Source organism: Allofournierella massiliensis (assembly GCF_964241245.1).
Lineage (GTDB): Bacteria > Bacillota > Clostridia > Oscillospirales > Ruminococcaceae > Allofournierella > Allofournierella massiliensis.
In genome coordinates, this window is sequence record NZ_CAXSWZ010000022.1 from 1 (window position 1) to 56,205 (window position 56,205).

Annotated in this window: 53 protein-coding genes and 1 pseudogene; 26 read left to right on the forward strand and 28 right to left on the reverse strand. The window is 53.5% G+C overall.

The features are described from left to right. Window positions 1-140: 140 nt before the first annotated feature. Together fba and ACESYO_RS11540 are read right to left on the reverse strand one after the other, a co-directional pair. Window positions 141-1,004 (reverse strand): class II fructose-1,6-bisphosphate aldolase, encoded by an 864-nt coding sequence (gene fba, locus ACESYO_RS11535; protein WP_058963812.1) that lies wholly within the window; start codon window positions 1,002-1,004, stop codon window positions 141-143. Window positions 1,005-1,121: 117 nt separating this feature from the next. Further along, window positions 1,122-1,967 carry a DNA-3-methyladenine glycosylase family protein gene (locus ACESYO_RS11540; protein WP_373210086.1) on the reverse strand — a complete coding sequence of 282 codons (846 nt, stop codon included), beginning with the start codon at window positions 1,965-1,967 and terminating at the stop codon, window positions 1,122-1,124. Between the two features lie 518 nt (window positions 1,968-2,485). Here ACESYO_RS11540 and rlmB point away from each other — a divergent pair. The 5 genes from rlmB (at window position 2,486) to lysS (ending at window position 11,460) form a co-directional block, all read left to right on the forward strand. After that, window positions 2,486-3,349, forward strand: a complete 864-nt coding sequence (gene rlmB, locus ACESYO_RS11545) for a 23S rRNA (guanosine(2251)-2'-O)-methyltransferase RlmB (RefSeq protein ID WP_373210085.1) — start codon at window positions 2,486-2,488, stop codon at window positions 3,347-3,349. A gap of 44 nt (window positions 3,350-3,393) precedes the next feature. Further along, complete coding sequence (locus ACESYO_RS11550; RefSeq protein ID WP_373210084.1) at window positions 3,394-6,630, forward strand: hypothetical protein; 3,237 nt, start codon at window positions 3,394-3,396, stop codon at window positions 6,628-6,630. Window positions 6,631-6,890: 260 nt separating this feature from the next. Then, window positions 6,891-8,975, forward strand: coding sequence for an elongation factor G (fusA, locus tag ACESYO_RS11555; protein ID WP_058963810.1), 2,085 nt, complete (start codon window positions 6,891-6,893; stop codon window positions 8,973-8,975). Window positions 8,976-9,281: 306 nt separating this feature from the next. Further along, complete coding sequence (greA, locus tag ACESYO_RS11560) at window positions 9,282-9,770, forward strand: transcription elongation factor GreA (protein ID WP_058963809.1); 489 nt, start codon at window positions 9,282-9,284, stop codon at window positions 9,768-9,770. A 151-nt stretch (window positions 9,771-9,921) separates the two neighbouring features. Next, on the forward strand, window positions 9,922-11,460 hold the full coding sequence (gene lysS, locus ACESYO_RS11565; RefSeq protein ID WP_373210083.1) for a lysine--tRNA ligase: 1,539 nt from the start codon (window positions 9,922-9,924) through the stop codon (window positions 11,458-11,460). A 170-nt stretch (window positions 11,461-11,630) separates the two neighbouring features. Here lysS and ACESYO_RS11570 read toward each other — a convergent pair whose 3' ends face one another. Further along, window positions 11,631-12,860 (reverse strand): tyrosine-type recombinase/integrase, encoded by a 1,230-nt coding sequence (locus ACESYO_RS11570; RefSeq protein ID WP_373210082.1) that lies wholly within the window; start codon window positions 12,858-12,860, stop codon window positions 11,631-11,633. Between the two features lie 57 nt (window positions 12,861-12,917). Then, window positions 12,918-13,118: a hypothetical protein gene (locus ACESYO_RS11575; protein ID WP_006573960.1), complete on the reverse strand. Its 201-nt coding sequence runs from the start codon at window positions 13,116-13,118 to the stop codon at window positions 12,918-12,920. Between the two features lie 934 nt (window positions 13,119-14,052). On the opposite strand from ACESYO_RS11575, the gene ACESYO_RS11580 reads away from it, so the two are divergent. From ACESYO_RS11580 to ACESYO_RS11660, 17 genes are all read left to right on the forward strand, one after another. Further along, window positions 14,053-15,117 carry a YqaJ viral recombinase family nuclease gene (locus ACESYO_RS11580; RefSeq protein ID WP_373210081.1) on the forward strand — a complete coding sequence of 355 codons (1,065 nt, stop codon included), beginning with the start codon at window positions 14,053-14,055 and terminating at the stop codon, window positions 15,115-15,117. A 17-nt stretch (window positions 15,118-15,134) separates the two neighbouring features. After that, window positions 15,135-17,408: an SF1B family DNA helicase RecD2 gene (gene recD2 / locus ACESYO_RS11585; protein WP_373210080.1), complete on the forward strand. Its 2,274-nt coding sequence runs from the start codon at window positions 15,135-15,137 to the stop codon at window positions 17,406-17,408. 68 nt (window positions 17,409-17,476) lie between these two features. Then, on the forward strand, window positions 17,477-18,553 hold the full coding sequence (locus tag ACESYO_RS11590) for a hypothetical protein (protein WP_373210079.1): 1,077 nt from the start codon (window positions 17,477-17,479) through the stop codon (window positions 18,551-18,553). 38 nt (window positions 18,554-18,591) lie between these two features. Continuing rightward, window positions 18,592-20,370: a YodL domain-containing protein gene (locus ACESYO_RS11595; protein WP_373210078.1), complete on the forward strand. Its 1,779-nt coding sequence runs from the start codon at window positions 18,592-18,594 to the stop codon at window positions 20,368-20,370. A 10-nt stretch (window positions 20,371-20,380) separates the two neighbouring features. Then, complete coding sequence (locus ACESYO_RS11600; RefSeq protein ID WP_058963802.1) at window positions 20,381-20,632, forward strand: hypothetical protein; 252 nt, start codon at window positions 20,381-20,383, stop codon at window positions 20,630-20,632. A gap of 73 nt (window positions 20,633-20,705) precedes the next feature. After that, the gene (locus tag ACESYO_RS11605; RefSeq protein ID WP_373210077.1) at window positions 20,706-21,680 is read left to right on the forward strand and encodes a Cas9 inhibitor AcrIIA9 family protein; all 975 of its coding nucleotides are present in this window, start codon (window positions 20,706-20,708) and stop codon (window positions 21,678-21,680) included. 11 nt (window positions 21,681-21,691) lie between these two features. After that, window positions 21,692-22,237 (forward strand): DUF7666 domain-containing protein, encoded by a 546-nt coding sequence (locus ACESYO_RS11610; protein WP_373210076.1) that lies wholly within the window; start codon window positions 21,692-21,694, stop codon window positions 22,235-22,237. A 25-nt stretch (window positions 22,238-22,262) separates the two neighbouring features. Beyond that, entirely contained in the window at window positions 22,263-24,431 is a 2,169-nt protein-coding gene (locus ACESYO_RS11615; protein ID WP_373211278.1) for a PcfJ domain-containing protein, read from the forward strand. Between the two features lie 64 nt (window positions 24,432-24,495). Then, complete coding sequence (locus ACESYO_RS11620) at window positions 24,496-24,978, forward strand: hypothetical protein (protein WP_373211280.1); 483 nt, start codon at window positions 24,496-24,498, stop codon at window positions 24,976-24,978. Between the two features lie 11 nt (window positions 24,979-24,989). Continuing rightward, complete coding sequence (locus tag ACESYO_RS11625; protein WP_191540398.1) at window positions 24,990-25,214, forward strand: hypothetical protein; 225 nt, start codon at window positions 24,990-24,992, stop codon at window positions 25,212-25,214. Continuing rightward, entirely contained in the window at window positions 25,211-25,531 is a 321-nt protein-coding gene (locus tag ACESYO_RS11630; RefSeq protein WP_191540397.1) for a hypothetical protein, read from the forward strand. Before ACESYO_RS11625 ends, ACESYO_RS11630 begins: the two co-directional genes overlap by 4 nt. Next, window positions 25,531-26,901: an NAD-dependent DNA ligase gene (locus tag ACESYO_RS11635; protein WP_373210073.1), complete on the forward strand. Its 1,371-nt coding sequence runs from the start codon at window positions 25,531-25,533 to the stop codon at window positions 26,899-26,901. The genes ACESYO_RS11630 and ACESYO_RS11635 overlap by 1 nt, the downstream gene beginning before the upstream one ends. 71 nt (window positions 26,902-26,972) lie before the next feature. Beyond that, window positions 26,973-27,551, forward strand: coding sequence for a BRCT domain-containing protein (locus tag ACESYO_RS11640; protein ID WP_373210072.1), 579 nt, complete (start codon window positions 26,973-26,975; stop codon window positions 27,549-27,551). 82 nt (window positions 27,552-27,633) lie between these two features. Continuing rightward, window positions 27,634-27,858, forward strand: coding sequence for a hypothetical protein (locus ACESYO_RS11645; protein ID WP_138373205.1), 225 nt, complete (start codon window positions 27,634-27,636; stop codon window positions 27,856-27,858). A gap of 16 nt (window positions 27,859-27,874) precedes the next feature. Continuing rightward, window positions 27,875-29,992 carry a hypothetical protein gene (locus ACESYO_RS11650; RefSeq protein WP_373210071.1) on the forward strand — a complete coding sequence of 706 codons (2,118 nt, stop codon included), beginning with the start codon at window positions 27,875-27,877 and terminating at the stop codon, window positions 29,990-29,992. A gap of 35 nt (window positions 29,993-30,027) precedes the next feature. Beyond that, on the forward strand, window positions 30,028-32,463 hold the full coding sequence (locus ACESYO_RS11655) for a hypothetical protein (protein ID WP_373211282.1): 2,436 nt from the start codon (window positions 30,028-30,030) through the stop codon (window positions 32,461-32,463). Further along, on the forward strand, window positions 32,456-33,088 hold the full coding sequence (locus ACESYO_RS11660; protein ID WP_373210069.1) for a hypothetical protein: 633 nt from the start codon (window positions 32,456-32,458) through the stop codon (window positions 33,086-33,088). The genes ACESYO_RS11655 and ACESYO_RS11660 overlap by 8 nt, the downstream gene beginning before the upstream one ends. A 194-nt stretch (window positions 33,089-33,282) precedes the next feature. Here ACESYO_RS11660 and ACESYO_RS11665 read toward each other — a convergent pair whose 3' ends face one another. From ACESYO_RS11665 to ACESYO_RS11675, 3 genes are read right to left on the reverse strand one after another with little or no spacing between them, the layout of a single operon-like run. After that, entirely contained in the window at window positions 33,283-34,053 is a 771-nt protein-coding gene (locus ACESYO_RS11665) for a hypothetical protein (protein ID WP_373210068.1), read from the reverse strand. 2 nt (window positions 34,054-34,055) lie between these two features. Beyond that, on the reverse strand, window positions 34,056-34,937 hold the full coding sequence (locus tag ACESYO_RS11670; RefSeq protein ID WP_373210067.1) for an ABC transporter ATP-binding protein: 882 nt from the start codon (window positions 34,935-34,937) through the stop codon (window positions 34,056-34,058). Window positions 34,938-34,966: 29 nt separating this feature from the next. After that, window positions 34,967-35,332, reverse strand: a complete 366-nt coding sequence (locus tag ACESYO_RS11675; RefSeq protein WP_087272740.1) for a helix-turn-helix domain-containing protein — start codon at window positions 35,330-35,332, stop codon at window positions 34,967-34,969. A gap of 383 nt (window positions 35,333-35,715) precedes the next feature. On the opposite strand from ACESYO_RS11675, the gene ACESYO_RS11680 reads away from it, so the two are divergent. Further along, window positions 35,716-36,048, forward strand: a complete 333-nt coding sequence (locus ACESYO_RS11680; RefSeq protein ID WP_373210066.1) for a hypothetical protein — start codon at window positions 35,716-35,718, stop codon at window positions 36,046-36,048. Between the two features lie 58 nt (window positions 36,049-36,106). Here ACESYO_RS11680 and ACESYO_RS11685 read toward each other — a convergent pair whose 3' ends face one another. The 5 genes from ACESYO_RS11685 to ACESYO_RS11705 form a co-directional block, all read right to left on the reverse strand. Further along, a complete protein-coding gene (locus ACESYO_RS11685) occupies window positions 36,107-36,448 on the reverse strand; it encodes a winged helix-turn-helix domain-containing protein (protein ID WP_373211284.1) in 342 nt (113 codons plus the stop codon). Between the two features lie 107 nt (window positions 36,449-36,555). Next, window positions 36,556-38,610: an FtsX-like permease family protein gene (locus ACESYO_RS11690; RefSeq protein WP_373210064.1), complete on the reverse strand. Its 2,055-nt coding sequence runs from the start codon at window positions 38,608-38,610 to the stop codon at window positions 36,556-36,558. Window positions 38,611-38,614: 4 nt separating this feature from the next. Continuing rightward, on the reverse strand, window positions 38,615-39,367 hold the full coding sequence (locus ACESYO_RS11695; protein ID WP_373210063.1) for an ABC transporter ATP-binding protein: 753 nt from the start codon (window positions 39,365-39,367) through the stop codon (window positions 38,615-38,617). 100 nt (window positions 39,368-39,467) lie between these two features. Next, window positions 39,468-40,481 (reverse strand): sensor histidine kinase, encoded by a 1,014-nt coding sequence (locus ACESYO_RS11700; RefSeq protein ID WP_373210062.1) that lies wholly within the window; start codon window positions 40,479-40,481, stop codon window positions 39,468-39,470. Beyond that, window positions 40,478-41,146 carry a response regulator transcription factor gene (locus tag ACESYO_RS11705; RefSeq protein WP_373210061.1) on the reverse strand — a complete coding sequence of 223 codons (669 nt, stop codon included), beginning with the start codon at window positions 41,144-41,146 and terminating at the stop codon, window positions 40,478-40,480. Before ACESYO_RS11705 ends, ACESYO_RS11700 begins: the two co-directional genes overlap by 4 nt. A gap of 292 nt (window positions 41,147-41,438) precedes the next feature. Here ACESYO_RS11705 and ACESYO_RS11710 point away from each other — a divergent pair, with 292 nt between their 5' ends. Next, window positions 41,439-42,587, forward strand: coding sequence for a ParM/StbA family protein (locus ACESYO_RS11710; RefSeq protein ID WP_373210060.1), 1,149 nt, complete (start codon window positions 41,439-41,441; stop codon window positions 42,585-42,587). Here the strand turns inward: ACESYO_RS11710 and ACESYO_RS11715 are convergent. Then, window positions 42,484-43,239 (reverse strand): hypothetical protein, encoded by a 756-nt coding sequence (locus ACESYO_RS11715; protein ID WP_373210059.1) that lies wholly within the window; start codon window positions 43,237-43,239, stop codon window positions 42,484-42,486. The two genes, ACESYO_RS11710 and ACESYO_RS11715, sit on opposite strands and share 104 nt — an antisense overlap. A 154-nt stretch (window positions 43,240-43,393) precedes the next feature. Here ACESYO_RS11715 and ACESYO_RS11720 point away from each other — a divergent pair, with 154 nt between their 5' ends. Then, window positions 43,394-44,818 carry an ATP-binding protein gene (locus tag ACESYO_RS11720; RefSeq protein WP_373210058.1) on the forward strand — a complete coding sequence of 475 codons (1,425 nt, stop codon included), beginning with the start codon at window positions 43,394-43,396 and terminating at the stop codon, window positions 44,816-44,818. Window positions 44,819-44,852: 34 nt separating this feature from the next. Here ACESYO_RS11720 and cpaB read toward each other — a convergent pair whose 3' ends face one another. From cpaB to ACESYO_RS11790, 14 genes are all read right to left on the reverse strand, one after another. Continuing rightward, window positions 44,853-45,725: a Flp pilus assembly protein CpaB gene (gene cpaB / locus ACESYO_RS11725; RefSeq protein ID WP_373210057.1), complete on the reverse strand. Its 873-nt coding sequence runs from the start codon at window positions 45,723-45,725 to the stop codon at window positions 44,853-44,855. Window positions 45,726-45,739: 14 nt separating this feature from the next. Further along, a complete protein-coding gene (locus tag ACESYO_RS11730) occupies window positions 45,740-46,246 on the reverse strand; it encodes a prepilin peptidase (RefSeq protein WP_373210056.1) in 507 nt (168 codons plus the stop codon). Beyond that, window positions 46,221-47,921, reverse strand: a complete 1,701-nt coding sequence (locus ACESYO_RS11735; protein WP_373210055.1) for a hypothetical protein — start codon at window positions 47,919-47,921, stop codon at window positions 46,221-46,223. The genes ACESYO_RS11730 and ACESYO_RS11735 overlap by 26 nt, the downstream gene beginning before the upstream one ends. 80 nt (window positions 47,922-48,001) lie before the next feature. Continuing rightward, the gene (locus ACESYO_RS11740; RefSeq protein WP_373210054.1) at window positions 48,002-48,577 is read right to left on the reverse strand and encodes a DUF6550 family protein; all 576 of its coding nucleotides are present in this window, start codon (window positions 48,575-48,577) and stop codon (window positions 48,002-48,004) included. A 72-nt stretch (window positions 48,578-48,649) separates the two neighbouring features. Further along, window positions 48,650-49,150 (reverse strand): hypothetical protein, encoded by a 501-nt coding sequence (locus tag ACESYO_RS11745; RefSeq protein ID WP_373210053.1) that lies wholly within the window; start codon window positions 49,148-49,150, stop codon window positions 48,650-48,652. 8 nt (window positions 49,151-49,158) lie between these two features. Next, the gene (locus tag ACESYO_RS11750) at window positions 49,159-49,581 is read right to left on the reverse strand and encodes a DUF4320 family protein (RefSeq protein ID WP_227603392.1); all 423 of its coding nucleotides are present in this window, start codon (window positions 49,579-49,581) and stop codon (window positions 49,159-49,161) included. Window positions 49,582-49,807: 226 nt separating this feature from the next. After that, window positions 49,808-50,536, reverse strand: a complete 729-nt coding sequence (locus ACESYO_RS11755; RefSeq protein WP_373210052.1) for a hypothetical protein — start codon at window positions 50,534-50,536, stop codon at window positions 49,808-49,810. Continuing rightward, window positions 50,523-51,689, reverse strand: coding sequence for an amidase domain-containing protein (locus ACESYO_RS11760; protein WP_373210051.1), 1,167 nt, complete (start codon window positions 51,687-51,689; stop codon window positions 50,523-50,525). Before ACESYO_RS11760 ends, ACESYO_RS11755 begins: the two co-directional genes overlap by 14 nt. Window positions 51,690-51,727: 38 nt before the next feature. Continuing rightward, the gene (locus ACESYO_RS11765; RefSeq protein ID WP_373210050.1) at window positions 51,728-52,366 is read right to left on the reverse strand and encodes a VanZ family protein; all 639 of its coding nucleotides are present in this window, start codon (window positions 52,364-52,366) and stop codon (window positions 51,728-51,730) included. 69 nt (window positions 52,367-52,435) lie between these two features. Next, window positions 52,436-52,948 (reverse strand): hypothetical protein, encoded by a 513-nt coding sequence (locus tag ACESYO_RS11770; protein ID WP_373210049.1) that lies wholly within the window; start codon window positions 52,946-52,948, stop codon window positions 52,436-52,438. A 131-nt stretch (window positions 52,949-53,079) separates the two neighbouring features. Further along, the gene (locus tag ACESYO_RS11775) at window positions 53,080-53,433 is read right to left on the reverse strand and encodes a hypothetical protein (RefSeq protein WP_373210048.1); all 354 of its coding nucleotides are present in this window, start codon (window positions 53,431-53,433) and stop codon (window positions 53,080-53,082) included. 83 nt (window positions 53,434-53,516) lie between these two features. After that, window positions 53,517-54,191, reverse strand: coding sequence for a DUF4367 domain-containing protein (locus tag ACESYO_RS11780; RefSeq protein WP_373210047.1), 675 nt, complete (start codon window positions 54,189-54,191; stop codon window positions 53,517-53,519). 11 nt (window positions 54,192-54,202) lie between these two features. Beyond that, entirely contained in the window at window positions 54,203-54,706 is a 504-nt protein-coding gene (locus ACESYO_RS11785) for an RNA polymerase sigma factor (protein WP_373210046.1), read from the reverse strand. A gap of 243 nt (window positions 54,707-54,949) precedes the next feature. Then, the gene (locus ACESYO_RS11790; protein ID WP_058963699.1) at window positions 54,950-55,156 is read right to left on the reverse strand and encodes a helix-turn-helix domain-containing protein; all 207 of its coding nucleotides are present in this window, start codon (window positions 55,154-55,156) and stop codon (window positions 54,950-54,952) included. 127 nt (window positions 55,157-55,283) lie between these two features. On the opposite strand from ACESYO_RS11790, the gene ACESYO_RS11795 reads away from it, so the two are divergent. After that, window positions 55,284-55,751 carry an SLOG family protein gene (locus ACESYO_RS11795; protein ID WP_373210045.1) on the forward strand — a complete coding sequence of 156 codons (468 nt, stop codon included), beginning with the start codon at window positions 55,284-55,286 and terminating at the stop codon, window positions 55,749-55,751. A gap of 69 nt (window positions 55,752-55,820) precedes the next feature. Here ACESYO_RS11795 and ACESYO_RS11800 read toward each other — a convergent pair. After that, window positions 55,821-56,205: pseudogene (locus tag ACESYO_RS11800) on the reverse strand (hypothetical protein); the annotation flags it as partial.

Below are 56,205 nucleotides of genomic sequence, written 5' to 3' on the forward strand. Positions count from 1 at the left end.
CCACCTGTCTTCTTGTTTTCAAACAGAAAACCTGCTCTGGCCTGATTGCCAAAGCAGGTTTTTCTACAGGCTGAAACTCCCCGCACGGGTTACCGTGCGGGGAGTTTTTTTGCAAATGAAAAGCAGAAAAGAGGTCAGGCTCAGGCCTTGTTCACGCTGCCGAACAGCTCCATCTTTTCCTTAACGGTGGCCTTGATGGCCTCGAAGCCAGGAGCCAGCAGCTTGCGGGGGTCGAAGCCCTTGCCTTCCAGATCCTTGCCGGCCTCGATGTACTTACGGGTAGCATCGGCGAAGGACAGCTGGCACTCGGTGTTCACGTTGATCTTGGAAACACCCAGGCTGATGGCCTTCTTGATCATGTCGGCAGGGATGCCGGTGCCGCCATGCAGAACCAGAGGAATGCCGTTGGTGGCCTCGTGGATCTTCTCCAGAGCCTCGAAATCCAGGCCCTTCCAGTTGGCGGGGTACTTGCCGTGGATGTTGCCGATGCCGGCAGCCAGGAAGTCAACGCCCAGATCAGCGATCTTCTTGCACTCAGCGGGATCAGCGATCTCGCCGGCGCCGATCACGCCGTCCTCTTCGCCGCCGATGGAACCAACCTCAGCCTCGATGGACAGGCCCTTGGAGTGAGCCAGCTCAACCAGCTCGGTGGTCTTGGCAACGTTCTCGTCGATGGCGTAGTGGCTGCCGTCGAACATGATGCTGGAGAAGCCAGCCTCGATGCAGGCCTTGGCGCCCTCGTAGCTGCCGTGGTCCAGATGCAGAGCAACGGGAACGGTGATGTTCAGGGTCTCGATCATGGCCTTAACCATGGCGGCCACGGTCTTGTAACCGGTCATGTACTTGCCGGCGCCCTCAGATACACCCAGAATAACGGGGCTGTTCAGCTCCTGCGCAGTGAGCAGGATGGCCTTGGTCCACTCCAGGTTGTTGATGTTGAACTGGCCAACGGCATAGTGGCCGTCGCGGGCTTTGTTGAGCATTTCGGTTGCGCTTACCAGCATGATGATGATACCTCCATTTTCTCTCTTAAAAAACCGCGCTCAGAAGGGCGCGGGGGAATAAAAACATGGTGTTAAGTTTTTATCCTGCCAACAGTATAACCCAACTTGGCGGCAAAATCAATTCCCGCTTGCTTCTTTGACCTGCATTTTTCGTGCGGATTTTTGATTTTGACCACTGGGCAGATGGTGGCGTGCATAATCGAAGATGAACTGCTGGGCAATGCCCGCATGGCTGCGGCAGCACACCGGCACCCCCCGGGGGAACAGCTGGCACATGGCTTTTTTCATCCACACATCCATAGGAACCGCCTTCCAGAAGGAAAGGCTGTACAAAAGCACGCAGTCCGCCACCTTTGGCCCCACTCCCCTGATGGTCATCAAAACGGCCCGGGCGTTTTCCATGGGCATGGCGCGCAGGGCATTCTCGTCGATCTGGCCGCAGGCCACCCGGCGGGCGGCGTCGATCAGATATTCCGCCCGCCAGCCCGCCCGCAGAAAGGCCAGATCCTCCGGCTCCAGCGCCGCCAGCGTCTGCGCAGAGGGAAAGCCGAACCCGCCGCCCTCCAGCGGCTGGCCCAGCCCGGTGCACAGCCGCTCCACAATGGCCCTGATGCGGGGAATGTTGTTGTTCTGGCTGATGATGAAAGTGCACAGCGTTTCAAAAAAGGGTTGGCGCAGCACCCGGATGCCCGGCTTGTGGCGCACGCATTCCGCCAGCCGCTTGTTGCCGGAGGAGAATTTTGCCAGCAGGGCGGGGTAGTCCATGTCCAGCGCAAAATAGTGCACCCAGAAGTCCCGGTCGGTCTCCGACGCGCCCTCCAGAATCAGGGTGTCGCCTTCCATCCGGGCGGTGACGGACCGGTTTTCCACAATGCCCTGCCAGCCGCGCGGACCGGCCTGCCATCGGAAGGCCTGGCCGCAGTCCAGGGTGGCGGCCAGATCCATGCCGCCGCAGTTTTCCACAACGATCAAAGCGTTTCCTCCCCGTGGGTAAGAATTCTGCGGCTTTCGGCCGCATTCTGGTAAAAAAAGAGAAAAAATCCGCCTGCATCCACCGGGTTTTGTCGAAAAAGAGAAGGACAAATTTCATGTTCAACAGCCTGTTAAGAAGAAAACTTTCCACTGTGATGTTGAAAACCCGTTGGGAATTGTGAGAAAATGGCTCAAAACAGCCACTTGTCAACACTTTCAACAGGGTTTTCAACATGTGGAAATCTCTTTTCGGTTTACAACTGGTATAACCGGCTGCCGGCGGCAGGAGAAAAAATTCCTCTTGCATTTTACATCGTTTTGTGCGTTTGGAAAAGTCCCCGTCTGCCAAAACTCCAGCGGTGGGCAGCTGGTCCGGCGGCAAAAACTTGGCTTCAAACAGTGGCAAAACGCGGCGTATGGTGTTATACTTTAATTTACATGCGGGAAAAACCGCAGAATACAGCGAAAACAGCTCCCCCGAACGGGGGTTCGAAAAAAGGAGACGGCCCATGGCTCAGAAGTTTGATAAAAAGTTCAGCCCCAACGCCCAGCGCCCCGCCCGGCGGCCCGGTTCTGCCCGCCCCGAAAGCGAGCGGCGTGCTGCCCGCGGCCCGGAGACGGAGGAGCCCTCCAGCAGCCTGGTTTACGGCAAAAACCCGGTGACCGAGCTGCTGAAAAGCGGCGCGGGTGTGGATACAGTGCTGCTGGCTGACACGCTGCCCGAGGCGGTGGCCGCCTACTACACCGCCCTTGCAAAAGAGGCGGGAGCTGTGGCCAAGCGGGTGCATGCCAACAAGCTGCGCCTGACCTGCGGTACCGACAGCCACCAGGGTGTGGCCGCCTTTGCCAGCGCGGTGGAATATGCCAGCCTGGAGCAGCTGCTGGAGCTGGCGAAGGAAAAGAACGAGCCTCCCTTCCTGGTGCTGTGCGACGGTGTGGAGGATCCCCATAATCTGGGTGCGATCATCCGTTCGGCGCTGCTGTGCGGGGCCCACGGCGTGGTAATCCCCAAGCGGGGCGGCGCGGCCATTACCCCCACCGTGCTGAAGAGCAGCGCCGGTGCGGCGGCCCGATTGCCGGTGGCTCGGGTGGCCAACATCGGCGAGAGCATTCGCCGGCTGAAGGAGCAGGGGGTTTTCGTTTACTGCGCGGATATGGACGGCGCACCCCTGCACAAAAATGACCTGTCCGGCCCGGTGGCGCTGGTGATGGGCAGCGAGGGCCGGGGCGTGAGCCCGCTGGTGAAGAAGCTGTGCGACGGTGTGGTGAGCCTTTCCATGGCTGCCCGCGGCACCGGTGTGGACAGCTTCAACGTGAGCGTGGCGGCGGGAATCATCCTGTATGAGATTGCCCGCCAGCGCGGCCAGGGCTGAACAGTGAGCCCGGCCAGCAACTAGCATACGGAGGAACAAAGAGCATGGCGGATCAGAGAAATTCCAGCTCGGTGGATGATATTCTGGAGGCACTGAAGCAGGGGCAGAACACCCCCGCTGCACCCGGCTCCGTGGATGATATTCTGGCGGATCTGGGCCTGGAGCAGGAGAAGGCGCAGCCGGCACAGCAGCCGGCCGTGCATACTCCCAGAACCACCCAGAGCTTCTGGCAGGAGCCGGAGCCGGAACCGGAACCGGCGTCCCGGAAAAAGCGCGAGACAAAGCAGCGCACTCCGGCCGCAAACCGGCCGGCCAGACAGGCGGCCGCCAAAGCGGCGCCCCCGCCTCAGCAGGAGGAGCCGGTGGCTCCGCGCCTGTCCGATACGATTCAGATGGACAGTGATTTCCAGAAGTTCTTCAGCGAGAGCGTGGCGGTGATTCCGGATCTGGAGCAGGAACAGCATCCCGGCTTTTTTGCCCGTTTTGTGGGGCGCAAAAAGAACGCGCAGACCCAGGAGGACGAGGAGAGCCAGGAGGACTACGCCACCGCACTGGATGCGGAAGAGGACGAAGAGGAAGAAGAGCCGGAGCGGGAAGAAGCGAAGCCCCGCCGCCGGTTCGGTTTCTGGCATAAATGGAACTCCGACGAGGCGGACGAGGAAGAAGAGGTGCAGGAGGACGAGGAGCCGGAGCAGGAGCCGGACGAAGCGCCCGCACCTGCCCGTGGAGCGGCCCGGCTGTTCCACCGCCAGCGCCCCGTTCAGCCTCCGGAGGAAGAAGCTTCCGGCACCGTGGAGCTTCCGGCTCTGGATGCTGCTTCACACCGGAGCGCCCCCACGGTGGATCGGGCGCCTACCCGCCCGATGTCTCAGCCCGCGACACCCGCCCGGCAGCAGCCGGTGGGTACGGTGAAGCTGGAAGTGAACGAAACCCCCGCGGCGGAGAAAAAGCCCGCGGCACCCGTCCGGCAGCAGCCGGTGGGCACGGTAAAGTTGGAAGTGAACGAAGCCCCCGCGGCGGAGAAAAAGCCCGCGGCACCCGTCCGGCAGCAGCCGGAGGGAGCGGTGAAGCTGGAAGTGAACGAAGCCCCCGCGGTGGAGGAAGAGCCCGCGGCACCCACCCGGCAGCAGCCGGTGGGCACGGTGGAGCTGGAAGGGAACGAAGCCCCCGCGGTGGAGCTGCCGCTGAGTGAAAGCCCCACCGTGGAAAACGAGCCGGTAAAACAGGCGGTAAAACAGCCGGCAGCAGGCCCTGCGGTGGACGACGCACCCACAAAAACCGCGCCGGAGCCTGCCGGCCGAAAGGCTGCCGCCGCACCGGAGCAGCGGGACGAGGGGGCCACCCAGCGCACCGTGGTGCTGCGGCCCGAGGAGCTGGAGCTGGAGGAGCATCCCACCGGTTCGGTGCAGCTGGATGTGGACTGGGGCGACGAGCCCGGCCCGGATGCCACCCGGGTGATCGAAAAGGACGAAGCGGGCGGCGCACCCCGCCTGCTGGGAGACGAAGCTCCCGGTGCGCCCTTTGAGGAAGAACCGGCTCCGGAATATGTGGAGGATTACGAAAACCCGGCGGACGCACCGCTGGTTCAGCAGGATCTGGACCGGCTGCGCCTGACCACCGCCATCCGCACCGGCGTTTCGGCCGTGGCGGGTCTGGTGCTGCTGTATCTGGGCCTTGCGGTGGGTGACAGCCCGCTGCCCGCCATTGCGGCTGTGGACCCGGCGGTGGCGCCGCTGGCCTATCTGGCGGTAAATCTGGTTCTGCTGGTGGTTGCCTGCGCCGTGAACTGGCGGGTGTTCTGGAACGGCATTCGCGGTCTGTGGGGAGCACCCACGCCGGACAGCGTGCTGGCCTTGGCCGGTGTGGGTGCACTGGCCCAGCTGCTGGTGCTGATGATGAATGCAGAGGCATTCGAGGCCGATAAAATTACCCTGTTTGCCGCCCCGGCGGCGCTGCTGCTCTGCTTCGGCGCGCTGGGCAAGTATCTGATGAGCGGCGTGATCAGCCGGAACTTTGCGCTGGTCAGCACCGGCAGTGAGCATGTGGCTGCCTTCCGGCTGGAGGACGAGGAGCTCTGCACCCGTCTGGCCGAAGGTCTGGGCGAGCCGGAGCCCTGCCTGGTGGCAAGCCGGCCTACCACTCTGGTGGAGGGCTTTTTGCGCCGCAGCTTCTCGGTGCGTGCCAGCGACCGGACGCTCCAGCGCATGAGCTGGGTGCTGGCAGGCGCGGCACTGTTCACCGCCCTGATTGCCCTGTTCTCCAAACAGGGGCTGGCCATGGCCTTTACCGCCTTTGCGGGCACCCTGTGCCTGGGCGGCCCGGCCAGTGCCACCCTGCTGGCAGCGGTGCCCGGCATGCTGATGCAGAAGAGCGCCGCCCGGGTGGGCGCCGTGGTGCCCGGCTGGAGCTCCATCGAGGAGCTGAGCGGCGCCAACATGATCGTGGTGGGGGCGAAGGATCTGTTCCCCGCCAAGAGCGTACGGCTGCACGGCATCAAGACCTTTGAAAAGGAGCGCATCGATCTGGCCATCCTGTATGCCGCGTCGGTGCTCATCGCCGGCTGCGATACCCTGCGGGATGTGTTCATGAACATCATTCAGGGCAAGACAAACATTCTGTTCCCGGTGGAAAGCCTGGAAAATGACCCCGGCTTCGGGTTCACCGCCTGGGTGAAGGACAAGCGGGTGATCATCGGCAACCGGGCCATGATGGAAAAGCAGGGGGTGGAGATCCCCTCGCTGGACTACGAAAACCGCTATACCAAGGGAAAAAAGCAGCCCATCTATCTGGCGGTGAGCGGTCGGCTGTTCGGTATGTTCCTGGTCAGCTACAAGGCGGACGAACAGGCAGCGCATGTGCTGGAATCCCTGAACCGTCAGGGTGTGTCGGTGCTGGTGAAAAGCGACGATTTCTCGCTGACCACCAGCCTGATCAGCCAGATCTACGGTCTGGAGGAGGGCAGCGTGAAGGTGCTCAGCGGCGCCGAGCGCCACGCCCTTGCCCCGGTCACCGAATATCAGCAGTACAGCCCCGGCTGCATGGCCCACATCGGCAGCTTTGCCTCCTTCGTGGGCGGTCTGCTGGCGGCGGCGGGCGCGGCTTCGGCTGAGCGCACCTCCTCGCTGGTGCAGGCGGCGGGCATTCTGGTGAGCGTTGTGCTGGCGGTGCTGCTGGCCTTTACCGGCGGCATGGCGGCGCTGGCTCTGCCTGCGCTGGTGCTCTATCAGGCGGCGTGGGCGGTGCTTACCCTCATGATTCCCATGCTCAAGCGATACGAGTAATAGAACATGTTTTAAAACTATCCAAAAGGCGTGCCCGTTTCGGGCGCGCCTTTTGTGCGTTCTGGCGGTAAAACAGGAACCTTCTTTTCGTCAATAGGCAATCTGCACAAAGCGGTGAGTGGATTTTGTGCAGGGAAACCAGTCTTTTTTTAGAACATTATCTTTAAAAAATTCTTTGTTTGTGATAAGATTTTTGTATAGATTGCTGCCGCTGCAATTTCTCGTGGCAAAACAGGCGGCAGAAGAGAGGGTATTAACTTATGAATTACGCCAACAAAGACATCCGAAACATCCTGGTAGCCGGCCATGCCGGCTGCGGCAAGACCACCCTGATCGAAGCACTGCTGTTCAGCACCGACCCTGAAATGCAGCGTGCCGGCACCGTACAGGACGGCAACACCGTGTGCGACTTTGATCCCGAGGAGCAGAAGCGTCACGCCAGCCTGGCGGCTGCTGTGGCCCCCGTGGAGTACGACGGTGTGAAGCTGAATTTCATCGACGCCCCCGGCCTGTTTGATTTTGAGCTGGGCATGTACGAGGGCATCCATGCAGCAGAGAGTGTGCTGATCACCGTGTCGGCCCGTTCGGGTGTGACCGTTGGCGCGGAAAAGGCGTTCCATCTGGCCGAGAAAAACGGCAAGAGCAAGATCATCTTCGTGAACAAGACCGATCTGGAAAACGCCAACTACTACAAGATTCTGGAAAACCTGAAAACCAAGTTCGGCCCCAGCATCTGCCCCTGCGTTGTGCCCGTGCGGCAGGACGACGGCACCATCCTGTATGTGAACCTGTTCAGCCAGAAGGCCTTCAAGTATGAGAGCGGCAAGCAGGTGCAGGTGGAGCTGCCCGAGATGGGCCACCGTCTGGAGGGCCTGGTCGCCGCCATGAGCGAGGCCGTGGCCGAGACCGACGACGAACTGATGGAGAAGTTCTTCTCCGGCGAGCCCTTCACCACCGAGGAGATCGTGAACGGCCTGGCCAAGGGCTGCCGCAGCGGCGCCATCACCCCCGTGTTCTGCGGCAGCGCCGTGAACCAGCAGGGCCTGGACATGCTGCTGTACAACCTGAAGGTCCTGCTGCCCAGCCCGGCGGATGTACCCGCTGTTCTGGCTGAGGATGCCGCCGGTGAGCCTGTGGAGGTCACCTGTGATCCCGCCGGTCCTCTGGCTGCCTATGTATTCAAGACCGTGGCCGATCCCTTCGTGGGCAAGCTGTCCTATGTGAAGGTGGCCAGCGGCACCCTGAAGAGCGACAGTGCTCTGGTAAATGCCCGTACCGGCGAGGCCGAGCGCATGGGCAAGCTGCTCTACGTCAAGGGCAAAAAGCAGACCGACACCACCGCCATCGGCGCGGGCGACATCGGCGCAGTGACCAAGCTGCCCGCCGCCCAGACCGGCGATACCCTGTGTGAGGCCGGCCGTGTGGTCAAGCTGCCTGCTCCCGCATTCCCCACGCCCACATTGTCCATGGCCATCCGTGTGGCCAAGAAGGGCGACGAGGGCAAGATCGGCAGCGCGCTGGCCCGCCTGATGGAAGAGGATCCCACCCTGACCTACCGCATGGATACCGAGACCGGCCAGCAGATCATCAGCGGCCTGGGCGAGCAGCATCTGGATGTGGTGGTTGCCAAGCTGAAGGCGAAGTTCGGCGTGGATGTGGATCTGACCGTGCCCAGAGTGGCTTACCGGGAATCCGTTCGCAAGAAGTGCAAGGCGCAGGGCCGCCACAAGAAGCAGACCGGCGGCCACGGCCAGTTCGGTGACGTGTGGATCGAGTTCGAGCCCTGCGACAGCGAAGAGCTGGTATTCGAGGAGAAGGTATTCGGCGGCAGCGTGCCCAAGAACTACTTCCCCGCAGTGGAAAAGGGTCTGCGCCAGGCGGCCGAGCACGGTGTGCTGGCAGGCTACCCGGTGGTTGGCCTGAAGGCCACCCTGCTGGACGGCAGCTACCACCCCGTAGATTCCAGCGAAATGGCCTTCATCATGGCCGCCAAGCTGGCCTATAAGGCCGCTCTGCCCGAGGCAGGCCCCATGATTCTGGAGCCGGTGGGCACCCTGAAGGCCCATGTTCCCGCCGACAACACCGGCGACGTGATGGGCGACGTGACCAAACGGCGCGGTCGTGTTCTGGGCATGAACCCGGACGAGGACGGCCTGCAGGTTGTGGAGGCCGAGGTTCCCATGGCCGAAATGCAGGATTTCACCACCTTCATGCGCCAGCTGACCCAGGGCCGCGGCCACTTCACACTGGAGTTTGCCCGCTATGAGCCCCTGCCCTCCAACCTGGAAGGCAAGGTCATCGAGGAGGCCAAAAAGCTGCGCGGCAATACCGACGACGAGGAATAATTCCGCCGCACAGTGCATAGAATCTGAATGAATACGGGACCCGCGGACAAAGGGCAGACCCTTTTCCGCGGGCCCCGTTCCGTTTGCCAAAAAGAAGAACGTATTTTTGGTGATTCAGCCAAAAAAAGGGGGTTCGGTTGACAAATCCCCCAGAACTCGTTATACTATCAAAATTAAATGGAAGCAAACCGTGGCCCATTGTGATTTGTGACCAAGCATACCCCCCTTGTGCACCACCGGTTCCACAGGGCCGGCAGGGCATTGGCGGCCGCGGGCTTCCCACAGAATTAAGGAGTAAACAGAACCATGAGCAATGCAAAAGAAGTTGTTGTGACCGTCGCCGGCCTGAAGGCCCTGGAGGACGAGCTGGAGGAACTGAAAACCGTTCGCCGCAAGGACGTTGCCGAGAAGATCAAGGTGGCCCGCGGCTTCGGCGATCTGTCTGAGAACAGCGAGTACGACGAGGCGAAGAACGAGCAGGCTTTCATCGAGAGCCGTATCGCCCAGCTGGAAGCCATGCTGAAGAACGCCCGCGTAATCGATAACGATGAGCTGAATCTGGATACCGTTTCCGTTGGCACCCATGTGAAGATCGAGGACGAGGACGGCGAAGTGGAGGAGTACGATATCACCGGCTCCACCGAGGCGGACCCCCTGAACGGCAAAATCAGCGACGAGAGCCCCGTGGGTGCTGCTCTGCTGGGCCAGAAGGCCGGCCAGACCGTGACCGTGTCCCTGCCCAACGGCGGCACCATCGACTACAAGATCCTGGAGATCAGCCGCGCTGCCATCTGATTGGGCAGAAAACACAAAAAAGAAGATCGTTTTTCCGCAAAAAGAGGTGCCACGGCGCCTCTTTTTGTGCTATAATAAGGCAGTATGCCCGCACTGTGCGGGCCAAACTATCATATCCGCGCCAACCGGCGCGTTTTTTGGAGGGAATAGCATGGAGCTGAACGAGAATAAGAACCCCAACCCCCAGCAGGATCAGGAGCTCAGCGAAAAGGCTTACAACGAGCTGGTCGCTGTGCGCCGCGACAAGCTGAAAGCCCTGCAGGAAGCGGGCAACGACCCCTTCCAAAAAACCAAATATCCGCAGGACGCTTTCGCCGCGGACATCAAGAAGGAATACGATCATCTGGCTGCTGAGGAAGAGACCGACCGCACCGTGTGCATGGCCGGCCGCATGATGAGCAAGCGCGTGATGGGCAAGGCCAGCTTTGCCGACCTGCGTGACGCTTCCGGCAACATCCAGCTGTATGTGCGCCGTGACGTGATCGGTGAAGAGGAGTACGCCGGCTTCAAGAAGTTCGACATTGGCGACGTGATCGGTATCAAGGGTCAGGTGTTCCGCACCAAGATGGGCGAGATCAGCATCCGCTGCACCGAGGTGGTGCTGCTGGCCAAGAGCCTGCTGCCCCTGCCCGAGAAGTTCCACGGCCTGAAGGATCAGGAGCTGCGTTACCGTCAGCGCTATGTGGATCTGATCATGAATCCCGAGGTGCGCCGCACCTTCGAGATCCGCTCCCGCTTCATCCGCTTCATGCGCTCCTACCTGGATCAGCGCAACTACATGGAAGTGGAGACCCCGGTGCTGAACACCATCGCCGGCGGCGCGGCTGCCCGCCCCTTCATCACCCATCACAACACCCTGGATCTGGACATGTACATGCGCATCGCCACCGAGCTGCCCCTGAAGCGGCTGATCGTGGGCGGTATCGACCGGGTGTATGAGATCGGCCGCATCTTCCGCAACGAAGGCATGGACCCCAAGCACAACCCTGAGTTCACCACTGTGGAGCTGTATCAGGCTTATGCTGATTTCCACGACATGATGGACATTGCCGAGGGCATCCTGTCCGGCGCTGCCAGGGAGATTCTGGGCAGCTATCAGGTGAAGTGGCAGGGCGAGGACATCGACCTGACCCCCGGCTGGCGCCGCCTGACCATGGTGGAGGCCGTGAAGGAGTACACCGGCGTGGACTTCGGCGCCATCACCGATGATGCCGAGGCCGTGGCTGCTGCCAAGGCCATCGGCGTGGAGCTGGCCGACACCGCCGACAAGAGCTGGGGCAACGCCCTGTATGCCTGCTTCGACCAGAAGGTTGAGGAGCAGCTGATCCAGCCCACCTTCATCACCATGTACCCGGTGGAGGTTTCCCCGCTGACCAAGCGCAGCCCCGAAGATCCCCGCCTGACCGAGCGCTTCGAGCTGTTCATCTGCCACAGCGAGCTGGCCAACGCCTACTCCGAGCTGAACGATCCCATCGATCAGCGCGCCCGCTTTGAAAAGCAGCTGGAGCTGCGTGACCGCGGCGACGACGAGACCGAGATGATGGACGAGGACTTCCTCACCGCTCTGGAATACGGCATGCCTCCCACGGGCGGCATGGGCATGGGCATCGACCGCTGCGTCATGATGCTCACCGGCTCCGACACCATCCGTGAGGTCATCCTGTTCCCGACGATGAAGCCATTAGACTAAAATTCCACAATATATAGTGTCTGATGAAATATGACGGCACAAGATGTAGTAAAAGGGGCTTACAACTACAACTTTTCTACAACTTTTGCTTGAAATCAGACGGCATCAGACGGGCCAAAATGAAGGGCAAATCCGTGTTTTTTATGCGGATTTGCCCTTTTTTGCAATTTTCACATTAGCACCAAATTACCCTTGATTGCCTCTGCTTTTTCCCTCATGTTTTCTTGCGTAATATGCGTATAAATATCCATAGTTGTGGAAAAATCAGCGTGGCCCATCACCTGCTGGATAAACTTGATGTCGTTCGTGCTTTCGCAGAGCCGCGTGCAGAATGTGTGTCTCATGTTATGTACGCTAAAATGCGGCAGCAGTTCCGGCTCACGATCTTCCAGTTCAGCCTGATCCATTTCTTCGGCGTTGTAGGCGATGGAGATACGCTGGATGGCCCGATTGATATTATGGGCACTGAGAAAGTAACCTTCCCGATTCCTAAAAAGGAAACCGTGATACCCATTCATCACAAGGTCTTCTGGATAGAGGGTGTCCATGACTTCAATCAATGTGCGGAGCTGTTCAGCAACCTGCGGATACAGGATAGGGATGGTGCGGGTGCCGCTGGCCGTTTTAGGGGTGGTGATATGAAAACCTGCTTTCCCATCGATCACACGATAGATCAAGTTGTGATTGACAGAGATGGTGTTGTTCTCCAGGTCCACATCATTTTTAGTTAAGCCAGTACATTCCGCAACACGCATTCCCGTACCGAGCAGCACGACCATGACAGGCAGCCAGTGGCTATACATCGGTGACTTGGAAATGAACCGAAGGAAGTTCTTCTGCTGTGTCATAGTCAGCGCGATTCTTTTCTTCGGGGGCGCCCCGGCTCCCTCTGTTTTGAGAGAGCGGTAGACGCCTTTGCTTGGATTTTTTCGGATGTAGTCATCATCGACCGCCAATTCAAGCGTGGGGTGAATCAGGTTATTGATGCTTTCCAAGGAATTGATCGCAAAGCCTTTTTTCAAAAGCTTCGTGTAAAATGTCAGGATGTCGCTCTTTCGGATGTTGGGCAGGGGAATGTTGGAAAACGGCTCATCCTTCACATAGTTGCTCCAAAGATATTCGTAATTCGCCCGTGTAGAAGCCTTTAACTGGATTTTCGTATCCATGAGGACTTTGAACATATCATTTAGGGTGATTTTCATAGCCTCCTGGGTGCGAATACCGTCTTCGCTGTCACGGTTGAGAACTTTTTCTTTGGCCCGCAGGCTGGCAAGGTCAAAATCATAAATGTACTTTTTCTTCTTACCCAGCTTATAGACAAACATATAGCTGCCGTCTGAGCGTTGTGTTTCTCCTGGCCGCAGGTTGCGGCCTTTGTTGTCTTTTCTAACTTTTGGCATAGGCTGATACCTCCCGATGTTTTGTGTGTTGTTGTGCCCGAAATGGGCAAGGTTCTGTTAGCATGAGATCTCGTACAAGTATTCCTTTACGCGCTGAACGCTCCAAAGGACACGAGAATTCATGGTAATGCGGGCGTGGGCCAAGTCGCCGATCTGGACGGCCGTGTGCCGCCCGCAGTCGAGCAGTTTGCAAAGCGATTCCGTATCGACCGCCAAGCACTGATCCGGTGAAAGGTCATTGGGTTTTCTTTTTTCCATAATTGCCCTCCTTTATTTGCAATTACATATATCCCCTACGATTTGTAGTGGAAGGTTTTCAACAAAAACAATGAAGTCATTCAAATTCATCGGGAAGTGTAGGGTCTCTTCCAAAGGCCATTTCCTGCGCCGGGGCTTTCCGCCGCGTATTGCCAGGGCCCGCTGTGCGGTATTTCAATCGTGGGCGGGCTCCATGTGGTCATCGCACACTGTCCGCGATCCCTGTATAACTCCAATGGAAAAGGTTATGGGGCTTGTCAAGGTACAAAAAGAGCGTGCAGACCGGCTACGGAGTCCCATGCCATGTCTGTACGCCCTATATATAGGAGATGGCGGCCAAATTTCTGCAAATCCTGTGCCTTTTGATGAGTTTTTTTGAGCAATGCCATTTTCAGCAACAGAAAGATACTATATATAGATGATATTCCTTGACTAACGCAAGATATTGTGTTACACTGTTTCTGTAATTGATTTTTGTGCGTTTTCCCCTTGTGGGATACAGACTTAGTTTCTGTACCGCGGATTGAAAAATCTGCATTGCACACGCAGTCAAGATTGTACTTGTGCCAGTAGTATTACTGCGCCCCTCTGGGCCGGTATATTACTGGCTTTTTTTGTTTTCCGGGACTTTTGCTCCCGTCAGCGAGGATGACTTTGGTTCATAGGCAGCTATGGACATCAGGCGTTACGCCCACTGTCACCCTCGTTTTTTTTCTGCCCAAATGCCGGAAACGGCTTTGAGGATATACCAAAATTACAGAAAGGCAGGTATGAACATGAATGTAAAAAAGCGGAGTCAGGAGTCTCTGACGAGTAAGAGGAAACCGATGGAGAGCTGGCGGCAGTACCAGAAGCTGAACCAGTCCGCACAGAAGCATTGCCCGGTGATTCGGGCGCCCGTCATTCCCCGCAGGACGCGGAGGGGGTGTTGAGTATGCCGGCAGGCAGTGTGGCTGTCAAAGAGCGGCATCAGCCTCTGGTGCTGGTGGAAACGGCAGGCTTGTCCGAAGAAAAATGGCTTGCTTACCGCCGGAAAGGCATTGGCGGCAGCGATGTTGCGGCTCTGCTGGGCATTTCACCGTGGCGGACGGCCCGGGATCTGTTTTATGACAAGCTGAACATTGCCGTGGTCGAGGACCATGAGGACAACTGGGTGGCCCTGGAGATGGGACACCTGTTGGAACCGCTGGTGGCGAAGATCTTCCAGCACCGGACCGGCTACAAGGTCTATCAGATCAAAAAGATGTTCCAGCACCCGAAGTATCCCTGGATGCTGGCGGATGTGGACTACTTTGTAGAACTGCCGGACGGCACCACCGCTATTCTGGAGATCAAGACCACAAACTACAACGCCAAAGACAACTGGTGGCTGGATGGTGAGGAAACCATTCCGGCCTACTATGAGTCCCAGGGGCGGCATTACATGGCCGTCATGGATGTGGACCGCTGTTTCTTCTGCTGCCTGTATGGCAACAACGAGCAGGAAAGCATTATCCGTGATATGCAGAGAGATCTGGCCTATGAGGATGAGATGATTTTTCTGGAGCAGAATTTCTGGGAAAATCATGTGCTTACCAGAACGCCGCCGCCTTACACCGAAGATGGCGACCTCGTGATCGAGAGCGTGCGCCGGTACACTGGCCCCGCTGACAAGGAGGCCCCCGCTGTATCACTCGACCTGCCCCTGACGGCCAAGCTGATGCGTTTTCTCCAACTTCAGGAGCAGAAAAAAGGCGCAGAAGCAGGCAAAAAGGAAATCGAGGAAGATATGAAGCGGCTGAAGGCTGCCATCATTGCCAAAATGGGGAAAAGCTGCAAAGCCATCTGCCAGCAGGATGGGGTGAACTATACCGTCACCTACAATCCGGTGCGGACCCCCAGTATTGACAAGGATAATCTGAACAGGCTGAAGCTGGAACATCCGGACATCTATGAGCAGTATGTGACTGTTTCCGAATACCGCCGCTTCACGGTCAAGAGTGACGCCGAGGCGGCATAAAAGGAGGGAAAAAAGAAGTGATCCATAGAGGAACTTATGACGGGACGATCTACCATAACCCGGTAAACAAGTTCTGCATCATCAGCGTGAAGACCGCTGATAAGGAGGTGCCCCAGGAGGCCCGTTCCACCCGCCGGTACAGAGATCATCTGATCCGCTTTGTTGCGACGGGCTATGAACTGCCCCGCACGGACGCGGTAGAACTGGAACTGGACGGCGAATGGACAAAGGGCAAATATGGTGTGCAGCTTCAGGTGGAACAGTGGCGCGAGATCGTTCCCAAGACCAAGGACGGCGTGGAGGGCTATCTGGCCTCCGGCCTCATCAAAGGGATTGGGCCGGCGACTGCCGCACAGATCGTCTCCCGGTTTGGCGTGGAGACGCTGGATATTCTGCAAAACCATCCCGAGCGGCTGCTGGAGGTCAAGGGCATTACGGAAAACAAGCTGGAGGACATTAAAACCTCGTATGCGGAGAGCCGGATGCTCCAAGACTTGATGACGCTACTCTCCCCATTCAAGATCACGCCGAAAACGGCCTTGAAGATCTATCAGCACTTCGGGCCCGCCAGCGTGGACATCTTGAAAAAGAGTCCCTTTGAACTGTGCCAGGTGTCCGGTTTTGGATTTCTCCGGGTAGATGCCATCGTTCAGAAAAACGGCGGCGACCTGCATGACCCCATGCGGGTCAAGGGCGCACTGTTCTGGGCGCTGGAGGACAGCAAGGGCGGCAAAGGACATTTGTTCCTGCCTGGTGAAACTTTGCGGAAGGAGGCTCTTCGGCTTCTCAACGCAAAGATCCCCGTCCCGTCTCTCCGGCTTCATGAGCAGGAGGTCGCGGATGTGCTTCAGGACATGATCCTTCATGGCGAGGTGGTATCCGTCAAAGATAACATCTACCTGCCCCGCACATTCGCACAGGAAGATGAAACGGCCCGGCGTATTGCCATGCGGCTGATAGAGCCGTCTGCGCCGGAGCGCATTGAGCAGGCGCTGGAGCAGGTCAAGCGTGAAATGGGGCTGGTGCTGTCTTCCAAACAGGAGGCAGCGGTCTACGCGGCTTACCGCCACAGCCTGTCCATTATCACCGGTTCTCCCGGCACCGGCAAGACAACGGTGCTCAAGACCATTTTGGAAGTTTATCGCCGCCTGCACCCGAAAGGTGAAATCGTTCTGATGGCGCCGACCGGCCGTGCCAGCCGTCGTATGGCGGAAAGCACTGGCTTTGACAAGGCGCGGACGCTCCACAGCGGCCTGGGCCTCGGCAGTGAAGAAGATGACGCCAACCGCAGCAGACAGCAGGAGCCGTTGTCGGCGGACCTGATCATTGTGGACGAGTTTTCTATGGTGGATATGTGGTTGGCAGACAAATTTTTCTCCCGCATCAAAGATGGGGCCCGTGTCGTTCTCGTGGGCGACCCCGACCAGCTCCCCAGTGTGGGCGCCGGGACTGTGTTCCGCGAACTGATCGACTGTGGCTTGATTCCCGTCACGGTGCTGGACCAGATCTTCCGTCAGTCCAAGGACAGCCTGATCGCTTATAACGCCAAGTTTATCAACGAGGGCAACACCAAGCTGTACTTTGGGCCGGACTTTGTATTTATGGCAAGCGATAACCAGGCAGAGGCTGCGGAGCGGATCATCGCCCGCTACTGCCGGGAAATTGCGGAAAGCGGCATTGACCGGGTGCAGATTTTGTCTCCCTTCCGTTCGGAAGGCGCTGCGTCGGCGGAACAACTCAACGAGGCCATCCGCGAGGTGGTCAACCCGTTCCGCTCTGCCGAGGAAGAAATCAAGATCGGCGTCAAAGTGTTCCGGGTCAACGACCGGATCATGCAGACCAAAAACACCGCCAAGGTGTCCAACGGCGACCTGGGATTTATCCGCTATATCAAAGACGATGAAGATGGCAAGCGCGTCGGCCTGGATTTCGGTGTGGGCCGAGAGCTGGAATACAGCGTAGAGGATATGGTCAATCTGGACCTAGCCTACGCCACCACCATCCACAAGGCAATGGGCTCTGAGTATGAAACGGTCATCATGCCGCTTTTGAAAGCGCACACCGTCATGCTCTACCGCAACCTGCTCTATACCGGCATCACCCGGGCCAAAAAGCGCGTGGTGCTGATCGGCCAAAAGCAGGTGCTGTTTATGGCGATCCACCGGAATGAAATCGTCAAGAGGAATACGCTTCTGGGCAAGCGCATCGGCATGTACTATAAGGCCTATGCCAAGCGGGCCGGAATCCCGGTCCCGGCGGCTCTGGAAGAAGAACTGAAATACGCTGGTTAAAAAAGAGGCGCAAGGTGCAGAAAATTGCCCCGCGTCTCCTATTTATTACACAGGAAGGAGTATATGACATGAACGACAACAATACGAAAACGATGTACGAAACCGTGCCTGCGGCCGCAGAACTGAACAAGGTGCCGGGCTTTGACCCGCTCAAGTTCCTCCGCCGCACCAAGGACACCCTGAAGCTGGATCTGCCCTACCAGAAACTCTGGTTCCGCATGGCCCATCCCAACGGCCATATGCGTCTGACGGCGCTACGGATCACGGAGCAGATGGCGATTTTTGAGGCCAAGGTGTTCCTGGATCGCAGTGACGCGGAGCCGTTCAGTATGAGCACGGCCCAGCAGACTACCCAGGACAGCCGCGACTTCGTGAAAGCCGCCCAGAATGAGGCGCTGAGCCAGGCCCTTACGGACGCCGGTTTTGGCATCCAGCTGATCAGCGCCGGCGCCCAGGCCGATCTGATGGAGAAAAGCGCCGGAGCGTCTGTCAAAAAGGCCGCAGAACCGCCTGCCGGGCCGGCGGCATGCACGACACCGCCGCAGAAGCCCCACAGCGCCCCGCAGAAAGGCGATACGCCTGCCGAGGGGAAATCCCCTGCCCGCCCCGTTGAAACGCCGCAGAGGGCGTTTAAGGGCGAAAAGGCGGCAACAGCGACAACGGCCCCGCCGAAGGAAAACACTGCTTCGGAACCGGTGAAGCAGCACCTGCCGGTGGAGCCGGCGAAGAAATTCGATACGCTCCCGGTTGACGCTTCGCCAAAGACGGAACAGCCGGCGGCTGAAAATGAACAGGCGGATGAATTGCCCGTCCGCGGCAATGTAACGGAGCTGCCGGTCCAGCACACGGAGGAATCCGAACCTGCCGCCGAGCCGCTGCAGCCCGAAGATGGCGCTGCCGGAGCGGTGGATACCCCCTCTTACACGAAGGACACGCCTATGGAGGATATTCTGCAGGTCATGACGCTGGAACAGGCCCAGCAGGTCATCGTAGACGATGGCATCTGCAAGGGTATGACGATTGCCCAGGTGGCTGAGAAGCGGCCTGTCAATCTGCGGTATTACCTGATTCCGGGCAAGAGCAAGAACAACATGGTCCGCGCTGCCGCCCAGCTGGTTTTGAATTCGCTTCAAAAGGCCGGCTGATATGGCCGCCGGCGAGGGCATGAAGGGAGGAATGGCAGATGGGCTCGTACCCGGATGAATTTCCCTTCGGTATCATGGAAGTTGTGGAACTGCTGCACCTGCGGGTCAGGCGCCAGCAGGCAAACAGCGTCTATGTGGACTGCCCGTTCTGCGGCGACCGCCGCGGGCGGATGAATGTCAATTTCGTCAAAAATGTCTGGCGGTGCAATCACTGTGACGAACATGGCGGAATGCTGGCGCTGTACGCAAAACTCAATCACACGACGACCTCTGACGCTTATTGGGAGATTGCAGAAGCTCTGTGTGACAATACCCATGAGGAACACGCACGCTCCGGGAATGAAGCCCAACAGCAGCCGGTCAGCACCGGGTCCCCATCTCCGGGGGCCCGGGCGGCCGCTGCAGGTCATTCTTCTTCCGAGCGAAAAACTGTGCCGCAGTCGGACAAAGCCAGCCCGGCCGAGATCCATCAGACCCTATCCCTGCTGCTGGCCCAGCTTACGCTGCGGCCGGCCCATCGGGAACATCTGCGCTCACCAAAGCGCGGGCTGTCTGATGAACAAATCGAGGCGCTGGGCTTTAAGAGTACCCCGCCGCCCTTCTTATGCCGCTCTATCACGGACCGGCTGATCAGGCAGGGATGCAGGGTGCAGGGCGTACCCGGATTTTACCGGGACGACAGCGGCCATTGGACAATGGCGTTTTATAAGAAGACCTCCGGCATCCTGATCCCCGCCATAGGTTTTGACGGCCGGCTGCAGGGATTTCAGATCATGCTGGATGTGCCGCTGAAACACAAAGATGACCCGCCGGAGAAACCGGGGGCCAAGTACATCTGGTTTTCCTCTTCCTCGAAGACAGACGGGACAGGCTCCGGCAGCCCGGTACATCTGATCGGTGACCCATCCGCCCGGGTGGTCTATGTGATCGAGGGGCTGCTGAAAGCAGATATTTCCCATTGTCTGACCGGGCGCACCTTTGCCGCGATTGCCGGGGCCAACAACACCAGCCCGCTGGACCCATTGTTTGCCCTTTTGGCGCAGAACGGCACGGAGGAAATCATTGAAGCCCACGATATGGACAAGTACAACAATCAAATGACGATGGCCGGGGCGTCGAAAATTTACCTGACGGCCCGGAAGTATGGCATGAACTGCCGGAGGCTGACCTGGAATCCCAACTATAAGGGATTTGACGATTGGCAGCTGGCACTTCGCCGGGAAAATCAACGGAGAAAGGAGATCGATAGACTTAGTTTTAAGGCGCAGTACCTCCGCGGCTTGTGTGAGCTGGCGCATATTGAGGACTGCATCGAACTATGGCAGCACCTGGCTGAAAACAAGACCTGCCTGACGGAATATCTGGGCTTGACCAGAGAGGAACATGAAACCTTCCTGCGGCAAGGCAGGGATGCCCTCGGCGCCCTGCTGGAACCCCAGCGGCGGAAACAGAGGTTTGTGCTTTATCAGCTGGAACTGGACGAGCAGAAAGCCATCCCATTTGCTTTCAAGGAACTTGCGGCGTTACAAAAGGCCGGCTATGAACAGCCGCCCGCCGCCATGTACCGCATGGTCGGGGCTGGCGAAGTCTACTGCCCGGTGGAACAAAGCGACGCAGAGATTTTGAAGCGCCTGTTTGCAGACTGCCGGGAGGAACTGCCGGAAGGCTGCCACGGGCGGCCAATGGCGCTCTCTGATGTAGTAGAACTGGACCATTCTCCACGAAGGGTCTACTACTATGTCAATGGGGAGCATGAATTTCCGCAGGTCAAGTTTTCACCCATGCTTGCCAAAAAGGACATCAAAGAAGGGACATAAAGAGGCTTCAATGGTTGTTGTAAATGAGACGAAGAGAGGGCAGCTTCTGGCGCTTCTGGAACAATGCGCCCATCTGAACGCTGATGTGCGGCCCCGCACGGATAAGGGATATTTTACGGTGACGGTTCCGCCGCCGTGGAATGGACCGGCCCAGCGGAAAGCCCAGGAGGTGCAGGACAGGATCAAAAAATGGTCGGAGCAGTATCCCAATGTGATATGTTACTGTTTCGACAGCTTCAGCACACTACTCTATGTGCTGTGACACAGGTAAACGATGGCATGGAACAGGTTTTATCCTGATCCATGCCATTTTTGTCAACGGAAAGGAGTTTATTATGGGATATTTTTCGGAAATGTCGCTGGATATGCAGGAAGGCCGCAAACCGTCTGCCGCCTCGCTCACCCGCGAGTGCGCTTTTGAGGACGGGGAGAGCTTTGACGAGCTGCCGGTTCCGCCGGCTGACCGTCAGCCTGCACCGCCTGCCGCAGAGCCGGCGCCGCAGCCTGCTTTTGAGGACGACGGGGATTTGGATGAGGCCCCGGAAGAGCTGGAACAGCCTGACGAGGCCGAGTCTCCCGCAGAAGAAACCGATGAGGAGGACAATGCCGATGAGGGTCAGACGGAGCCTGCCAAGGCCGATACCCCCACTGTGGACGCTGACGAGGAAAAGCGCTGCGCCGAGCATGAGGCCGCCGAAGCCAAACGGAAGGCTGAGTGGGAGGCAAAACAGGCGGAAAAGAAGAAGGCCCTGCAGGAGCAGATGGACCGCTTGGCCGCCATGAGCGATGATGAGGTGGTGGCTGCCTCCATGCAGCGGGTCAGCGGCGATGTGGAAAAGCTGACCCGGCGCAATATGAAGGAATGCGTGTCGGAGTATATCCAGACCAAGTGCCTGGAAGACCCGGCATTTGCCCGTCTCACCATGCACCCGAAGAAAACAATGGTCCACTGCTTCCAGTACATCAGCCGCAAGGCATGGGAGTACATTCAGGACGAATTGAAAGCAAACGGCATCCAGCCGGGACAGGGCAGCCAAGGGTATGGCTGCGATATTCCGGATGATTTGTGCTATCAGTGGTCCGAGGATTACTTCCGTGATGCGGATGCCAAGGAGGATCAGGAGGAGGAAGAAAAGTTTGTCCCCCGCCCCTACTATGGCAAGTCTTCCGTGAAGTCCTCCAAGAAAAAGAAAGCCGAGAAAAAGCCTGCCGAGAAGAAAAAGCCGGAGCCCAAGCCGGCGCCGGAAAAGGAGCCTGCTGCCGACGGCCAGATGTCGCTGATGGATTTTGGCATGGCAAAGGCCGGCTGAGGAGGCAGAGTATGATTGCGTATAAAGGTTTTCGGCCCGGCATGATCTGCATTGGCTATCAGTTTCAGATGGGCCTCAATGTGACTGAAAAGGCCAACTGCCGCCAAAATGGATTCCATTGTGCGGAGGACCCGCTGGACTGCCTGAGCTATTACGGCGATGTAGACCATTCAGAATACTACATCGTCAACGCCGGCGGGGACATCGACGAGGACGAAGTGGATTCCAAGATCTCCTGTACCGAGCTGACTGTCCTTAAACGGCTGACGAAAGAAGAACTGTTCCTCCACGGCCTTGCCTTTATGGCAGACCACCCCAAGCGGAAGTGGAACGAACATGTACGGAAGGACAAAGCTGAAGCATGGAGCGGCTATGCGGCAGTCCGCGGCGCCGATCCCATAGCCAAGGGCAGCCGGAAGGGTGATGTATTGGCCTTTGCCAAGGAGGACCCAGCCACCGGCAGCATCCAGCAGATCGTGGTGGCTACCATTGATGGAAAGACGCTCCTGCCGAATGTCTGGTATGGTGCGAATCTTGAAAGAAGGACGGTGAACTAAATTGAAGAAATCCATGCTTCTGGCGATGCCGATGCTGACGGCATCGCCGGAGATGAAAGAAGTGGCGATAGCGGACGAGCCCAAGAAGGAAAAAACTTACTGGGGCCATACGCGCATGATCCGCAAGTATCGTTTGTATATGAACTGCGTGATCCAGGACGGCATCCTCAAAGCGGCCTTCTACTTGCCTGATCACTTGCGCCTGGATGGGGACAAGCCCGCCTATGAGGTGTTCCTTGACAAAGAAAATCGCCAGTTTCTCACCTATGACCATTTAGAAAAGAAATGGCGTGACGCGAAACTGGATCGGCTGGAATGGCCTGGTGATGCTTACTACACCACATGCTGGGCTGGCAAAGAGGACGAGGATCTGGTGCAGGCATATTTTTCCGGCGAGCGCGGTGGCGCCCTCGGCATTCTCGATTTTCAACGGAATGTGCGGGATGAGCAGCTGGATCGGCGCCACAAACGGATTACCGACCCGTGGGACCAGGATCTGGCGCAGGTTCCGGAATTGCCGAAAGATTGGAGGCGTTGGGCCGACAAGGTGGCCGTGCGGGAAAATTTTATATTTTACCACTACAAGCGCGGCGGCGCAAAAACCGGCTACTGCACCTTCTGCGGGAAGGAGGTGCCCATTTCCGGGCACCCCTACCACAACAAAGAGGGACGCTGTACCCGCTGCCGGCATCCTGTGGTGTTCAAGGCATTGGGACGCGCAGGCTATTTCCAAACAGATAAGTATTATGCCTATCTGATCCAGCGGTGCAAGGATGGTTTTGTTATCCGGGAATTCTGGGCGAACAGGACCTACCGAAAGGACAGGCTGCCACACAGCGAGCCTTATTGGCATGAGTTCCGGCGTTCGATTTATGACCACAGCGGCGAGGTCCGTTCCTATTACTGGGGAATGTACTGCCAGCGGGAAACACGGTGGATCGCAGGGAGCCCTTGCTATTACTCCTATGCTGGCGATCAGGCCGGCCGGGTGTACGGGAAAACTTTGCCCAGTCTGGAGAAAAATGAACTTCGCCATACCGGCTTGGCCGAGTGGATACGCAGCCATCCGGACACCGACCCCGAAAAATATCTGGCGGTTTGGAAACGGCTTCCCCAGATGGAGCAGATTTGGAAAGCTGGACTTCCCCGGCTGGCAGCGGAGTGCTTCCGTTTCTGCGATAATGTGCGGAAATTGGTGCTGCATCCGGACGAGCCGGGATTGATCCGCGCTTTGGGCCTGGACGCCCAGAAATTCCGCCGCCTGCGCCAGTTGGACGGAGACACAGAGACCTTGGCCTGGCTGCAGCTTGAAAAAAAGACGGGCCAGCGCATACCTGATGAAATGCTGCATTGGTTCCAAAAGGAACGGATCAGCGCAAAAGATCTGCTGTTTATTGCAGACCGCATGAGCCTGGTTCAAATCAAAAATTATTTGCAGCGGCAAAAACAGTATTTTGATGGCAGCTGCCAGCAGGCGCTGACCACCTGGCAGGACTATCTTGCTATGGCAGAACGGCTGCACTATGACACCAGTGATGAGATCGTCTACCGCGTACGCAAACTGCGTCAGCGGCACGATGAGCTGGTTCTCCAGAGTGAAGCTGGGAGTCTGGAGGAACAGGCAGAGAAAATGGCGGCGAAATATCCCCATGTCGATGCTATCTGCATGGAGCTGCAGAAAAAATATGCCTACACCGATGAAGAATACACGGTGATCGCGCCCCAAAACATCTTCGAGATCATCAAAGAGGGGCGGATGCTTCATCACTGTGTCGGCAATGATGGCGCCGGCGAGCGGTACTATGACCGCATGGAACGCCGGGAAAGCTTCATCATGTTCCTACGCCGGACGGAGGAACCGGAAGACCCCTATTACACGCTGGAAATCGAGCCGGATGGTACCGTGCGGCAGAAGCGCACCCTGTTTGACCGTCAACATGAGGACATCGAACAGGCGACGGAATTTCTGCTCAAATGGCAGAAGGTCATAGCGGCCCGCCTTACCGGCCGCGACCTGAAGCTGGCTGAGCGGAGCCGTGAGCTGCGGAAGGAGGAATTCATCCAGATGCAGAAAGACCGTGTGATCATTCACACCGGGCATCTTGCCGGCCATCTGCTGGCAGAGGTGCTGCTGGCCGATTTGATGGAAAATACGGAAGTCATGCAGCCGCAGGCACTCCCTGCTGCCGCGTGAGACAGGTTCAACGGCCGGGCGTCCTTCGGGGCGTCCGGCCCACTTTATAGAATGGAGGTCTTAGATGGGGAGAAAACGATTTGAGTACGAGATACGCGGTTACAGGTATGCGCCTGAGAGTTTCCGGGCTTTTAAAGGATTGCCGGGGCAGAAAATGGAGCAGATCTCGTTGTCAGGTGAACAGCGTCGGAAAATGGGCTATCTCTGTATGACCCAAGGCGGCAAGGCGGGTGTAGCCTATGTAAAGCACATCGAGCGGGAGCGGGAACACAAGTGCCGGCGGTACATGACCTATGGCTTTCTTCTCAAAGACGAGCCGCATCGGTATGTGTATTGCTCCAATCTTCGGTGCAGAGAGAGTGACACGCCCAAAGAGCGCCTGCGTATCCTGCGCCTCTACCGGGAACATCTGGCCCAGAACGACGGGCGTATTGAACAGAGTACCGAATGTGAGTTTGACGGAAATTTCCGCCCGGTTCATGTGCGGAAAAATTATGTGGTTGCCGACTTGAGCCGGCCGGTTGTGGTCTGGCTCTATGCGGCGTGAAAGGAGAAAAAATGAAACAGCTTGGCAATTTGGCCGTGGTCTGCGCCCAACGCCCTGATGTGCTGATGCAGATTTATGGCAGTGAGGTAAGCGTTCATGTGGGAGAAGGACCGGAACGAGCCGTCCTCTCCACAAAATGGGATGATGATGAGACGATCCAGAGCATCATCCGGGAACTGAATTTTGGGCGGTATGCTTCTGATAGCCAGAGGCGCAGAAAGGAGGGTGCCGCATGATCAAAAATCTCAATCAGCTCAAGCGCGCACTGCGGCCAGGCGTGCGTCTGGAAGTTACCGGCCATTGCCGCCCTTCCTGCATCGGGCAGCTGCGGGAGGTCACATGGGTCAACACCCAGGGATTTTACACTAAAACGCTGAACCCGCCTGATCCCCGAATCAATGCGGGAAATGACGGACGCGGCGCCATCCTCTGGTGGGGGGCCGCGCGTACCTGGGAATTTGAAGATGGGGTGTGCAAGTCGTACACCTATGGTGAACATACGGCGGAGACGCTGATTATGGCGTTCCGTGTTTTAGAAGAGGAGGCGGCCTGATGGACCAGAATTTGATGAAAAGGCAGCGGGAACTGACCGACCGGCTCAACCGCTACCGCAATGAGTATTACAACCTCAACAGCCCCAGCGTCAGCGATGCTGTCTATGACCGGCTGTTTGAGGAACTGCAGGCCCTGGAAAAACAAACGGGCATCCAGATGGCGAACTCGCCCACCAGCACCGTGGGCTACCCGGCGGTCAGCAAGCTGGAAAAAACGAATCATCCGATCCCGCTGCTGTCCCTGGACAAAGTGAAGAATACGGAGGAATTGTGCCGCTTTATGGGTGAGCATCAGGTGATGTTCATGCTCAAACTGGACGGCCTGACCATCAAGCTGACCTATGAGGGCGGCAAGCTGGTGGAGGCGGCCACCCGGGGCGACGGCGATGTGGGAGAGATCGTGACCCACAATACCCGCGCCATCAGCGGAATTCCGGCAAATATCCAATACGAAGACCGTCTGGTGGTCACCGGCGAGGCGTTCATCCGCCCCAGCGACTTTGAGCAGCTGAAAACCACTCTGGTGGACGGCGACGGGAAACCCTATAAGAACGGCCGCAACCTGGCGGCTGGCTCGGTACGGCTGTTTGACGCCGGGGCCTGCCTGGGACGGCGCCTGATGTTCATGCCGTTCAATGTGCTGGAGGGTATGGAGGAAGTGCCCCGCAAATCGGAGCGCCTCAAGGCGCTGCGGCCACTGGGCTTTCTGCCCTGTAAGTACATGATCACCAAGCGTCCTCTGACGCAGGAGGAAACCGAGGACGGTATCCGGCAGCTCAAGCAGTATGCGGCAGACGCCGATATTCCCATCGACGGTATCGTTATCACCTACAACGACATCGCTCTGTCCAAAAGCTGCGGGCGCACAGGCCATCATTACAAGGACGGCCTTGCTTTCAAATTTGAGGATGACTTGTTCCAGACAAAACTCCAGACGATTGAATGGACGCCTGGCCGCACCGGCGAGATCGCCCCGGTTGCCATTTTTGAGCCGGTGGAGATCGACGGCTGCGAGGTGTCCAGAGCCAGCCTGCACAACCTGTCCTTTATCGAGGATCTGGAATTGGCGCCGGGCTGCCGTATCCTGGTGAGCAAGCGGAACATGATCATTCCCCATGTGGAGGAAAACCTGGACCGGGGCAATTTTTCCCTGGATGCCGTGATCCCACACCAGTGCCCCTGCTGCGGGGAGCCGACCAGAATCCACGAAACCAAAGGCCGCGGCGAAGACGGCGAGGAACGGATCATCAGGACCCTGTTCTGCGACAATGCCGCCTGCGAAACCCGGCGCCTCAAGCAGTTCGTCCATTTTGTGAGCAAAAAGGCCATGAACATTGAGGGCTGTCGGAGGGAACGCTGGAAAAGCTGATCGGCCGCGGCTGGATTCACAGCTATCTGGACATCTACCGCCTGGACCAGCATAAGGACGAGATCATCCGGATGGACGGCTTTGGTGAAAAATCCTGGCAGCGCCTTTGGGACGCCATCCAGCAGAGCCGCAACACCACTTTCGAGCGGTATGTCATCGCTATGGACATCCCGATGGTCGGCAATACCGCCAGCAGAGCCCTTTGCCGGGAATTTCACGGCAGCCTGGATGAATTCCGGGATGCCGTCTATGGAGGCTATGACTTCCGGCAGCTCCCGGACTTTGGGGAGACGCTGCACAACAACATTCAGGAATGGTTCAACGAGGAAGAAAATTTCTGTATTTGGGAGGAATTGCAGATGATGATGAACATTCAGAAACCGGCGGAGACCGACAACCAGACCGTCAATCCGGACAATCCCTTTTCCGGCAAGACCATTGTGGTGACCGGAAAGGTTGAGCCCTACACCCGCGACGAGATGAACAGCCTGATTGCCTCGCTGGGGGCGGTGGCCGGCAGTTCGGTGACCCGCAAGACCGATTACCTGGTCTGCGGCGAGAAGGCCGGCAGCAAGCTGTCCAAGGCACGGGAACTGGGTATTACGGTGCTGACGCCGGAGGAATTTTTCCGCATGGCCAATGTGGCTTAATTCGCCGGGCCATCGAAGTTTGACAATGGGGAGAGGGCTGTCTGAGGCCCTCTCCCTATGCTTTTTATGGGAGGATACGCTAATGGAGAAACACTATTTTGTCCCCGTTGTCAATCGCGTTTACACCAACCGCAATGACAAGCAATACCGCTGCACCGGCTTTGTGGAGGGCAGCTGCCCGTGGGAAACGGTAGCCTATTTTACAAGGCTGTCCGACGGCTGGAGCCTGGCCGCACACGGCCCCCAAATCTATGAAGACGGGACGATTGAATGGAACTATTCTACCGGCGGGCATTGGCCGCAGTAAAAAGGAGGGAAATGTTGTGAACCAAGAAATCATACCGGCATACAGTGCCTACCAGAAGGTCATTGACCTTACGCTGTATCATGCCTTTGCGGAACTGATCGTACAGATGGCGCAGGACGATGAGGTGAGAATCCTTTACCGTCAGCAGGAAGTGAGACAGATCTGGCAGAGAGATCAGAATGTTTCCGGCTATTTTGAAACTTACAGCCTGCGTTACCCCGGTGAAGTATTGGAGCGGTTCGAGGAAAAGCTGGGCACGGATATGCGCATTCTCCGCGCTCTTGCACTGGCCCTGGGCTACACCCGCCAGTGTCAGGCTGACACAATGTTTGTAGGCAATCAGCGAAATGATTTCATTCAGAAACTTCGCAGGACTGCCGGGACAGATGTTTACCTGCAAGGTGCGCTCTATCTGCTGGAAACCGACGCTCCCCAGCGCCGCGCACGGCTGGATGCACTGGCCGCCAGAGAATATGCAAGGACGGAGGAGGCGCTGTTTGTGCTCTCCCTGTTTGACGACCCGGAGGCTGGCTATCAGGCCATGCGGCCGCAGTTGACGCGGCTGTTTGGGCCGGACCGGACGCTCTCTCTGGAATGGGACTTTGGCGTGCTGGAATGGTTCATCCGTTTCTATGCCGAAGAGGCAAAACGCTATCGCGGCAAGACCGACCTGGTGGTGCGGACACTGCTGAAGCTGCCCTATATGAACATGAAACCGGACAGCCGGGAATTTTCGATTCTGCTTACTGCCGGGTACAGCATGGAAGAGATCACGCTGGCAAATTCCCTGGCGGTGTGGGCCGACCGGATACCGGGCCGGCTTTTGTCCAAAGGGATCACGGCGGAAAAGATTGCAGCGGCCTGTGTCCGTATGCTGCTGAACTGTCCGGATGGACAGCCGGAAGAGATCTATGCGTACATCGGCTGGCTGTTCCTGGTTTACCAGAAATTTGAGGTCAAGTACGAGGGGTATCAGGATCTCTGGGCGGCCATCCAGATGGGACTTGCACCCACAGCGCCCCGCACCATCCTCTGGATGAACAAAACGGTTAAAAGACAGTTTTCCTATCGCTTTGATGTATTCAATCCGCGATACGACATTTTGGCAAGCGGGCTGAGTAAGGGAGAGTATGCGGAACTGTTTACCGAGCAGATGCTCCGCTCCCGTGCGGCGATCCCGCTGCGGCGCTGGCTTACGCGGTATCAGGCATTGACTGGTGCGGAGTATATTGAGTATTTTAACGAGCGCCATTGGCATACGCTTCGCAGCTTCGCTTTGCTGGTGGAGCGGAAGGAGATCGATTTGTGGCAGTTTTTTGAGCAGCACAAGGAGGACGGGACTCGTGCCCATCCGCTGGAGCTTTTACAGGAATACGCGCTGAAAATCTCCAGCTGGAGGTGCTTCCGGTTCGCGCAAAAACTGTTCAGCCAGTACACCTTTTCACAGCTTCAAGGGATTTTTGGAAACGGCTTTTATTTCCACAAAGGTTTCATCCGGGAGGAGGGCTATTACAGCAGAAAGTCATACAGATTATCTATGGACCGTCCGTTCCTTACGGCGGAGCAGCACCGGGAGATTTATGACTGGATCGATGCCTCCTTCTTTCAGACGGAGCCGGAATACTATGATTCGTTTGTCCTCTGTGCCCTAAAGGCCCCGGAGGTGCAGCGCATCTATGACAAACCGCTGCTGGCGGCTGTACTGCGGCAGCTTCTGGCCCGTGACGCCTGCAATGGTTACGAGGCGGAGCAGTTAAAGGAACGGTTCTATTCCAAGGAAGAAATGGAGGCCGAGCGAAAAGCCGCAGCTGAACAGGAAGAACAGGAAAAAGAGCGCCAACGGCAGCAGGAGGTCATGGAGCGTCAGGAGAAACTGGCAAGGTGCTATGATGGCAGCGCGGAATCCCTTGTCCAGTTCATGCGCGGATATTATTATGGCGAGGACAGGAAAGCCGCACTGGATATGGTCTATGAAAAACTGCTGGAATGGCCGGCAGGCTGCGCCCAGGCCCTTGCAGCGCAGGAAATGCAGAAATTCTTTGAGCTGTGCGGTGGCCTTGTGATATACGAGCCCCGGCCGCGCAGAGAGATATTGGAAATGGTGCAAACCATCGTAGGAGGTGAAGCGGCATGACCAACACATTGAAGCATTTATCCCTGCTCACCCGCATGGAAAACAGCGGCCTGAAACCGAGACTGACGGGAAAATTCCCGGAGGACGCCCTGGATCAGACCTGCGAGCGGGTGGAAACTTTTCAATTACAGGACAGGCTCCGTGCCGGAGACGACAATGCGCAGATTCAGAAGGAGCTTGTTCGGACGCCGGAATTTGCCATGCTCTACCGGGCGTTGTGCGACCATGCGGCAAATGATGAAGCGATCACCAGTATGCTTCAGTCGGCTGCGGCCTGCGGGGAGCAGCTGACGCAGTATCCCCAAGAGTGGGTGCTGGCAGCGGCGGTCACAGATCTTCCTCCGTCCCTGCGGCTTTATTACATGAAATTTTACCTGCCGTTTATCAAGTATGAGGAAGAAGAACAGGCCATCATCGACAACCTCAATGCCTTCCCGGCCGCAGAACGGGAGAAACTGCCCACATTAACAGACGCACAGAGGGACATGATGCGGCAGCCATTTCTCGGCCCGTACCTGTTCAACTGGCACGACGATGAGCACGCGGCGCTGGTACTGCTGGAACAGAACCGGCCGCTCCAGCGGATTCTCACGCTGCTCTACCGGCAGGGGGTGACACTGGCTCTGGACGCGGAACGGATCAAAGACCTTCATTGGGTAGAGATGGCCGATGTGATGAAATTCCGCCGTCTGCTGGCCGCCTTTGAATACGACACCGAAGACCTCGACGCCTTCTTTGAGCAGTGGCTGGAAAATCATGCGGGGCAGTATGACCTCAACTGGTTTATCTCACGCACAGCGCCGTTGGACAAAAAACAGCGGCAGGAGATCCTGCGTAATGACCTGAGCTACCTCAACGTCCTGTACTCCGGCAGGCTCCATCTGGACTTCAGCGCCATCCGACGCCATCAATTCCCCATCCTCACTTATGCGGTACAGCATGGGAAGAAGCATTTTCTGGATCTGGTGAGCGAGCACAGCGAGCTGTTCCTTTCGCTGGGACGGTATGCGCTGCTGTTTGAGGACAAGTTCTGTGAACACTGCAACCTCAACAGCCTCACGGCCAGGAACCTGCAGGCGTGTGACACCGTAGAGCGCGGCAGCAGCTACTTCGACCTGTTGGAAGATGGCAGGCAGTACACCTTTGAGGAAATGTGGCTGTTGTGGCGGAAGGATGAAATCTATGTCCGGCTCTACGCCATGCTGACGCCCCTTTCCGTGGACAGGCGCCTGCTTACCCTCCGCCAGCTGTTGAAATATGGGCTGGTCAGCCGCCACATGGAAGACCAGGAACTGGAACAGCTTGCCCGGTGCCTGCTGGAAAAGCCGTTCAGTGAGTGGTATCGGGGTACTTTTGGACACATCCGCAGCCTGACCCGGCGGACGGCCATGCGGCTGCTGCAGAGGTATGAGCAGCTGCAGGTGTTCATCCCGGAGCTTCAATCTGAGGCGGACGCGATCTTTGCGCTCAACAATGAGGCGGTGATTGCCGGACAGAAGAACTGGGCGCAGGTTCGCGCCTCTGTTTTGACGATGGACCAGGACTGGCTCGATTTGAAACAGAGGTTTTCCTTTACCGATGAATTTGTGGAGCAGCACAGGGAGCCGGTCACCAATTTCCTGCTGCGCGGCGGCAGTGCAATGGTGCGCTCTCTATACGATTACCTGCAGGGCAACGACAAGGCTATCGAGGCCCTGAGAAGGATCGTACAGGCCGAACTGATGGGCCAATTCTATGCGTTGAAATATTTTGCCGACGACTTGCAACGGGAGATCCGCTATCCCATCAGCGAGGTGCAGGAGGCAGCTTGGAAACGCAATCTCACGCTGGAGCGGGGGCCGTTCTCTGCGGAAGAGGCGGATGATTTCTACTTTACGATGCGGCTGGGCGAACTGCCCCACAGCACCTGCCTCTCCTGCTGGACGGGGAGCCAGAGGGACTGCCTGCTGGCGGCCTTCGACTCCAACAAGAAGATGATCTTGATTTGGAAAGGTGAAGACATTGTGGCCCGCGCCTGCATCCGGCTGACGAAAGGGGCGTTCCAGAGGCCCGCGGACTTTGATTTCTCCTTTGCCGATCTGGCACAGGAACAGCCGGCGGACAAAATGGGAGCCGGCGATGAAATGCTGATCCTGTTTTTGGAGTGCATTTACACTTCCGGTTTGAACGATGAAGAAGCGGAAACCGCAATGAGGATGGCCGTCTCCCTGGTGACGCAGAAAGCGGCGGCCATCGGCGCCGTCGCCGTGCTGGCGAGGTGCTATCAGGGCTGCTATGACCGCGATCAGTATGTCGGCAGCCAATTCTATGTGTATATCTCCAAGTCCAAAAATGGACAGCAGTATCTGGATTCTATGGGAGGCGCCGCGGTGACTTCCCATAAAGAGCAATATACGGGGGCTGTTTTCCTCGTAGAACAGGCGGCGATGCGCATGACAGCGCCGCAGAAGGAGGATGAATCTTATGAATGACCGCACAATGGCAAAAGTACGGTGTGATAAGGAACTCTTGTCGATCCGCACGGTGTCCTGGGGGAGAAAATCCCCTTTCTGGTTTGCTATCCTGCGCAGCGAGCTTCAGCAGCTGGAGCAGCAGCCCAAAAACCGGCTGATTTCCAGTGACTGCGGTTCCTTTGCCGTTCTGTGGCTGACGCAGGGACCGGATGGCATGAAGATGCTGGAGATCCGGTTCACCTGGCTTCGGGAAGATTGTACTGGCGGCGTACAAGGGTGGAGCGAGACGATCCGGCTGCCCTATGAGCCATTCCATGCCTTCGTGGAAAGCGGAGAGGATATGGATGGCGCAGAGTGGCGCCACCTTTCCGTTCCGGAAATGCTCATGCCTCGTTATGAGTTCCACAGCCGGAAAAATCTCCATGAGGTTGCCCGGCGCCCCGTTCTCCGGCGCAAGCTGGGACGAGTCCTGGGGCGGCATTTCCAGTGGCGCGGCACAGAAAAGATCGTCATTTATGATGACGGCCAGCCTTACAGCTTCTTTTTTGAAGAATACACGCCTTATGGTAGAGGAATTTGCGGCGGCATCATCCTGAATAGCGCCGAGGACTTGGCAAAGGCCCAGTACAGCGTACATACCTAAACAGTACGCTGATTTCGTGTAACAAACGCAGCGCCGCCGGGCAGAGGGATTTTCCTTCTACCCGGCGGTATTTTTGCGTTTCTATTGATAATAGCGTCATGCTGGCTCTCTTTGTTTTTCTACCGGAAAATAGGGCTGAACTATCAATGATGGAATCATTTTCAAGCATTGGTTGGTTGGCTCTGCTACTTCTTTTACAAATCCATTTTCTCAATCTTGCGAATACCAATGTGTGTAAACAATATCCCCACACAAATAGCATAAATAGAAAATAGTATTGTGGAGAACATGAATTGTGAGTTGTTTGAGGAAGCTGCAACGATATAGTGTAATGGCGAAAGGTATTTTATTCCATCTATATAAGACATCAAATTCATTATGATATACAGAATCATATACACACCCACGCATACAAGAGTTTTCAGCTTTGTTGCCATTAGCATTACAAGAAAAATCGTTGTTAACCAAAATATGCAGTTACAAACGATTTGCACAATTTCCATACCCACATTACTATCATAGAATATGCCGCTTGCAACTTTAGGATTGTGAATAAGCACAGCATAGTAAAATGCGATACTCGTTAAAACCAGTAAAATGTCTATGAATACGGAAAAAATCAACAGTGCTAATTCCTTGCCTCCATAAATCAATTTTCGGATACCAATACGATTTACATACAAGCGGATACTCTTATTCTCAATTTCTGACGCTAAACTTCTTCCAACGATTGCAGATAAAATCACATTGAAAATGAACATAGACTGGCTCATCTGAAACATTGCACTGGCAAAGCCTATGGCTGTTATATTGCCTGCGCCCGTATATGTGATAACATCTGAATTAGAAGCTAAACCAACGGAATATAAAATTGGCACAAGCAAAATTGTAAACATGAGCCACGAATCTTTTCTTTGGAATAGTTTTTTTAATTCTACTTTTGTGATAATTGCAAGAGTGTTCATTCTTATCCCTCCATTCCAAACAGGCTTTTGAGATTATTTTTCTGGACAGTGAAACCACAAATATAATGCCCTTTTTGCAGCAATATCTTCTGAATATCTATAATAAGTGTTTCGTCCTGAAACATAATCTTATCCTCAAAGAAACGCAATTCGCCACATTTTTCCATAAGTGACCGCTTTATATCATCAGAAATCGTACATTCGATCTTGACGGTATAGGTCTGCTTATGTTCGAGGGGTTGGTCTAACTGCTTATTGCCTTTTGAAATCATAACCACTCTATCGCAAATTTCATCTACATCATCTAAATCATGGCTTGAAAATAATACCGGCACATTTTGGTTATGTGCCATATCCAAAATGGTCCGTTTGAAAAGCTCCTTGCCGATTGGATCAAGGCCAACAAAGGGTTCATCTAAAATTAGGAAGCCGACTTCTGTAAGTAAACACTGACATAGACCGAGCCGCTGCTTCATACCAAAAGAAAATTCTTTTACTTTCTTTTTACGGCTGCTATAAAGTTCTGTCTTTTCCAGCAGTTCCTTAATCCGTGTGTCCTGTTTTTGGTTAGTCAGTTGCGAAAGCAACCGTAGGTTTTCTTCCGCAGAAATATAATCCAAAAACTGCGGTTCAATCAAAACGCCAAATTCCCGTGTTATCAATGGGGTTGCAACGATATTTTTCCCTTTATACTGCACTTGACCGGCACTTGGTTTGCAGTATCCGCAAATGATATTTAATAGCGTTGTTTTTCCAGCACCATTCTCTCCAATCAGTGCAACAATTTCGCCCGGACATATATCCATAGAAAAATCATTCAAGGCGATTTTATCTCCATACCTTTTCGTTACATTTTGCACTTGTAACAAATAGTCTTTTCCCATGCCTCATACCCTTTCTTAAAATATGGCTATCAATATACAAAGCTAAAAATTAAAACAACCACGACAATCAGAAGAACAGCGGCAATACCGCCTCCGATGATAGCTCCCCATTTTATGATTTTCTTGGCGTTTTCCACATCACTGTATATGGAATTTAGCCTTTCGCTATTTAAGTTTTTTTCCCGCACTTCCTGCACATCAATGTCCTTGACGAGTTCATCTAACGTCAAGCCAAAGAAGTCACTCAACAATACCAACCGTTGAAAATCAGGATAGGACTGGCAGCTTTCCCACTTTGAAATCGTCTGCCTTGTCACATTCAATTCTGCTCCCAGTTCTTCTTGGGATAGTCCTTTGCTTTTTCTTAAAGAAATCAATTTCTCATTAAAATTCATATCCCGCACTCCTTTTTGCTTTTGTGGTGGCTTAATTATAACAAAATCGAGGTCTAACATTCTACCAATAAGGGTTGGAAATCTGTCAACCGCTAATAACATTTGCCCAAAAGAATGCACGAGCGTTAAAATATCATTAGCTGCTTACTGCCATAATAAAAATTGGGGAAAAGTGGGCTGGTATCTATCAATTTTTGTGTGTTGCCTCATGGCAGATGAGCATTTGTGGGAGAAATATCAAAAGGCTTCCCGATGGTGAGAATACGAAGCTGCTGCCAAGCTCTGTCTATTTCGACCTCCTGCTCTTGCGTTTTGACATTCTATATGGTACTCTTTCATCATAAGCACATCCAGTTTATACACAAAGGAAAGGTGATCTTAAAATGGCAGAGTCCGAGAACAAGCGCACGCGCCGTACCCCGCAGGAGAGAGCGGCTGAGATGGACGAAAAAATCGCAAAGATAGACCAGTCCATCAAAGAGCTGGAATTAAAAAAAGAGTCTGTTGTGGCAGAGTATGATGCGAAGATCACCGCAGCCAGAGAACGCATAAAATCTCTGGAGGCCAAGAAACAGGAGATCCTGGCCCCCAAGCCACCCCGCAAGCCTCGTAAGACGAAAAAGCAGAAGATCCAGGAGATCGTTAAGCTGGCAATGAAAAATGGAATGTCGGTAGAAGAGATTGCTGGCCAGCTCCATGTAGAAGTTGAGGACTAAATCCTTTGCGAAATAACAGCAGCGCCGCCCACGGTAGAGCCGGGGTGGCGCTGTTCTGCTATTTTGGTGTGAAGCGGTAGCCGTGGCCCCGGACGGTTTCGATGATGTCAGCCCCCAGCTTACGGCGGAGTTTATAGACCATGCTGGAGATCCCCGTCCAGCTGGCGTCAAAGGAGTCCGCTGCGACGGCCTCATAGATCTGACGGGCGGTGAACACCTGCCCTGGCCGGTAGGCCAGCAGGAGCAGAATATCAAACTCCATCGGCGTAAGGTCCACCGCCTGGCCGGCCTGCAGGACCAGCCTGCGCTGCGGATCGATTTGCAGCGAGCCAAAGAGCAACGGTGCGTCTGCGGAGGCGGCCACCGTGGAGAAGTCTGCGACAGAAGCAAGGGCCGTCACAGTATTCGCAAAGATGGCGTCCTCGCCGTCGCTGAAGGATAAAATTATAAACTTCCCAAGTGGATCACCTCCAATCGTATAGAAAGAAGAAGCAAGTTATGTGGTGCTTATTTTTCCAATGTTATCGGAATTATTTCTTTTCTCATAGCCTGAGAGGTAATAAACACATACAAGAGATAAATAAGTGTAAAAATCAGTAAAGCACTCAAAACCACAAGTGCTATCAATGCGGTCAGATTATCAAATACAGGCACATCATAAGAAGCTACAAAAAGCGTGTGGCTCATTGTTTTTAGCAAGCAACTACCAATGACCAATGCAGGAATAAGAGGCAATGCGAAGTAAAGAAATATATGCTCTCTTAACATTTTTTCGAGAACACCCACCTCAGTTCCCAGCGTTCGCATTACATCATATTGACGCTTTATTGTTTTAACTTCCGTCAAAAGTTGAACAGCAAGTATTACAATGCTAATTATGCCGATAACCAACGACAAGTAGCACAATGGCAAAATGATTAAAATGGCTTGACTGGTAGGCGTACTTGCCAATTTGCCCGTGTAATAATAGTCTCCTTTGTCGAGGATCTTTGTTGTGTATCCGTTTTCCCCAGAAGCAACCACATTGGAATTCAATGGCCTGACTTGTGAAAACGCGTTTTCCAATTCAGACATATCAATCACTGCTTCGGATTGAACAACATAGAGGCTGTATATGGCCTCCATATTTTCGATATAGTGATCCGGGACAACGATTACAAAATCTTGGCCGTTGCCATATCCGCCATACTGTGAGAACGCCTCGGTAAAAATATCCTTGCAAACCAGAGAGCCTTTTTCAATCTGCAAATTTGTAAATGTATCTTTCAGATATGGCAGACAATGAATGATGTATTGTTCTTCTGACAATGATATTTGAGGCAGGCCCAACATTGCCCGTAAATTACAATAATCACTATATTTCATAAAGGCATCGTATTGGTTTTCTGCAATAACATAGTCATTGACTGATACGGTTTTTCCTACCTTATTCCAGTATTCTGTTAAGGCACGATTCCTAATGTCAGTAAATTGTGTGCTTTTATCTGTATATAAGCAATAGGAGTATTGGCTGTCTACATCAATGTGTTCATTCAAGAATGAGGAATATTGGTTATAATCACCGTCCTCATCTGCATGAACAATCGCAAGGTCGAATGGCTGCAAAACAACTGCTTTCTCCATGACCTGATAAAAAGCATTTGTCATACCGATACAAACGATGGTGCAGGTGAATAAGATTGAGATAACACCCAATGAGAAACTCATTTTGTTGGATTTTGAAAGGAACATTCGTAAGGTAACTAAACGACTTCCTTTGTATTTCCAGTTCCGAGATTTATTGAACATTTCGTGTATGATATAAATAAATCCTCGAAAGAAGCACAACAGGCCTAACATTGCCGAAACTGCACCTGCGGTAATGCTTGCCACTGTCTGTTTTGTTCCCGCAAACGAATAGAAACTTACAATGAGCATTACCACGGAAATCAGCAAAAACATGAAGCCAGTTTTAGATTGATGTTCACGAACACTACTGTTATTCCGACTGTAGTTCAACAGATCTATCAATTTAACCTTTTGCACTTTTCTATTCGTCTTAACCAATGCGATGATATAGACAATACAAAATTCGACACAAGTCAGGCCAACTGCTTTTATAGAAAGAAACTCTAACAACGCTTCTTGAAAGTGGAGTAAGTTTGAAACAAAACTTTCTAATATTTTAGAAACCAAAATTCCAAAGCCAAACCCCACGATGATGGCCGCAAGGCCCAAAACAGCATTTTCCCGAAATATCATTTTGCAAATATCGCTTTTTTCAACACCCAATACCATATAGGTGCTAATCTCCTTGCTGCGGCGCCGCAAGATGAAGTCCATCATGTAGCTGATAAACCACCCAAGCGCAAATACAACAACGGCAGAAAAAAGGGTGGCAATCACGCCAATGTCACCGTTTCCACTTTCAGCAAATAAACGAAAAAGCTGCTGCATAGTGCGGGAAACAATAAGAGAATTGAACGCATACATAAGGGCAACAACGCCGATAAGGGAAAACCAAAAAATCTTGTATTCACTTAACTGCCGTTTCATATTACGATGTGAAAGACTTGCCAGCATAATTTCAATTCCCTCCCATCATGGTGAGGACATCCAAAATCTTGTTAAAGAAAGTCCTGCGAGAATCGTTGCCTTTGCGAATTTCCGTGAAAATCATGCCGTCGCGCAAAAAGAGAATACGATTTGCGTAGCTTGCAGAAAAGGCATCGTGCGTGACCATTAGTATGGTCGCCCCCAGCGTTTCATTGATGCTCTGGATAGTGGAGAGCAGCATTTGAGATGAATGGCTGTCCAGTGCGCCGGTGGGTTCATCCGCCAGAATCAACCTGGGGTCGTTGATGATGGCTCTGGCGCAAGCGCACCGCTGCTTCTGGCCGCCGGACACCTGATAAGGGTATTTATCCAGAATATCCGTGATGTTCAGTTTTTCAGCCATTTCCCGCACCTGCCCGTCGATCTCGCCTGCGGGAACCTTGTTGATAGTCAGCGTCAGAGCGATGTTTTCGGAGATGGTCAGAGTGTCCAGCAGGTTAAAGTCCTGAAACACAAAACCCAAGTTTTCCCGACGAAACCGGGCAATCTGTTTTTCATTTATCTCTGTCACATCGGTTCCATCCAGATAGATATGTCCTGCGCTGACTGTATCAATGGTGGAAATGCAGTTGAGCAGGGTGGTCTTGCCGGAGCCGGATGCGCCCATAATTCCTACAAATTCTCCTTCTTGAACGGAAAAGCTGATGTCTTGAATCGCCTTTGTGACATTCCCGCCATTCCCGTAATATTTCTGGATGTGTTCCAGCTTCAAAACTTCTTTCATAGTATTATCACCTCTGCTCCTATTGTAAAATAATACGAGCGCCGTTTGTATCAAGTTTTCTTACAAAGTTCTAACAGAAATGTAAGAAGTGCAGAGCCTATCAGCCCTGCACCCTGGTCACAAAATCGTTGATATGGAAGGAAAGCGAAATGGTAGTTCCTTTTCCTTCGGAATTTGCACAAATACCTATTCCCAGCTTTTCACATAGCCGCTTGCATAGGTACAAACCAATTCCGGTGGACTGATGAACAATACGCCCGTTCTGACCGGTAAAGCCTTTTTCAAAGATGCGCGGCAGGTCAGCGGGAGAAATCCCGATCCCATTATCCTCCACCATAAGAACCACCTGATCCTGCTGCCTGCAGGTGGAAAAGCGGAGAACCGGCTGCCCGGCCCGGTACTTGACCGCATTGGCAATCAGTTGGTTTAGGATGAATCGCACCCATTTTTCATCAGAATAAACCGTATCCTGTATTTCCTCAACTTCCAGACGCATACCACTTTGGAGCAACAAGTATTTGTTGTCCGCAATCGCCTGATGCACTATTTGGGCCAGAGCTATTTCACGAACGGAATAATCCTTCTCGGTATATTCGCTGCGGGCGAAATAAAGCGCCTGTTCCGTAAAACGGTTAGTCTTTTCGAGTTCCAACAGCAGTTCCTTTGTCCAGTCTGTCCGATGGTTTTCGCACAGCAGCTTCATGGCAGTGATGGGCGTTTTAATCTCGTGTATCCACTGCTCGATGTACTCTTTGTATTCAAGGCGCTCCCGCTTAACTTCGCTGATCTGCTCCAGCATAGATTTCCCGGCCATTTTCAAAAGCCGATAGTAGACCTGATCCTCCGCCTGCTCCGGCAACTCCATTACTTCGGAAATGAGATAGCGTTCAGAAAGCTGGCCGGCCATGTCCAGAAGCTGCCGCATCTGCCGGTCCCGTTTCCAGTAAGTAAGAAACAGACCTGCCAGCAGAACCAACGCCCACACCACCAAAATCAGCAACACCGCCGCGATGGAAATATCACATACCAGCAGAAACACTGTGAGCGCCACCATGCAAATCAGGTTAGTCAGCAGGAATGGAATTCGATTTTTCCAATATCGACTACGGTTCATATCGTGTACCCCTGCCGGTGCTTCGTCTTGATGAAATCAGTCAGGCCGATACCCGCCAGCTTCTCCCGGATACGGTTGATGTTGACACTCAGCGCATTGTCATCCACATAGAGCTGGTTATCCCATAAAAATTCCACCAAATCCCCACGGGAGCAAATTTTCCCTGCATTTTTGAACAGATAATAGAGGATTTTCAGTTCATTCTTGGTCAGCTCCACACTCTGACCATCATAGTCCAGACTGCTGGCTTCCAAGTGTAGTACTGCACCTCCATAAGCCATTTGCTCACTCTGCAGCACCGGATACGCGCGTTTTAGTAGAGAAGCAATTTTTGCCAGCAGGATTGCTGTGTGATAGGGCTTTGTAATGAAGGCATCCCCGCCCAGCATAATGCTGTTGAGTTCATCCATGTCCGTGTTGCTGCTGGTGACAAAAATAATCGGCAAATCAGAGAAGGTCCGGATTTGTGAGCAAATATCAAAGCCGTTGTTTCCTGGGAGTTTTATATCCAGCAGAACCAAATGGGGAGCAAAAGTTTTTACCTGCTCAATCACTTTGGAAAAGTCTGAAACCACATCAACCTCATAGCCGTTGCCGGATAGCAGATTTTTTAATTGCGTTTGTATAGTAAGATCATCTTCGACAATGAGTATCCTTTGTTTCACAAGGTCACCTCCACATATCTTTTATTATACCTGATAAAGAAGGGTTTCTCAATCCACATTACAGGTACAAGAAATGCAAAAAGTTTCTTAATTGGTTAATCGATGAAGAGAAAAGAAGGCAAAGCAGCGCCGCCCCGGTAGAGCAAAGGCGGCGCTGCACTTCTATTTTGGTGTGAAGCGGTAGCCATGCCGCACGAAAACATAGGCCTCAAAAAATATGCCTTTACCTGTTGAGAAAGGCGTCATCCAGGCGTAAAGGATATGTATAAAGCAAAAAAGGAGGCATTCACCTATGTTAATTGGTGTCGATCATGGCAATAAGCAAATCAAGACGGTTCACTGCACCCCGTTCGTTTCCGGCCTGCAGCAGAGCATGACCCGGCCGTTCGGGCCGAGCCTGCAATACGGCGGCAACTACTATACGCTCTCCAATGAGCGTATTCCTTACCGCAAGGACAAGACTGGGGACGACCGCTTCTTTATCCTCACCCTGATTGCGATTGCGGAGGAATTGACGGCCCGCGGCGTTGACGAGAAAGAACTGTACCACATCCAGCTGCCGGTGGGGCTGCCGCCGGCCCACTTCGGCGCCCAAGCGGAAAAGTTCACTGCCTACTTCCAGAAGAAAGGGATCGTAGAATTCCAGTACCGGGACAAGCACTATGCCATCAGCATTGATGATGTGGCCTGCTATCCCCAGGCATACGCGGCGGCGGCCACCATGCTCCACACGCTGATGAATGAGGCCAAGGCGGTTGTGGTGGACATTGGCGGCTTCACGGCAGACTATCTGCTGATGAAAAATGGAAAAGCCGACCTCAGCTCCTGTGATTCGCTGGAAAACGGCGTGATCCTGCTTTACAATAAGATCAGGTCCAGGGGCAATGCGGAATTGGATCTGCTGCTGGATGAGGGGGATGTGGACGCCATCCTCACCGGCAAGCAGACGCAGTACCCGCCGTCGGTGGTCCGGCTGGTGGAGCAGCTGGCGCAGGAGTTCGTCAACGACCTGTTCAGCACCCTGCGGGAGCGGATGCTGGACTTGCGCTACTGCACGGTGGTCTTTGTGGGCGGCGGCGCCATCCTGCTGCGTCGGCAGATTGAGGCGTCCGGAAAAGTGGGTAAGCCGTTGTTCGTCTCGAATATCAATGCCAATGCAGCTGGCTATGAGTACCATCAGCTCTTTGAGCAGTGTGGTGGCCCGCTCGGCGTTGCCTTCGCCGGCCTCGGCAATGGTGGAGGCGTGGTTTTCAGCAAAATACCGCTGCACATCCTCCAGCACCTGGTCGTAGGTCAGGTCCTGGTTGGCTGCCGGCGCGAAGAATATGTCGTTGAGATTATTCATCGGCGTCATCCTCCTCGAACTCGTCCTCGTCGTCCGCATCCTCTGCCGCCTGCTCAGCCAGCTCCATCTGCTCCAGGGCGTCCAGCACCTTGTTAAGTGAGGCGGTGTACTTGGGATTGCAGTATTTGATGGCCTGGAACATCCCGCCCTCGGTGGCGCAGCGGTCGATCTCCTTACCATAGGGCAGAAGGCCGTCAAAGCCGCCGATGATATAGCCCATTTCATCCAGAGCGTGGAAGGGGCGGGCCATGCCGGCGAAGGTCATGTGCTGGTCATAGTGGAAACGGCCATCCACCAGCAGGGACTGATGGGCTTTCAGATAGTTGACGCCTTTCAGGTCGGGAGTAAGCAGGCGGATGACCAGATCGCCGGACTCAATCGCCGCCGGGGTGAACACATTGGTCATGTTGGAACTGCAGTCCAGGATGACAAAATCCACCAGCTTGGCGGCGGCGTTGACCAGCTGGAGTACCATAGCATACTTGACTTCCGGATAGCTCAGCGGATTCTCACCGGCGGAATAGCCCATCAGGCCGATGAAAGGATAGCTTTTGAGCACCGTGACATGGCTTGCCACCAGCGTGGTGTCGATCTCCACGCTGCTCAGGACCTGCCCCACCGAGGCGTTGGCCTGGATGATCTGCTCCGGCAGCCAGACCGGGAGCATGGGGACGCTGATCTCCGCGTTGATGATGATGGCTTTCCGCTTGTCGCGGGTCAGGGCTTTTGCCAGGATACAGGAAAACATACTTTTCCCGCTCCCCGGACTGCCCCAGACGGTAATGACTTTTCCCATAGGAAACTCCTTTCCCAAGGGCGGAATGCCCTTGACTTTTTGCAAAACAAATGTATAATATAAGGTAGATTATCATAAAATAAATTATGATAAAGGAGGCATTAACATGAAGTTTATCGGCAGACAACGAGAACTGGAGTCTCTTGAACGGGAATACCAAAAAGACAGCAGCTTTGTTGTGATTTACGGCAGGCGGCGTGTAGGAAAAACAACACTAATTAAAGAATTTATCAAGAGTAAGCTGGCCTTCTACTTTCTCGCAACGGAGGAAGTGGAATCACAAAGCATAAAACGGCTGTCTGGTGTTGTGTCCCGGGTAACACAGAATCCGTTGCTGCAGCGTGCAGCCTTTTCCGACTGGCTGGATTTGTTCCATATCATTGCGGAATTCCGGCCGGAGGAAAAGAAAGTCCTGGTTATTGATGAATTTCCCTATCTGGTTAAGTCCAATCCGGCGTTCCCGTCTATTCTGCAAAACGCATGGGACGAAGTTCTCAAGGACAGCAATGTGATGCTGATTCTTTGCGGCTCCTTGATTGGAATGATGCAAAAACACACGCTGTCTTATGACAGCCCCCTGTATGGCCGCCGGACTGCACAGATCCGGTTGGCGCCTTTGCCGTTCCCGGATGTGTATGCCGCTCAGCATCTCTCTTTTGAGCGTGCGGTGGAGCAATATGCGATTACCGGCGGCGTACCCAAATATCTGGAGTTTTTCAACGATCAGGAAGGACTGCTGGAACAGGTGGAGTCTGCGGTTCTCTCGAAGAACGGTTTTCTGTATGAAGAACCAAACTTTCTGCTGAAAGATGAAGTGGTATCCGCTGTCAACTATTTTTCCATTATCCGCGTGATGGCGGATGGAAACCACAAGCTGGGGAAAATTGCGGGAGCTCTGGGGACAGAAACTTCCGCGCTGACGCCATATCTTTCCACGCTCAGCGACCTTGGCTTTGTCGTGAAGGAAACGCCGGTTACGGAGAAAAATCCGGAGAAGTCCCGTAAAGGCCTTTATTTCATCTCTGATAACTTTGTGCGTTTCTGGTTCCGGTATGTCTATCCATATAAAGGGGAACTGGAACTGGACAATACGCAGATTGTTCTGGATGAAATCCGAAAAGACTTCGTACAGAAGTTTGTGGCCTTCGCCTATGAAGATATCTGCAGATCCATTTTTGCAGACCTTTGCAGGGAAGGTGTCATTGACTTTGTTCCCTCGCGGATCGGAGCTTACTGGCTGAATGATTTGGACAGCGATACGGAAATTGATGTGATGGCGGTGGACCATCAAAACAAGCGATTCTTTGCAGGCGAGTGCAAATACCACAATAAGCCGGTGGATGCGCCTGTATTTTTTGCTCTCCGCGATAAGGTGCAGGCTTCTGGTGAAATCCAAAAGGTATGGAAAGGCTATCAGCCTATTTTTGGGATATTTTCTAAAAGCGGTTTTACCCAGCGTCTTGTTGACTTGGGCAAAGAAAATCCACAGCTTTTCCTGATTAACGAGGATCATCTTTCTAACCAGCAGTGAGGAAACGGGCGGTGAATCTGTTCACCGCCCATTTTTATTCGCCGTCTTCCGGGATGCTGTCCGCAGGAGTTGTTTCCGTACCGCCTTCCGCCCCATCGGAGCCGGTCTCGCCTGTGGACTCGCTATCTGCGGCGCCTTCAGCAGCCTCTCCGCCATCCTGGCCTTCTGTATTTTCCTCAACCAGTGTTTCGGGGAAGTAGATCTCCTGAAGCGTCCTGTCCTGCTCGGCCAGCAGTTCCTCGGCCAGCTGGTCGTTGTTGCGGGAAATCAGCGCCACATGGGCCACGCCGTCATTTTCCATCTCGGTAATGATACGGGCCTGCTCCGGGCTTGCCAGCACAGTGATGGTGGCAGACTGCTGCGGCTCTTCGTCCTCGGTGGGCTCCTTGGTGTTGTCCACATTGATACCGTCAGAGTCGGTGACCGACAGCACCTTGACAAAGCGCAGCTCCGGCACCTCTTCCGCAGTCTCCAGGAAGTGATAGATGCGGATGATGTCGTTGGGCTGCAGCTTATCCGACAGGCCGGAGGCCAGCGTTTTTACAGTCAGCGAGATGGCGACCTTGCCGGAGGGGATATCGTTGAGCGCCACATCCGAGGAAACAGGGACGGTACTGACCTTGCTGGTAAGGATGTAGTCGCCTGCGGCCAGGTCGGCCGTTACATACAGGCCCTCCACATCCTCCATGCTGTGGGCCACATTGGACGGGAGGTTGTATCCGCCCACTTCTACGACTTCGGCATTGTCGCTGGTGATCTTTTCGCCTTTCAGCACCGGCTGGGTGATGCGGACGATCTCCGTCTTGCCGTTGGTCTGCCGGGCAATGGTGGGCAGTGCCACAAATGCGATGACCGCCGCCAGAACCAGGGACAGAATGCCGAAGATGAATCGGTTATTGAGTTTCATAAGCATCTCTCCTGTCATAAAAATAGTTCAGCCAGCGTCGCCACAGAGCAGCCGCAGGCCAGAAAAGGTAAAAACGGGATCGCAATGGGCTGTTTGTCCCGAAAGAGCCGCCGGAACAGAAGCACCACTGGCATGGCAAAGCCGGCGGCCACCAGGAATACCAGCGCCATACCGGAGGGGCCATAGACCAGGCCCAGCACCCCGCAGAATTTGATGTCCCCGCCGCCCATACCGCTGCCGCCGGTCGCCATAGCAGCGGCCAGCGGGATGCAGAAGCCCAGCAGCGCACCTACCAGCGCCTCAGCCACAACGGGCCAGATAAAAATGGGCGTCCGGCCATACTCCAGAATGAAGTAGACCTGGATCAGCGGGGCCAGCGCGGCCAGGGGGATAAAAAAGACGAGCGCCCGGTCGGGCACCCGCCTGTATAGGATGTCGTAGGCGGCAAAACCCGTCACCACCAGAAAAACAGTGAGCAGGTATGCCATCCACACATTACTCTCGATTGGTGTACCAGTCATCATAGAGGCTCCCGTCAATGGAAACATAGTCATTCAGGTTGATACTCAGCATCCCGTCCGGCGTCCAGGTATCCCAGACCTGGGTGAAGACGGTGTAGTTCGTCGCATCCGGGAACCAGATGGGGGTAAAGTGCACTTCCCGGCTGTAAGTCGAGAACTCATTGGGCTGGAAGGTGAATTTGGCGCTCCGGCCGCTGGACACTCGCTGCAGAAGGCGGAGATAGGTTTCATACTGGAACTCCGGGAACACCGAAAAGGCCGTCTGCGGATGGGTGATGTGGCTGGTGGGCGCGTCGGTGGAGAGTGTGGCTGTCACATCCTGTTTGACGCCGTACCCGCTCTTCATGGATTTTCCGGAGGCCGTTGGCACAATATCGTCCGGCATCAGGGACATAACGCCGCTGATGGAGGCAGAATAGCCGGTGTACTCATATTCCCAGTAGCCTTCATCCACCCAATGCCCGCCGTCTTCCCCGTGATCACACCACACCCATACTGGTACCCAGTAGCAGCTCCAGACGCCCCAGTTGGCCGTGAGTTTCTGCGTTTCATTGGGCAGGGACGGTACCGTATAACCGGGGTTGGTATCAGTCGCCACCGGGTCGGGCGGAATATGCTCATTCAGGTCCACGATCTCCGCCACAAAGGTATCCTGGGCGGTATAGGCCCCGCTGACGGATACCGTGATGGTGACTGTCTGCGGTGTGGTGGGGGTATGCCACTTGACCCAGACCACCTGGCTGTCACCTGCGGGGATCACCACATTGTTGACCCGGTAGGTGGTGCCGAGGATGTGGAAGGTCACCGAAGCGGGATTATCCGGCGTCAGGTCGGTATCCGTCCGCAGGGTGACAGAGGTAATGACATCGGTATCCACACGGTACTCCACATCAGGAGCCTCGATCTCACCCTCGGGCGGGGCCTCGTCAAACCAGACAATACCGACGCCCAGTGTATTGATGATGTCGGAATTGTTCTGCGTCCCTGTGGTGTTGCCGGTCCAGGCGGAAATACCAAGGTCACTGAACTCCAAAAACATTGCCAGCGGCAGGTTCTTATGGGTCAGCGAGGTCATGGTCCGGCGCAGGTTGCCGCCGGACATCTGATCGTAAAGGCCGGCCTCGGTGGCCGTCATGCAGTAATACTGGCCGTTGTGGGTAAAGTAGGCGATGGGCTCGATCAGCAGCTTATATTCGCCGGCGATCATCCGCTCATAGTCCACGCCCGCCGCCTGGGCAACCATCATGCAGGCGTACTCCGAGCAGAAGTACCGCTTGATGGCGTCAATGTTGCTCTGGCCCTTGCTGCTGACGATGGTGGGCATGGACTGCGCGGGCTTGATGCAGGAATAGGCCACCCCGGACTGGAGGGAGAGGCCGGTGCCGCTCAGGTACTGCAGCTTATTGACCTTGCCGAAGTGGAGGACGCTGCTTTTCTGCGTCCGGTTGGAAAAGTCCAGCGGTGAAGACACGGCGGCGCCGCTTTCCGCATCCACAACTGTGATGCGCACGCCGTCATTGCCGGGATTCCAGAAGTTTGAGGATGTGCCTTGCCCCATCCCGCCGCCGCCACCGTCAATGTTCCCGTTGCCTCCCGATGCAAATGCCGTGGAAGGAACGAGGCAGAACACCAGGGCGAGGCTGCATAAGAGGGCGAGAAGTCGTTTCAAATACATCACGCTCCATTCTTTTTGAAAATAAGAAGGCCGCCACAACCCTGTGACGGCCCTTCAGATCTATATTCAGTTGTAGGTTGTCAGCCGCCCATGTTGCCGACCTGCTTGTTCAGGTCGCCGTCGCTGTCGCCGGTGGACTGCTGCACATCGCCGGGGACTACCCAGCCAAACACCGGATCGTAAACGGCGCCGCTGCCATTGCTGGAGCCGGGAGCCGGCTCATTGCTGGAAGTGGATTCCTCTTCGGGAGGGGCGGTGACTTCCGGTACTGCCGGGTCGGGATTGACCTCATGCTCTTCGCCGGGATCTTCGATCTCCGTCTTGCCTTCCGGCACAGGAGGCGGTGTTTCTTCCGGCTTCTCCGTATCGGTAAAATCGATTTCAACCTCGCCCTCGGATTCCGAGGTCACCTTGGGATACTCCTCTTCGGCGCTGGAAGACTGGCCGGGTGCATAGGCGTCTGCGCCCCCGCTCCCGTTACCAGACTGTGCGCCGCCGTCCGACCAGTCGCTGCTGGTGCTGCTGGGAGGAGATTCATCCGGCTGGAATTCTTCCGTGCGGTCCCGGCTCACGAACCAACAGACGCCCAGAATGGCAACGCAGAGAACGGCCAGGATTGAAACAATAAAGCCTTTGGATTGGAAAAACTTCTTCATGTGTGTCCACACTCCTTTTTGCTGTTATATAAAGCCTATACTGCGGAGCTGACTGGAATTTCAACAGCGCCGCTAAAATTTGGTGTTGTGGTAGCCGGTCAGCTCCACCCGCTGGGTGATGGTGGGATAACTGTGCCCGAACATACGCACATAGAAATCAATATCGCAGAAGAAGATGTACTCCACCCGGTCGCCCACCACATTGAACTCCAGGCTGATGTCGGATACCTCATAGTCCTTTGTGGAAAGCGGGATCTTTTCTGCCAGGCCGCCGGCGACAGTGGCCTCCAGCATTTCCGTATAGTCATTGCTGGAATAGAGGGTGCGCAGGTACTCCTCGAAGTTGGTCTCCCGCTGGGAGCGGTAGGTGTCCGCATAGATGGTGGCGCTCAGGTTGTTCAGCTCCATTTTGGCGCCGTTGCGGATGTTGATGCAGGTGATCCGCACTGAGGCGTACAGGAGCAGGAAAGAGATGAGCATGACGACCCCGACCACAAAGAAACAGGCAAAGAAAGTGATCTCGCCCCGCTCGTTGCGAAGCGGCCGACGCAGCCGTGAAAGAAAACGCTTCATAGGCCACCTCACTTCCAGTAGTGCTCGCTGACGCCGGAGCCGCGGGCCACCACCGTGATATTGACCAGATCCAGGTTCCAGAAGCCGCCCAGTTTGGCCTCGCCCTCGATGGTGATATAGAAGGGCGTCCCCAGCTGGATGGCCCGGGACATCCCGGACGGCGTAGGCGTCTTGTATGTGGCGTCGATAGAGTATGTGATATTCTCCGCCCCCTCGATCTCCGAGCACAGGAAGTCAAAGAGCGAGTCGGTCTCGCTGTTGATGCCGCCGGACAGCTGGATCTGCTTGACCATCTGATCTGCCGCATGGTCTAATTCCTGCTTTGTGGAGATGATGCCGAACAGGTCAATGATAAAGGCCAGCAGGATGACGGCGATGAAGATGAACACCACCGTGGAGAAATAGTTGGCCTCGCCCCGTTCGCTCTTCAATGTCCTGCGGACTTTTTGAAGGAAAGTATGAATGTGAACCACCACCTTTACTTACAAATGAAAACAGCCGTCCCGACCGGAACGGCTGCATTACAAAGTTTTGACTGTACCAAGTATAGCAGATTTGGATTTACGGCGAAAGGGCAGGACTGCGCCAATGTATTGGCAATCCTGTGCCAATTCTTTTTAGTGGCGACGATTTATACAAATCCAAAGTGAGATTACTCTATTGCTGGATGACCTCGCCGTTTGAATCATACTGAACAACGTCCAAACAAGTAACGCTTATTCTATCCGCAGTATCGTCAATTTGGGGAAAATATATCCGGAAACTGTAGTTTTCCTGATAGGCTCTCAAAATATCTGAAACTTCAGCGGAATCCGAAGCAACAGAAATAATGTCACCTTGACTGATTTTATCCTTGTAGCTTTCCAGAGCTTCAACTAAGAAAAGGTTATCATTATCTTCCACAATTTCAATTACTTTGACATTGAGGGAGAGTAAGTGTGAAGCCTGCTCATGGTTTTGGGCATTGCCATCACTTGAGAAAATAGGGACAACCCATACGGTATAAATTTTCCAATAAATCTCCGACTCCAACAACCACTCTTTATCATCATCGGAAAAAATATATGTACTACCCAACTGTTCTTGAAAAACAGCTCCCGTACCTTCTGCGAACATTCGAAGAAGTGCGTCACTTTCGCCTTTTCTGGTGATATAGATACTTTCAGATTCCGTTTGCTTTACTTGAACATATTGTGTGTCATCATTTAGTTTAGCAGCGGCACGAAGATAAGGGATCGGATTACCTCGCTGAAAAATGACGGGTGAGTACAATGCCATAATTGCGATGCCAAGGATTAAGCATACAACAACTATTCCCAAGGCTATTTTGAGTTTTGACGGGTTTGATTTCATTGCCTTCGACTCCCAACCTTTAGAACGCTTCATCTATTTCATAACCATAGATTGTCCAGTCGTTGCCATATAAGTAAGATAGAGTGAAGGGATTCAATGTGCCGTTAGAATAGTAGTACATATATCTATCCGTTGTATGAGAGGCCAAATGTTTTGAACTATCGGTCGATTCTGCTGATACAATAATCACAGTATGATCGGGGCTTCCATCTCCACCAAAATCAATAGATACGGCATCTCCAACGCCAAGATCTGCGGAACTGCTTGCCACTCCAACGCGTTCTTTCCAGTGATTATAAAAGTTGCTGGCCCCTCCCCAAGTGTGAGAGGGCTTGTCGTCATTATAATACCAATTTCCGGTTTTTTGATGCGGGAGAATCAACCCGGATTTTATTTGTGGGACACCGCCGGCCGCCAAACATTGCGAAACAAAATCGGCACAATCAGACCAGCCTCTTGCCGGATCAGATTGCCCAGAACGGCCAGAATCAAGACTGTTATAATCGTTGCGCGATGTGTCCATTCCATTATATTCCGCATAATACGGGTAGTCCGTATTATTAGTTTTATTCCACCATGTACGCGCATAAGCGACTACTTCCGCCGTGTCATAAGAGGAAGATTGAGTTTCTGCAACAGTGCTATCTTCTTGTGCAGTTTCTCCGGCAGCAACGGTAGAATCAGATGTGGTAGGCATCAAGGAAGCTATTTCAGACCAATCTGCGTTGCGGGTGTTTGCAGAAATCGCATTGAGAATCTGCTGGTTGATTTCGACGTTCTCGTAATAATCAAGATAAACTGCAAAGTCTTTACACTCTTCAACAAAGGCAGGAGTACCATTTTCGTTCATCGCAGCATATGCTTTTGCAAAAGCCACAAAATCGGAATTGTTAATATCCGCAGGAATGCCATATACTTCCGCTGCCTCTGCACACAGTTCAAATGCGTCCGCATAGGTTGTCAAGGCATCCTCACTGTTCATAACAGGCTCGGAATACAGTCTGACTTCTTGGCTATCCACTGTAAATGGAGCGTACTGCTTGTATTCACCTGCAATAGAACTGTTATTCTCGGCTACTGCTGCAATGTCTACTTTGTCAGTTGCTTCATCATTTGCCGCAAAAGTATTTGTTGAGAGAGCGCATAGCATTCCAAACAGTAATAAAACGCTTAATGTTCGTTTCATCTTGTTCCTCCTCGTGTGTTCAAAGTTCTATATAATCATCAATTATTGGTTATTTGTGTGGTTTTGCATATAAATTTATGGGAGAAATCTGGAAACCACTTTTGTAGTAAACGGTACAACCAGTAACCACATATTGCTCCAAGGGTGTTCAAAATAATATCGTCAACAGCGGTGTTGCGCATAATGAAATACTGTGCGAACTCTATAAAAGTTGACATCCCAAAACCAATGATTGCAGATCGTTTCCAAGTGGCATTTCGGAATAAAAGCGCCGGGAAAAATCCAATAGGGATAAACATAGCCAAATTGCCAAAGAAGTTAATGAGTGTTACAAAAAAGTATGCGGGACTTTTCAACAAATCCTCAAAATAATCTTTGAAAACGGAGAATGGCACTATGCTTAAACTGGATTTCCAGGTAGGACGATCAATTAGGATGCGGACATTTCCCCAAATACCGGGAGAATCCTCCCAAATATATGTAGGCCACAATGTCAGCGCCAAGATCCCAAAAATAGATACAACAAATAGAATTAAGCCAACCTCACGTTGCCATCCCGAGTGCAAATTCATAGCCTTCAATGCCTTCATGCGGTATGGCATAAAACACAGAAAGACAACTACTGCCGGAAGCGAAATAATTAAAATTCTGCTTATATATTGTATCAAATCTGTCATGTCCCGTCCCCCATAATTCCCCGGTAGGGGATGCCCTGTTTAAGACACCCCCTACCAGTTATCTTTATTTTATTGGCCGATATTCACAGTTCCGCCCAACCACAGGTCTTTGAAGGGACCGCCCCAACCAGTGGTATTAACAATGCGGATATAGTAGTTCTTGTTAGAACTCAGGTTTTTGAAAGTGTGGTCCAATGATGTAGAACCCGTGAACTGAGGTACCGTATAGACGTCAACGGCTCCGGTTTTGTTTACCTCGTAAAGTTCAATTTTAGCATATCGAGATTTGTCGTTTTGATCACCGTTGCTCGTCAAAGTTCCCTCGATGGTAATCTGCCCTGTGGATGTATGGAAGTAATACTTAGTGTATGTGCCACAACCTTCGCAGAGGTTAACGACTGTTGCTTCATAAGGCAGGTCAGCGGACTCGGTGGGGATCTCTGCTGCACGCGTAGTTGCATCCATTTCGGTTTGCGCAGAGGGTTCTTTTTCCGTAGGGGGTGTGGCCTCGGCTGCAAATGCGGAAACGCTCATGGTAAAGGCCAAAGCGCAGACCAACAACAAAGAAAACAGTTTTTTCATATCCAACCTTCCTTTCTATTAAGGCGACAAATTATCTAAATCCTGTCATCAAAAAAGAAAACATCGGTATCAACTCCTTCCGGTAAAAAAGATGTCTCCTCATATTTGTTCAATTACAGTGATACACCGTATTATGGACAAGTTCCTTCGACAGAAAATCTTGGCTGTGCCTTGCCTTCAAGAGTAACATCGACTGTTAATTGATAAGTTTTTCCCCTCGACACCGTTGCTGTGCCACTAAAGGCAAGATCTCCAACAGAAGATTCTTCCCAAGTTTCGATACACTTACTTCCTTGCCATAACTTTATTACAGCTTCAATGTCATCAGTCGGTCGGTCCGCAGCAATAAACACCGTACAGGAGGCAGTTGTTCCATTAAAAGAGATACGGGGAACAACCGCTGCTGCCCTGGTCGATGCGGCATAGGCGGTGGAGGAGAATACCATAAGAAACACAAACAGAATCGGGAAAAATCGTTTTTTCAAAGGAATGACCCCCTTCATTCGTTCATACCCCGTAAACGAATGAAGGAGGTCATTTTGGACAGTTGTATTCTATTTTTTTAGAATTATTTTTTTTGGACACCCTCCGCCAATTTTATCATAGTATCCTCAGGAAGATCCGCCATGATATAAAAGGCAAGGTCATCTTCTTCTGATGTCCAAACCAACATATTGGAAGATGCTTCCTCGTTAGCCTGATAGAAGTCCGCACAGATATTACCAATTTGAATGGATCGAGTCTCTGCATAATCGGATGTAATAAACAGGCTTGCGGCATCATCCCCCTGCAAACAGGAAAAAATAATACGCCGTCCCGAATCATCGGTATAGGTTAGATATGTGCCACCATCAAGGTCCTGCTCTTTTTGAAAAGAAAAGCCTTCAGGCAACCATGTTAGCTCATACTCTATGATAGTGTTTTCTTGCGGAACCTCACCAATAAACCTATACTCGACAAATGCTTCATACCGCTCCCGTACCCATGCAAAAAAAGCAGCTCGCGCTTCTGCATCCACTGTCAGCCATGTACCGCTGGCGAGAGCCACCGCAAGAACAAAGCAAGCTGCATATCTGGGCAGTTTGTAGATCACAGGATGTTTTGCTTTCCGAAAAGTTCGGCGCATTTTTCTCTCAAACGATGGGGAAAACTCATGTTCACATTCTGCTGGAGCGGGGAGCGAATCCCTGATTGCCTGATCCGCTTCAGCCGCCGCTTTTTTCAGCATTTCCTCGCTTATCACAGGATTCCCGCCTACTCACATAGTTTTTTCAATTTGTTTTTGGCCCGTTGATCCAATTTGATTGCGGCCGGCAACGACAGTCCCAACATCTTTGCGATTTCTCTGACAGTGTACCCATGATGATAACGCAGCAAAATCATTTCTCGATACCTGGCGGGCAACTTCAAGATACATTTTGTCAAATCGTTGTCCCCTTCATAATGAGCATTTGTGCCTTGAATTTCCTCGATCAGCTCGACAGTTTGGTGTTTTTGCTGCTTTCGGTACTGATCTATTGCTTTGTTCTCAACTATAGTAACGACATAGCTATGTGTTTTTGGACATATAGGATCATCGATTTTTTTAATATTTTCTGCTATCTTTACGAAAGCCTGATGCACAGCGTCCTCTGCATCCTGCTCATTATGTAGAATTTCATAGGCCACATGGAACATGAGCCCTTTATACTCCAGATAGAGTTGCTCAAACTTTGACTTCTCCTCTGGAGTTTCAAGCATTTGCAGGTAAATGATCATAATGCGAACCCCCAGTTGTTTTCCATACTATTATACCATGTGGCTCAATAACTCAACAAGTAGAGGTGTTTCAGCTCCAACAGAGCTTATCATAAAAGGGCTATGTGCAATCTTGGGTCAATTTTTTTATGAAAAAATTTATGCAAATCCGAAATGAGATTTTAGATTTTCATAATCGAAGTAGTATTTTCCTAAACCATAAGAAAAACAGCACGGAGAAACAGCAATCACCATTTCTCCGTGCTATTTTTCATCGGGCTGGAATTTTACGATGTCATCCAGTTCACAGTTAAAAAATTTGCAGAGCGTGTCCAAAGTATTGGTAGAGACGGATTCGTTCGCCTGCATCCGGCGGATGGTCGAACTGCTGATACCGGCCTTGGCCTGCAAGGTATATGTGGTTGCGCCATGCCGCTTCATGGTTTGCCACAAGGGCTCGTATGAGATCATTCCTGGTCGTTTCCTCCACTTCCTTCTTTACATATCTCTATTATTGCCTATAATGGAGGAGTAGTGTTATAGGCAATATTGCCTATACAAGAATGGCATAAAGTGAAGAGATATAGGAGGAAACAGGATGGAAGCCGAAACGAAAACCTGCTGTATAACGGGCCACAGAGATATTCCAGCGGAGAAGAAGGAATTTGTGGAAGAAGCATTGCGGAAAGAGGTAGCAGCGGCGATTGAGGATGGCTACACTCGATTTATTTCCGGTTTTGCCGAAGGTGCCGATCTTATGTTTGCGGCAGTCGTTGCCGAAGCAAAAAAAGAAAATGACGGCTTGTTTTTAGAAGCAGCGATCCCCTATGCCGGCCGGCTGAAGACGAAGGACAAAGAGTTTCACAGAATGCTGACTGCCTGCGATGGCGTGAAAGTGATCTCCGACCACTATGTTCCTTCGTGCTACATGAACCGCAATCGCTATATGGTTGCCCAGTCGCAACGTGTGATTGCGGTGTATGATGGACGGGACAAAGGGGGGACGCTGTTCACGCTGCGCGATGCCCATGTTCAGGGGCGAGAGATCAGGCTCATAGAAATTTGATTTCAAGGGCAAAACATAAAGGCCGCATGGGGTTTTGCATCCCATGCGGCCTTTATGCGGCTGAAGAATTTATACAAGTGCCAAAAGAGATTCCTCGAAATCATGTGCGCTCTGGCAAAGTTCGGTTACTTTGGACCAGTTCTCACAGACAGTAGGTACAAACTGCTCAAATATGCTGGTGCGCTTTTTCTGGCCTGGAATCCGAATGTTGTGATAATATTTCCCGTGTGCAATGATATGTTCCCACGGCTCTTCAATCGTCTCAATTCCATCGGTTTGATCATATGCTGCAACAATCCAGGCCTCAGTACTGTCACATGGGATAACAATACAGGTATCATCTGTTTCTTTGAGCCATGTGGTAAGGAGGCCTTTGAGGGTGCGCCAGTTCGGTGCAGGTAATACAGTCTGGTGAAAGACCAGACCCGGCAAAGCGTAGCGAGCAGCCGGTACT

Bases quoted from the DNA above. Each gene is read 5' to 3' on its own strand.
- ACESYO_RS11590 (WP_373210079.1), top strand. From the start codon at position 17,477: ATGAACGACAACAATACGAAAACGATGTACGAAACCGTGCCTGCGGCC.
- ACESYO_RS11710 (WP_373210060.1), top strand. From the start codon at position 41,439: ATGTTAATTGGTGTCGATCATGGCAATAAGCAAATCAAGACGGTTCAC.
- ACESYO_RS11730 (WP_373210056.1), bottom strand. From the start codon at position 46,246: ATGACTGGTACACCAATCGAGAGTAATGTGTGGATGGCATACCTGCTC.
- ACESYO_RS11760 (WP_373210051.1), bottom strand. From the start codon at position 51,689: ATGAAACGAACATTAAGCGTTTTATTACTGTTTGGAATGCTATGCGCT.
- greA (WP_058963809.1), top strand. From the start codon at position 9,282: ATGAGCAATGCAAAAGAAGTTGTTGTGACCGTCGCCGGCCTGAAGGCC.
- ACESYO_RS11720 (WP_373210058.1), top strand. From the start codon at position 43,394: ATGAAGTTTATCGGCAGACAACGAGAACTGGAGTCTCTTGAACGGGAA.
- ACESYO_RS11605 (WP_373210077.1), top strand. From the start codon at position 20,706: ATGGGATATTTTTCGGAAATGTCGCTGGATATGCAGGAAGGCCGCAAA.
- ACESYO_RS11790 (WP_058963699.1), bottom strand. From the start codon at position 55,156: ATGATCTCATACGAGCCCTTGTGGCAAACCATGAAGCGGCATGGCGCA.
- ACESYO_RS11615 (WP_373211278.1), top strand. From the start codon at position 22,263: ATGCCGATGCTGACGGCATCGCCGGAGATGAAAGAAGTGGCGATAGCG.
- ACESYO_RS11700 (WP_373210062.1), bottom strand. From the start codon at position 40,481: ATGAACCGTAGTCGATATTGGAAAAATCGAATTCCATTCCTGCTGACT.
- ACESYO_RS11670 (WP_373210067.1), bottom strand. From the start codon at position 34,937: ATGGGAAAAGACTATTTGTTACAAGTGCAAAATGTAACGAAAAGGTAT.
- ACESYO_RS11620 (WP_373211280.1), top strand. From the start codon at position 24,496: ATGGGGAGAAAACGATTTGAGTACGAGATACGCGGTTACAGGTATGCG.
- ACESYO_RS11645 (WP_138373205.1), top strand. From the start codon at position 27,634: ATGGAGAAACACTATTTTGTCCCCGTTGTCAATCGCGTTTACACCAAC.
- ACESYO_RS11740 (WP_373210054.1), bottom strand. From the start codon at position 48,577: ATGAAGAAGTTTTTCCAATCCAAAGGCTTTATTGTTTCAATCCTGGCC.
- ACESYO_RS11640 (WP_373210072.1), top strand. From the start codon at position 26,973: ATGGACGGCTTTGGTGAAAAATCCTGGCAGCGCCTTTGGGACGCCATC.
- ACESYO_RS11770 (WP_373210049.1), bottom strand. From the start codon at position 52,948: ATGAAAAAACTGTTTTCTTTGTTGTTGGTCTGCGCTTTGGCCTTTACC.
- ACESYO_RS11765 (WP_373210050.1), bottom strand. From the start codon at position 52,366: ATGACAGATTTGATACAATATATAAGCAGAATTTTAATTATTTCGCTT.
- ACESYO_RS11745 (WP_373210053.1), bottom strand. From the start codon at position 49,150: ATGAAGCGTTTTCTTTCACGGCTGCGTCGGCCGCTTCGCAACGAGCGG.
- ACESYO_RS11570 (WP_373210082.1), bottom strand. From the start codon at position 12,860: ATGCCAAAAGTTAGAAAAGACAACAAAGGCCGCAACCTGCGGCCAGGA.
- cpaB (WP_373210057.1), bottom strand. From the start codon at position 45,725: ATGAAACTCAATAACCGATTCATCTTCGGCATTCTGTCCCTGGTTCTG.
- ACESYO_RS11690 (WP_373210064.1), bottom strand. From the start codon at position 38,610: ATGCTGGCAAGTCTTTCACATCGTAATATGAAACGGCAGTTAAGTGAA.
- ACESYO_RS11635 (WP_373210073.1), top strand. From the start codon at position 25,531: ATGGACCAGAATTTGATGAAAAGGCAGCGGGAACTGACCGACCGGCTC.
- ACESYO_RS11625 (WP_191540398.1), top strand. From the start codon at position 24,990: ATGAAACAGCTTGGCAATTTGGCCGTGGTCTGCGCCCAACGCCCTGAT.
- lysS (WP_373210083.1), top strand. From the start codon at position 9,922: ATGGAGCTGAACGAGAATAAGAACCCCAACCCCCAGCAGGATCAGGAG.
- ACESYO_RS11660 (WP_373210069.1), top strand. From the start codon at position 32,456: ATGAATGACCGCACAATGGCAAAAGTACGGTGTGATAAGGAACTCTTG.
- ACESYO_RS11600 (WP_058963802.1), top strand. From the start codon at position 20,381: ATGGTTGTTGTAAATGAGACGAAGAGAGGGCAGCTTCTGGCGCTTCTG.
- ACESYO_RS11550 (WP_373210084.1), top strand. From the start codon at position 3,394: ATGGCGGATCAGAGAAATTCCAGCTCGGTGGATGATATTCTGGAGGCA.
- ACESYO_RS11630 (WP_191540397.1), top strand. From the start codon at position 25,211: ATGATCAAAAATCTCAATCAGCTCAAGCGCGCACTGCGGCCAGGCGTG.
- ACESYO_RS11610 (WP_373210076.1), top strand. From the start codon at position 21,692: ATGATTGCGTATAAAGGTTTTCGGCCCGGCATGATCTGCATTGGCTAT.
- ACESYO_RS11695 (WP_373210063.1), bottom strand. From the start codon at position 39,367: ATGAAAGAAGTTTTGAAGCTGGAACACATCCAGAAATATTACGGGAAT.
- ACESYO_RS11580 (WP_373210081.1), top strand. From the start codon at position 14,053: ATGCCGGCAGGCAGTGTGGCTGTCAAAGAGCGGCATCAGCCTCTGGTG.
- ACESYO_RS11575 (WP_006573960.1), bottom strand. From the start codon at position 13,118: ATGGAAAAAAGAAAACCCAATGACCTTTCACCGGATCAGTGCTTGGCG.
- ACESYO_RS11665 (WP_373210068.1), bottom strand. From the start codon at position 34,053: ATGAACACTCTTGCAATTATCACAAAAGTAGAATTAAAAAAACTATTC.
- fusA (WP_058963810.1), top strand. From the start codon at position 6,891: ATGAATTACGCCAACAAAGACATCCGAAACATCCTGGTAGCCGGCCAT.
- ACESYO_RS11680 (WP_373210066.1), top strand. From the start codon at position 35,716: ATGGCAGAGTCCGAGAACAAGCGCACGCGCCGTACCCCGCAGGAGAGA.
- ACESYO_RS11795 (WP_373210045.1), top strand. From the start codon at position 55,284: ATGGAAGCCGAAACGAAAACCTGCTGTATAACGGGCCACAGAGATATT.
- ACESYO_RS11715 (WP_373210059.1), bottom strand. From the start codon at position 43,239: ATGTTTTCCTGTATCCTGGCAAAAGCCCTGACCCGCGACAAGCGGAAA.
- ACESYO_RS11785 (WP_373210046.1), bottom strand. From the start codon at position 54,706: ATGATCATTTACCTGCAAATGCTTGAAACTCCAGAGGAGAAGTCAAAG.
- ACESYO_RS11595 (WP_373210078.1), top strand. From the start codon at position 18,592: ATGGGCTCGTACCCGGATGAATTTCCCTTCGGTATCATGGAAGTTGTG.
- ACESYO_RS11755 (WP_373210052.1), bottom strand. From the start codon at position 50,536: ATGAAGCGTTCTAAAGGTTGGGAGTCGAAGGCAATGAAATCAAACCCG.
- ACESYO_RS11675 (WP_087272740.1), bottom strand. From the start codon at position 35,332: ATGAATTTTAATGAGAAATTGATTTCTTTAAGAAAAAGCAAAGGACTA.
- fba (WP_058963812.1), bottom strand. From the start codon at position 1,004: ATGCTGGTAAGCGCAACCGAAATGCTCAACAAAGCCCGCGACGGCCAC.
- ACESYO_RS11735 (WP_373210055.1), bottom strand. From the start codon at position 47,921: ATGTATTTGAAACGACTTCTCGCCCTCTTATGCAGCCTCGCCCTGGTG.
- rlmB (WP_373210085.1), top strand. From the start codon at position 2,486: ATGGCTCAGAAGTTTGATAAAAAGTTCAGCCCCAACGCCCAGCGCCCC.
- ACESYO_RS11655 (WP_373211282.1), top strand. From the start codon at position 30,028: ATGGAAAACAGCGGCCTGAAACCGAGACTGACGGGAAAATTCCCGGAG.